Raw genomic sequence first — 57671 nt, forward strand, 5'->3', positions numbered from 1 at the left:
CAGCCGCTCATATTCCGGTCGATTTTGATTCGCGGGATTTTTGCGTAGCTGCTCGGCCCGGGGATGATCATACACCACAAGTTCAGTATTGGTCACGGTTTCATGGAAGGTTCGGTCCTGGTAGGGCCAAATGACGTAAAGCGATCCAATGAGGAAGCCGATCAGCACAGCAAGTGTCAAACCGTAATACCGACTGAGCAGCCAAGATAGCAGCCTGGAAAACAGGGCAAGCCCCACGGCCGCACCGGCAAAAAAGGTAAGCAATACCAGCACTGGTTCAATCGATTCTCCCAGGGAGGCTACTTGTGATAGAATGTAATCGTATTTGCGAAGTATCAGCAACAGGTAAGAGCCAGAGATACCGGGCAGGATCATGGCACAGATCGCAATAGAGCCGCTAAAAAACACAAACAGGCTGGTTTCCGGGGTGTCAGTCGGTACCAGCGTTACCACCCAAAACCCGACCAGGGTGCCCACAAAAATAAAGAGGCCATGCTTCCAGTCGAACGATTCGATCGCTTTCACCAGGATGTAGATCGATCCGACAATCAGCCCGAAAAACAGGCCGAAAATCAGCTCCGGCTTGGTGAACATATAGACCTGCAGCGGCACGATGCGGGTGAAGAACAGGACTGCAGAAATGATACCACTGAATAGCATCACCAAAAACTTCCAGTGAATAACGCCCAATGCTGATTGCCATTGTAAGGTAAAGAGATCCTTTATGAACCTGATATTGGCACTTTTGATAGCGTTGATCAGCCGCTTATAAATGCCCAGAATCAGGGCCAGTGTCCCCCCGCTCACACCGGGCACAATGTCGGCCGATCCCATCAGGAAGCCCTTGACCAACAGAACCGGCCACTCCTTCCAGGAGGTTTTTTCTGATTTTTGGGATTCTTCTGCGGATGTTTTCTGGGTTTTGTTTTCTTCAATCACGTTTTTTTCAGTGGCCAATTTACAGGGGTCAGTGTGTCAGTTACCGGGAATAGTATAATGTAAAAATTGGTGAGTTTGCAGGGGTAGATTTAAACCTTGGAAGATATGGTGAGCTGGTGAGCATCTAGAATAGTTTGAGCGGTCTTTGATTGATAGGTGTTAAACTAATCACTGACACACTGACTACTGTTTCCCCCCATTCCATCCCTTTTCGCCTATCAGGGGGACGAACTTGAAATCTTTATAGTTTTCTTCCTCAAACTCATCTTTCCGGATCTTGATAATCCGTTTCATCACCTGGCGCGAAGCGTCACCAACAGGAATCACAAGGCGACCGTTGATATTGAGCTGTTTTACCAGCTCGTCGGGCACTACAGGGGCCCCGGCCGTAACAACAATCGCATCATAAGGGGCATAGGCCGACCATCCCATCGTTCCATCGCCCAGCTTAAGCTGCACTTTGTACCCCAGTTCTCGAAGAATGGCGCGGGCGCGTTCATAAAGCTCCTCATGCCGTTCAATACTGTAGACTTCCGCTCCCATTTCGCACAAAATGGCTGCCTGGTATCCCGAACCCGTGCCGATCTCCAAAACCTTTTCGCCGGGCATGACCTCCAGCAATTCCGTTTGTCGCGCCACGGTATAGGGCTGAGAAATCGTCTGCTCTTTACCGATTGGAAGTGCCGTATCTTTATACGCTCTGTCGGCCAGTGCCGTATCCACAAATTGATGACGTGGTACTATGCTAAACGCTTCGAGCACGCGCTCGTCTTTTATTCCCTTGTTTCGCAATATATCCACAAGGCGGCGTCGGCGTTGTTTGAATTTAAGATCTCCGTGACCGGAACCCCAATTAAGCATATAGAATCCAAATGCAATTTTTAGAAAATGCGTTACAATTACTTATCTAAACATAAGGAACTTGAGCCAATAAAACGGATTTTAATTTAATTTGAAACCCCGTCTGCCTGAGATATATGGTGTACTGATTCCTTTCATGAATTTAAGTACAACTTCAAGTCCCCAACCAAAAACACATGCAAATTTTAATATGTGAGATGGCGTTTTTTAGTTAATTTTATCTTTTAAATCTGTTCATTAGCTGATACCCCAATTATGAAAACATTCCTTAAGATATTTTCCGGATTACTGCTATTCATTATTGTAGTACTCATTGGACTCAACCTCTATTTCACCGACGAACGCCTGAAAGAAACGATCATGCCCTATGTTGAAGAGGGGATCGGTCGGCCGGTACAGGTGGATGCCATGTCACTGACTTTTTTCAGAACATTTCCGCGTCCGGGTTTCAGCATCAGCGGGCTGAGTGTGCCCGGGGATTCGCCTGCTGACACGCTTCTTTCCCTAGATGAGTTTGTTGCCAGCGTTGAGCTCTTTTCACTATTCGGTAATGAAATCAGCATCGCTGAAATCCGGCTGCTAAATCCACGCTTTACCTACCAAGTGTACGAGGATAGTACAACCAACCTGGATTTTTTGCTCGCTGAAGAGACTGACACTACCGAGGAAGCTGGTACATTACAGCTTAACATCCCAAAATTTACCGTCTCAGGTGGTGACTTTGGTTACCAGGATGCCACCTCCAACACGACGGTTCACCTGGTTGACCTAAACGCTGACATATCGCTGCGTTATGCTGATTTGATTAACAGTACCATCGACATTGAACTCGGGGGACTCACGGCACAGGTCGACAGCAGTCGCTATGTAAACGGCCTGCCGCTAAGCCTTTCCCAGAGTTCCAGCATTGACCTGAAAAATGAGATAATGAACCTGGAGAGCGGCACTTTTTCCATTCGCGGGCTGGCCCTTAACCTAACGGGATCGATCAGCAACTGGAGTGCCAATACTCCTTCTATCGATCTGAAGTTCAACTCTTCGTCCGACAATTTCGGTGAACTGCTGCGGCTGGTGCCCGATGAATACCGAGAGCAGGTGGCCGGCCTTGAAACGCGTGGTGGACTGTCAATTTCAGGCAGTGTCTCGGGGAATGTGGGTGGCGAGTTGCTGCCCTCTTTCTCAGCAGATATCAGTGTTACGGACGGGTACCTGAGAAACCCGAATCTCCCGGAACCAATTCAGAATATCCAGCTTACTGCCAGCGCCAGCAATGAGCTTATCACCATGGACAAGTTTGAAGCCACTGCGGGATCAAATGTGATTTCTGCCAGTGGCAGACTGGAACAGCCCCTCAATGAAGATGCTCCATTTAGCCTGGACCTTAACGGCGATGTAGACCTGGCGACGGTAGATCAGTTTTATCCACTCGGTGATTTCTCCATTGAGCGTTTGGGCGGCAAGCTTTCAGTTAATGCCACGGCCAGCGGGCGTCTCAACAAACCGGAGGAAGCCCAGTTCAATGCTGATGTGAGCCTGGCCAACGGCCTCCTCAAATATTCCGATGTCCCCAATCCGATTGAAAATATTTCAATAAATGCCAAGGCTAACCAGGATTTGGTCACTATCAATTCTTTTGGCCTGAACGCGGCACAAAACAAGCTCTCGCTTAAGGGCCAGGTTCGAAATCCTCTCGATGAGGCCAATCGCACGGTAGACCTGACGACCGACCTGTTTTTTGATCTAGCTAGCATCAAGAACTTCTACCCGATTGATGAAGATACGCTTCAACTTCGTGGTGAACTCACTGCCAATGCCACTCTAAAGGGCAATGCAGAAGAGATTGAGCGAGCGATACAAAGTGGGTCTGTCAACCTGCAGAACGGGTACATAGCTTATCAAAAGATTGGCGAACCGATCGAAAATATTACGCTCAATTCCAACCTGCAGGGAAATCGTATTTCCATCAGTAATGCCAGCTTCCGTACTGGAAAAAATGATCTGAAACTGTCTGGATCGGTAACAAATTACCTGGGCGAAAACCCGGTACTCGACCTCCGCGTGCAGGGCAATGCCCAGTTTGCCGAGATCCAAAATTACTACGACCTGCGTCCCGCTATCAATGAACTCACAGGCACTGGACAACTCGACCTTTCCGTTCAGGGAGCGTTGCAGGAACCCGAAAACATGCGATTCAATGGTCGTGCGGTGGTCAACAACGTCAATATGAGTGGTGATTCCCTGGGGCAACCGGTCAGCAACCTGAATGGAGAACTGAAGCTGAGTCCCAAATCCGTAGATCTTACCGGCCTGAGCTTTAAACTGGGTTCTTCTGACCTTAACCTGGGAGGCTCCCTTCAAAACTATATGGAGTACCTGGAACTGGCGGAAAACCGTGCAACCACGCCCAATCTGACAGGCACCTTTAAAAGCAGCCTGTTCAATATGGATGAACTTATTGACTGGGAAGATACCACTGAAGCTTCCCCGATCCCTATTGAGCTACCGGATCTTACCAGCTCAGTTACCGCCAACATCGGCACTCTAATTATTACGGGCGTAAAAATGACCAATCTTGAGGCACAGGCGGGAACAACTCCAACACAGATTAAGCTGGACCGCGCCTTCATTGAGCTTTTTGAGGGCACTGCTACCGGTTCATTCGTCTGGAATGTCCCGCAACCTGATCGTACCAACCTGAACTTCAAAGGAGAGCTTGACAGCCTCAATATCAATGCCTTCTTCAGGGAATTCCCTGTGATGGGCGAAAAAAGCAAGTTTCATGAACATGTTACCGGGGCATTCAGCGCTAATATCAGTTACTACTCTGAGCTGGACGTGTACCTGGATCCCGACATCTCAACTACCAAAATGGACGGTACCTTCACCATGACCAAATCACGGGTCAAAGGTCATCCGCTGCAAAACCAGCTGGCCACAATGCTCAAAGCAGATGAGCTCCGCAATATCGCTCTCGATGAGTCGGAAACTCAGTTTTCTGTTAATAACAGCATTATGACCATTAAAAACCTGGGACTGACAAGCGGTGACATTGGTGCTAACATGAGCGGTACCCGCCACCTGGTTAGTAATAAAATCGATTACAAACTCAGCCTTTTCCTGCCGGGACGATTCCGCGACCGCATCGCTTCCATCATATCAGGACAGGCCGTGGATGCCCTTACACAGGACAACGGCACCATTATGCTGCCGCTGCGAGTAACAGGCACGCAAGATAGTCCAACTGTTCGACCCGACCAGGATGTCATCAAACCGATCCTCAAGGATCTTATCAAGGATAAGGCCGGCGATGCCATACGAAGTCTTTTTGGAAATTAGGTGACGGGTGACGGGTGTCCCTGCAGTCAAATCAATTTTTAGATTTTTCTCAGGATTCTGCCGGTTTCCGGTCTCCCTTTCTTAAGTAAAGGTTAAAGCACTTTTGGAAAGCCACGCCCTTCAAAAATCAAAAGAGGATAGAAATACCGCACGTGATCAGCCTTAATAGGTTACTGGCCATTATTTTTATCCCTGGCAAATGAGGTTGATTTTCGAACAATAAGCTTGGGCTCTAGCGAAACCTGTACGGCTGCCCTCCCAGGATCGGCAATTCTTTGAAGAAAAAGCTCCGCAGCTCGTCTTCCCATTTCATATGCCGGCTGACTGATAACTGTAAGAGGAGAAGTAATAGCAGTAGCCCAGGGGGTGTCATCATACATCACAATAGAGATATCCTCAGGTATTTTCAGATTCATTTCATTAATAGCCTCCAAAGCGCCCAGGGTCATTAAGTTATTTGTAATAAAAATAGCAGACGGACGGGGCGAAACCTCCAATAATTTTTTTGTCAATTTATACGCCTGTTCCGAGCTTCTCGGATCGCCCTCCACAATAAGGTCTTCGTTGACTTCAAGCTTGTTATCCTTTAATGCCTGTTCATATCCATTCTGGCGATCATCGAAGGAAGAGAATTGATGTGAGCTCGAAATAATAGCTATTTGCTCATGCCCTAAATTAATTAAATGGGAAACCGCGATATATCCCCCCTTATGATTGTTCACCACCACGGCATCAACCGACTCCCTTGCCAGCTTTCGATCGACACAAACCACCGGGATGCCATATTCAATCAAACACTCATCCAGGACCTTACCATACTGATGGATAGGAGGTAGAATTACCCCATCAACTGATTCTGATCGCAAAACATCCAGGTAAAATCGCTCTTTGTTAGGGTTCTCATCAGAATTGCAGAGAATAACGGCATACTTATTTTTATAGGCGACATCTTCAATTCCCCTGACAATGTTAGAATAAAATTGATTTTGGATATCGGGAATAATGAGTCCCAGTAATTTAGATCTACCCTTGGATCCCCGAAGACGCTGGGCTACCCTGCTGGGTTTGTATTCGAGTTTACGCATCGCCCTTTGAACACGCTCACGTGTATCCGCACTTACTTTGTTAGAGTTGTTTATAACCCGGGATACAGTCGTCACAGAAACCTCTGCTTTTTTAGCGACTTCTTTCAGTGTAGACATTGGCAACTTTCTTTCTTCAAAGATTAATTTTCTGGATCCAATTTATGGTATCATTTTCCTAAAATAATTCTGACTACCGATACTTTGGTACAGAATGTATAAAAATCACATATGAGTTCTATCCCTGATGGGTATCAGCTTATAAAAAGAATATACACTTTACTTGACTTAATGAAAACGTTTTCACTAATTTCGTTAAAGTCGTTGGAAAAATACTTTTGGGGAATTAGTCATGACAAACATCACTGTTTGATATATCCTGTAGAATGATGAGTAAAAACAGGTGCTTAAGCGACGATATTTTACATTAAAACCAGTTTCAAGCCGGGATGCGAATTCATGCATCAAAATTTATAATCCAATCTATATAAAATGCAGATAGCAAATGCTCCCTGTTCATGGGGAATACTTGAGTTCGGTCTGGAGGGGAAAACAGATCAGTACAACAAAGTTTTGGATGAAATGTCTTCGACTGGGTACCGGGGAACCGAGCTGGGGGACTGGGGTTTTTTCCCGACTGATCCCGAAGAGTTAAAAAATGAGTTGCAATCCAGGGAGCTCAACCTTGTAGGCGCTTTTGTACCCATTAATTTCGTCAATCCCGCCGATTATGAAAAAGGGTTGCAACTTGCCCTGAAAACTGCTCGATTACTGGCGGACGTCGACCAGGAAAATGCCCGAATTGTCTTGTCGGACGACAATGGCAAGAATCCCGTTAGAACCCGTAATGCAGGCAGAATTCAAGAAGAACACGGGCTTACAACTGCACAGTGGAAGACCTTCACAAAAGGGGTTGATTATGTAGCCCGCAAAATCCTTGAAGAAACGGGTGTGGCAAGCGTATTCCACCATCACTGCGCGGGATATGTGGAGACAGCAATGGAGATCGAAATTTTTTTGAGTATGACCGATCCCGAGCTAGTGGGACTCTGTTTTGACACGGGACATTATGCCTTTGGTGGAGGAGATCCGCTTGAAGGATTAAAAGCTCACAACGATCGAATTAGCCATGTTCATTTTAAAGACTGGGATCATAATATTGCCCGCAAGTCGGAAGAAAATGGATGGGACTATTTCAAATCGGTTGAGAACGGCGTATTCTGTGAACTCGGCAAGGGCACAATCGACTTCAAAGAGATTCTTGAGGAACTAAACAGACAACAGTATTCAGACTGGATCGTGGTGGAGCAGGATATCCTGCCGGGAATGGGTACACCAAAGGAGAGTGCCCGGCGGAACCGTGATTACCTGCGCTCGATAGGCGTGTGATACCTTTACTGCCGCTTTGTTATGGAACGCGGATGACGCTGTTTTAAAGCGCTTCCTACACAATTTTTTTAAAATTGGGCAAATTCGCGTCATCTGCGTTCTATTGAATCAAAAATAATCCCGCTGCCTTTCCCGAGCTTTTTCATATTCTTTCCGGGCTTTATTTACTGACTCAATCGACGATTTTTCGGCTACGGGAACATCCCACCACGAGGAATATCCCGGCACCTTCTGCACCTTATCCACCGGCACCACGATAACCTGCACGCCCTTGGACTGTAACGCATTGTCGAGTGCTTGCACCAGCTCCTCTGAACTTTCCGCTTTCTGCACGTCAACCCCGTAGCTCCTCGCATTCATCACGTAGTCGAGAGGAAGCTTTTGACCATTGAGCTCTCCAGTCTCGGGATTTCGATAGCGATAGTTGGTACCGAACCCTTCCGAACCCAATGATTCCGAGAGTGATCCAATACTTCCGAAACCGCTGTTGTCCAGCAGCACAACAGTAATTTTAATATTCTCCTGAACAGCCGTAATCAATTCAGAAGAAATCATCTGATAGGAACCATCGCCAACCATGACCACCACTTCGCGGTCGGGCCGGGCCATTTTTACGCCCAGTCCCCCGGCGATCTCGTATCCCATGCAGGAATACCCGTATTCCATGTGGTAGCCACCGGGCTCATATGTTTTCCAGAGTTTGTGTAGATCTCCGGGCATGCTACCAGCTGCACAGACGACCGTTGATTTTTTTCCCGCGGCTTCATTTACCGCCCCAAGTACTGTTGGTTGCTGCATCAAATCTTCTTTTGGGAGACTCGTCACCCTGTCCAACTCCTTGCTCCACTCCTCTTTTCTTCGTGTTAACTGGTCCCCGTACTCAGCAGGAATGGCGTAGTCCTCCAGGTCTTTGGCTAGTAGCTCTAATGTTGCCTTTGCGTCTCCCTGTAGCGGAATAGCCGACAGCTTATTAGCATCCATAGGGTTGACATTAACATGGATAAACTTGACATCCGGGTGCTGGAACTGGCTCTTGGATGCCGTCGTGAAGTCGGTCAGCCTTGTACCTAGCAACAGCACCACATCTGCCTCCTCGGCGGTTTTGTTTGCTGCAGACGTCCCAGAAGCTCCCACCGCCCCCAGGTTAGATTCATGATTGAAGGAAAGTGCACCTTTCCCTGCCTGGGTCTCCCCGACGGGAATTCCCGTTTTTTCGGCAAATTCAGCTAATGTATCAAAGGCCTCACTGTACAAGACGCCACCACCCGATATGATAAACGGTTTCTCAGCATTCTTCAGGAGCTGAACAGCCTCCCGGTACAGATCCTGGTCGGGAAGCTGACGGGGTATGTTCCACACTCTCTTTTCAAAAAGAGATGCCGAATACTCATAGGCTTCCGTCTGCACATCCTGGGGCATACAAAGTGTTACGGTGCCGGTATCGGCTGGGGAAGTCAACACCCGGACCGCCTCCAGCATCGCCCACGGTAGTTGATCGGGGCGGTTGATACGATCCCAATATCTGGACAGGGGTTTAAAGGCGTCGTTTACCGATACATCCTGGCTCAGCGGGTACTCCAGCTGCTGCAGGACCGGCGCCACATTTCTCCTGGCAAAGATATCTCCCGGTAGTAATAACAGCGGGATGCGGTTGATAGTTGCGGTGGCCGCCCCAGTCAACATATTGGTAGCCCCCGGTCCGATGGAAGAGGTACAAGCAAAAGCCTGCATTCGGTACTTCGCTTTTGCATAGGCAATGGCGGTGTGGGTCATCGCCTGCTCGTTCCTGCAGAGATAATAGGGCATCTGTGGATACTCCTGTAGTGCCTGTCCTATTCCGGCTACATTACCGTGACCAAAGATGCCCCAGACCCCAGCAAAATAGGGAGTCTCCACCCCATCTCTTCTTACATACTGATTTGCTAAGAACCTGATCAGCGCCTGAGCTACCGTTAGCTTTATTTTCTTCATGGGAAAAATCCTTTCTCTTGCTTCAAATTTGTTGTTCAACATTCAATGTTTGCAATATCTCCTCAAGGTTGCTCTCCCTGTGAACCAACCTTCCTATAGCTTCCGACAGTTTCAGGGAGTCGGCGGAACTGGGAAACAGAACATTTCTTCCATACATAGCTCCTCTCACCTGGTGGCCAGAGTTCAGAGCTTTTGATAACTCGGATAACAATTCCCTGATATCAGGGCTTCTTTCCCCACCGAGTATTACGATGGGAAGGGTCGTGGAACCAGCCACCCGTTCGAACTCCTCGACAAAGGGAAGTTTAAGCCAAGTATAGCGGCTGGTGGTGCCCAAAGCGGAAGTGATACTGACCAATTCGATAAGCATATCGGCATCTTTTACCACAACATAACGGCCGTCTACCTTTTTCACCGGCAGTGGCTCCAGGATTATTGGGATCCCCTCATTGCTTGCCCCACGCACTCCCTCGGCACAGGCCAACAACGTCTTGAGGGAGTCCTCAGCATTCATATCAACCCGCAACAGCATTTTTACGGCGTCAAGGTTCATGGCTTTACATGTTTCCACATCCGCTCCAGTAACAGGATCATTCAGCTCCCAAACAGCACCGGGGTGTCCTCCCCTGTTCATGCTCGCAATCATCAACTTCTCATCCAGGAAACCATACCCTTCTTTTTCCATTAATGAGTGAATGATCAAGAGTTCTTCAAGCAGATCCATACTACCCAGCAGGCCATCGACCCATTTTGATCGAAGAACGTAGACCAGCCGGGCCAGCAACTCATGGCGGTCGGCCATGGCGAATGGTTCATCCCCAACTGACACACTCCCGCGCGCCGGGTGATCAGCAGCCACAATATTGATATTACCTGAGGATGCGAACTGTTTGCTCTTTTTCCGTTTCCGGGCAATCTTCACCACCTTATCCGGTTTTTTCACCCGGATATCCGTGATCTTCCGGAAGAGCTCCGGGGCTATAATCTTATTTTTTTGAAAGTACTTCATAATCCACCTTTCCCGGCTGTAAAACCTTCAACTTCTTCCATGGTCGGCATAAAATTCGCACACCCGTGACGGGTCACGACAATGGCTCCACACGCATTACCCAGCCGAGCGCATCTATACCATTCCCATCCCTGTACATACCCGTAAAGGAAACCGCTGGCAAATGCGTCACCTGCTCCCAAAACATTTTGGACATCGACGGGGAATCCGGGTGCATGTTCGCTTTCACTATTTCCGTTTTGATAGATATAGCTGCCTTCAGTACCCGACTTTAAAACCAACACTTCAGGACCTTTTGAGAGTATGAGTTCAACTGCGGCATCCTGGTCTGCTTCCAGACGGTAGTTTGAAACCTGGGAATCCGCAACTTGCACCTCCCCAGCGCCGACATGAGCCGCAGCTTTTACCTCTTCTGAAGTACCGATAACGATATCCACATACGGGAGCAGCGATCGGATCGTCGTTCCAAATGTCTGCAGGTCCGGCCACTGATCCGGCCGATAGTCGATATCGAGCACTACTTTTGAATTGGTTGCATTTGCCTGTTCTGCAGCAAAGAGAGTTGCAGAACGGGAGGGCTCTTTACTGAATCCCGTACCGCTAATAAGTATGGCTTTACACCGCTCAAACGGGACTTTCTGCATATCATCAATCGTGATGGCGATGTCAGCACAGTTATCTCTGTAGAACACCAGAGGGAATTTGTCCGGCGGTTCAATGCCCAGAATTACGGCACTGCTTCTTTTTCCTTTTTTGGTCACCACAAAAGAGGTATCGACCTTTTCATTATTCAAAAAATGTAAAATAAAAGCACCGACCGGATCATCGCCCACGCCGGTCATGATAGCCGAGTTCAGGCCGAGCCGTCGGGTTCCGACGCTGATGTTCGTCGGACATCCCCCGACATAGGCCGCAAAACTCCTGATCTTTTCAAACGGCTCTCCTATGTCATTGGAATAAAGATCTATGGAACTGCGTCCTATACAAACGATATCGTATTTTTTCACTTTATTCTATCCTAGTACTTTTAAGCAAACTCAGGTTGTGTATTAACATCGGCCCACGAGCGCTCCATCGACGGGTCAAGGGTGGCCATGATCCAGACAAAATTTATCGGGTGTCCCGGGATTGCGACGTTGGGATGATAGCCCCGTTTGATTACGACGGCATCTCCCTCGTACACAGGCCCCAGGTACTCCGGGTGGTCCAGGTCTTCGTAAACCAGTTGAATCCCGAACGCAGGTGCCGGCATGTCGAAATAGATGTATATCTCCTCTTTAGTTGCTGCGTGTTCGTGCGGTGCCCAGCTGGTCCAGTTGCCCTCCTTGCTGAAATCCAGGCCACAAAGCAGCCTTTGGGCAGGCACATTCTCGTCAATGATGCGATGAAGCTTGCGCTGCGACGGCGGCGTACTGAGCATCTGGGTTAACTTTTTATCCCTGTTTAGCTTCCCAAAAGGTATAAACACGGGGTTCCCCTGCTGGTCAGAGGGAGCGGTACTTTCAAGGATATCCAGAGTGGATTCTGTTTTGATAACTCCTTCATTCCCCGGGGGCAAAAAGATTGAATCGTAAGGCTTTACTTCATAAGATGCTGATCCAATGCTAACTGTGCCCTCTCCCCCCAGACAAATAAAGGCCGCTTCAAAATTGGGATTCTCGTACGAAACACTCGGCACCTCCTTATCTAGAATTATCCGTGCATAACCCAGGGCTTCCAGCTCCGAGTTTTCAGGTGTAATAATCCAATTCCGCCCTTTTTTACCTGCCGTGTTCCTGAAAAGTATCTTCTTTCGCTTCATAGTATTCATCTCACCATTTTATTGTTTTCAAATACTGATTTAGGCCCAAACGTTAAACTTTCATTATCAATGACGACCGGCTCTTTGCAATCGAATGATTTTGCCGCAGCATGTCCCACTACCAGCCCGAGTTCCCCGTCAAGAATAGTAACCGAAGGTTCGGCGCCGTTATAGGCCCGCTCTACAAAATTTCTAAGCTGATTGATGTAGGCCAGTTCAAACCGCTCCATGAAATTGGGAACTGTATCATGCATCACAGCTTCCTTTTTCAAAATTATAATCGGTGTTTCTCGAAGGTACCCGATCTGGATCGTCCCCTTGGTCCCCAGGATCTCCGTTCGTATGTCGTATCCATAAATACCACTTCTGCTCATGTCCACCGTGCCAATCGTACCCGATTCGAACATTATGTTGACCATGGCATTATCGATATCATTGATCGACTCCATCTCAGGATAGGCCAGGATATTTCCGATACTGTACACTTCTGATACATCCCCCATAAACCACCGGGCCAGATCAAAATCGTGAATCCCCAGGTCCAGGAACAAGCCACCGCTCTTGACTGGATCGGCAAATTCAAGACTGGGCCGCTCGGGATCCCGCGAGGAGGCTTTGAAGACAATAGGATCGCCAATCTCCCCGTTCAGAATTCTTTTTTTAGCAGCTGCATACCCCGGATCAAAACGACGCATGAACCCCATGTGGAAAAAGACACCGTTTTTATCCACCGCTCGTTTCATCTGCTGCGTCTCTTCCAACGATATAGAGAGCGGTTTTTCGCAGAATATTATTTTCCCCTTGTTGGCTGATTCCTCCACAATCTCCTTATGTGTACTAGTCGGGGTAGTGATTACAATGGCATCCAGCTCTTTTATTTCAAGCATATCCCTGTAATCAGTGAAAATGTTTTCTACACCAATAAGTTGACCGACTTTGTCTGCCCGTGCTCCATCCTCATCAGCTACGGCGATTACAGAAGCTTTAGGAATTTGGTAAGCCAGGTATTCTGCATACAAGCTTCCCAATCTGCCCAACCCAACAACCCCTATTTTTAATCCAGCTTTTTTCATTGATAGCTCCATTAATCTGTTGCGATATTATTGTTTGTCAGTGATTCTTTTGCGATTAATTTTATCTGCACTGTGATTTCTTCCGGAACGGATCCCCCGTTCAGCAGCTTATACGCCTGCAGTACACCCATCCGCCCAATCTGTACTGGGTTCTGGGCAATAGTGGCATCCATTTCTCCATTCCTGATAGAGGCAATAGCTTCTGAGTGCGCATCGAATCCCACAACGATGATATCAGAATAGTTTTTACCACTGGCGGCGATCGCCTCAACGGCTCCAAGTGCCATCAGATCATTGGCTGCAAAAACGGCATTAAGATCGGAATGGGATTGCAGAATATTCTGGAATACGGTGTAGCCCATGTTTCGCTCCCAGTTCGCCGGTTGCGAGGTCACCACCTGGATACCCGGTGCTTCGGCGATTCCATCCAGGAATCCTTTCTGCCTGGAATCAGCTGTTTCGTGCCCTGGAATGCCCTCCAGAATAGCCACTTTCCCCTTGCCTCCCAGCTGTTCTACAAGGTATCTGCCAGCCAGCCTTCCACCTTCATAATTATCTGACCCGATATATGTGGCAATCTGTCCCCCGTCACTTTTCAGGAGATCCATATTGATCTTGGTATCGAGGTTGATGATCGGGATGCCCGCGTTGTTGGCCTTTAATATGACCGGTACTACTTCGCTGGAACCGCTTGGAGTCAGCAAGATAGCATCTACCCTTCGCTGAATCAGGTTTTCAATAATCTGAACCTGTTTCTCAACATCTACTTCCCGCTCCGCGGCCTGTACGAGCAGATTAAGCTCAAGCGAATCGGCCACCTGTAGCGCCCCCTCTTCCATATCATTGAAAAAGGGATTGTTCAATGTTTTAACGACCAGCGCAACCGTCGGTTTTCCGGGAAATTTTTGGGAATTGCACCCCGAAGAGAACATCAGCAGGATACATGCCACCAGTGAGAGTAAAAGCTGTTGTGATAAGGTTAGGAATTTCATGACTGTTCACCTCTTTGAGCGGGTTTTCATTTTTTTGAGATTTGTGTCGAGCAATATGGCCCCGATTATGACCGAGCCAATGACAATCTGCTGTATGAAGGAAGAGACTCCAATCAGGTTCAGACCGTTGCGCAGGACACCGATAATAAGGGCACCAATAAGCGTCCCAAAGATGGTGCCTTCCCCTCCCATCAAGCTGGTCCCCCCGATCACGGTTGCCGCAATCGCATCGAGTTCATACATGATGCCTGCGATAGGCTGCGCGGAATTGAGTCGGGCAGTAAGGATAACGGCTGCCAGGGCACTCAGCAGCCCCGCGATACCGTAGATCACATTTTTGTAAAAGTTGATGTTGATACCGGAAAGAATGGCCGCCTCCTCATTCCCCCCGATTGCGTAGGTGTAGCGCCCCAGTTTTGTCCTCGTTAAAACGAAATGGGCTATGACATATATTACAATCATAATGATGACCGGAACGGGAATGTGAAAAATCTCTCCCGTTGCCAGGAATCGAAATCCGTCATCAAATCCTGAAATAGAACGCCCGTCGGTATACCAGAGCCCGGCACCCCGTGCAATACTCATCATCCCGAGTGTTGCAATGAAGGGGGGAAGATTCCCGTATGTTATGAGCAGGCCATTGACGGCACCGCACCCGAATCCCACCAAAAAACCGATGACTATCGCCACCGGGATCGGCAACCCGCCCTCCAGGGCACTTGCCATGACCACTCCCGAAAATGCCAGCACCGAACCAACCGACAGGTCAATGCCAGCTGTAATGATCACAAAGGTCATTCCCACTGAAATGACAGCGATTATGGCAGACTGCTGAGCCACATTCATAAGGTTTGAAATGGTCAGAAAGTGCTCTGACAGTAGCGTAAAAAACAGGCATAATCCCACCAAGCCGATTACAGTGCCGTATCTTCTTATTTGATCGAATTCTATTTTCTCAAACAGCTTCATTCAGTTCTCCCAATGCATATTTCATAATCTTTTCCTGTGTTGCTTCCTCCCCATCCAGGCGACCGGTAATGCGTCCATTACACATTACTAAAATCCGATCACTCATTCCCAGTATTTCGGGCATTTCCGATGAAATCATGATAATGGCCACCCCCTTGGCGGTTAGCTCATTCATCAACTGGTAAATTTCTTTTTTGGCTCCGACATCGATCCCACGGGTAGGTTCGTCAAAAATAAAGATGCGGGCGTGGGAACAGAGCCATTTACTCAGCACCACTTTTTGCTGATTTCCCCCACTCAGGTAAACCACATTCTGATCTCTTCCAGGGGTTCGAATATCAAGTTTGGATATATATTCGTCGACCGTTCTGTTTTCTTTTTCGAAATCCAGGACGCCCATACTCAGAAATTTCCTGATATTGGGAAGCGAGATATTCTCCTTCACCGACCGGTTCAGCACCAGACCTTCACTTTTGCGGTCCTCTGTCACAAACCCGATACCGGCATTGATAGCATCACGCGGAGAGCTAACAGACACTTCCGTTCCATCTACATATATTTTTCCTTCCGATATCTTATCCACCCCGAAAATGGCCCTTGCCAGTTGTGTTCTGCCAGCTCCCATTAGCCCGGCAATACCCAGGACCTCCCCTTTTCGCAGGGAGAACTCAATATCATGCAGCCGGTTGTCCACGCAAAGGTTGTCGACCCGCAACACAACAGGCCCCAACTTCGCCTTCTTTTTGGGAATTTGCTCATCAAGGTCCCGGTTCACCATCAAGCGTACCAGCTCATCCCTGCTTATGCTTTTAACAGGCCGGGTGTCAATGTACTTGCCGTCCCGAAGTACAGTAACCCGGTCACCGATCTCAAAAATCTCTTCCAGCCGATGGGAAATATAGATAACGGCTACGCCCTGCTTTTTGAGATGCCGAATAATCCGGAAAAGCTGCTGAATTTCGTGTCGTGATAGGGCTGCCGTGGGCTCATCCATGATTAGGATACGGGCATTCAGGGACAGCGCTTTGGCCACCTCCACCATCTGCTGCATCGCCACCCCCAGGTCCCCGACCTCCTCTTTGGAATTGATATTTACATTGAGCTCATCCAGGATCTCCTGGGCCTTGGCAAATAGCCTCTTCCAGTTGATCACTCCCGGGGCCAGGGTCGGCTCCCTTCCCAGGAAAATATTCTCGGCAACCGACAGGAACGGGTTTAAGTTAAACTCCTGGTATATTATCCCGATTCCCAGTTCCTGGGCATAGCGAGGACTGCTTATCTCCCGTTGTTCTCCATCGATCCAGATTGTGCCGTCATCCTTTTCGTAGGCTCCGCTCAGGATTTTCATCAGGGTCGACTTCCCGGCCCCGTTTTCCCCCAGCAGCACGTGTACTTCTCCCCGTTTCAGGTCGAATTTGACATCATCCAGGGCCAATACTCCCGGGAACCGCTTGGTGATGTTTTCCATCAATAATATGTGATCGTCTGTAGGCATATTTTGCAGGCTTTGCTAATCTGTATAGATGAATATTGGATTTGCGTAGAACCAGAGATCAGACCAGGCGTGTTCAGAACCGGTAATTCCCGTGTGTTCACGAGAAAGATTGTCGTTGAGTGGTCTGCCCAGACAATCAGTCTGGAATGGAGTGCTGAGAGCATGCACTGTTCCATGTAAGCGCAGGTAAAAATCCGAATCTGTCGACCTGATCGCATGAGTCATCTCATGCCATTGATTATTGGTCGTCCAATCTCCTTCCCGGAATATCGCTCTAATTCCTGTAGAAGGATTCAGACTGGATTCATAGGATGCAGTCCAGCGCCACATTCCCCGGTCCCCTTGACGGTTGACTATAGAATCGCCCCAAAATTTTGTTCCTGGTATTTCCCCCCAGCCGATGCAGTCATCCCTTCGATAACCGACGCCCCCGTGATCTGAGCTCACCACTAGATCGACATTATTCTCAATACCCCGGTCAAAAATTTCAGCTACCGAGTGTTCCCCGTCCGAGAAACAGGAATGCAGATGCAGATCAATGATTGCCCAATTTTCATTTCCTGTTGCCAATGCACATCCCCCTATCAGCCATACATAAACCTGCGTAGTAGCCAAGAAGCGACTGGAGTCGGTCAGGGAAGATGTACATTGTATTCGCATGCCACAGTCATAGTTACGGTTACGGCCGGCTTTATCTAATCCGGTCATGCACTATTCTTTTAAAAACTCATTCCTGCAAGTTGCCAGGGCACTCACCGGATTGCAACGCCCTATATGCCTGGTTCCCGGCAATGAAACCACATATCCTGAACCGAACGGACTTGGTTCGGGGTAATCGGTACTCACATATTGGGCTCCACTCGTCAGGGCCGCCTCACGTCGCTTAGTATCCCCTGTCCGGGCTTCATAGAGAGGAAGGTCCGCACGGGTACGTATCACATAGCCATCAGAAACAAACTGTTTAATCTGGTCAAAACGTTTAATGGCGTCATTCATTTTGATAAATGCAGCCGTTGGTTCACCCGGGTTAGAACTGACAAACATCGCCCTCTCTTTAAGGTCCGGGGAGCCTGCCAGATAATAATCCCTGTGCTCCCCGGTGTTGTCCAACGCAAAAAGCAGATGTCCTCGACTTTGCGTCAGCGTGGGCCAGCCATCTGTCAAAACAGCCTCTTCCAGGGATGGGAACTCCCCGCGGACATCATCCGGAGTCAAGACATGATCCCTGGAAAACACATCCCAGATTTCACTATCTATTTCATGAATATTATCCTGATCTACCGCAACAGGTGTCGTAAATGCAACGGTGCTCCAATCTTGCCGTGGCCCGTCTTTTACTTCAACTAACACCAGGATGGGCAGGTGTGTGGGATTTGCCAGTGACCACTCCCTGATTTCATGCAGACAGCTTTTAAACGTAAGACAGGTCGTACGGTAGTCGGTGTCCTGGGAATGGAAGACCTTAAAACCGGGAGTTAGCATCTCTTTATGATTTAGAAACTGCTCATCGCCAGACATCGTTGCTCCGACCGGCTCGGCATATTTCCCTCCCACAGGATCGGCAAAAATATCAAGCTCAAACTGACGGATCCCCAGGTCCTCAAGCTGCTCTCGCAGTTCGCGATGCTCGTAAACGATGTTTTCCGACCAACCCGGTCGTTCTTTATCCAGCAGATTAACCAACGTTGGATTTGGGGCCAATTTATAGCTGTTGTGGGTGCCCAGAACCTGGATTTGATTCAGCCGAATGCAATCGTCAGCATTTTCTCCTGTAATAGTGTCGCAGTTGACATCAGCGGCTGCCCGTTGTCCCGGAGTTCCGGATTTAGAACAAGCAATAGCGAATAGAAAAAATGTTAACACATAGAAAACGGAAAGAGGAGATCCCGTTCTACTACATCCAACAGCTTTTTCTATCCTGGTATATCTCATTCATCACTGGTTTTGAAAATGACTAAATAAACCTCTTGTAAATCCTCAAGCACTTACTTTTCAGCGGCTGAATCCCAACCTAACCGATCCGAATCTTATGAGTAAAGGGGGTGATTCCGGTGATATACACGCGGTAACCCTCTACCTCAATATCTCCATTATAAACAGAGTACTGCTCATTTGACTGTGGTGACCTGGTGTGCTCCATTTTTCCCGGACCGAATGTTATGACGTCGTTTCCAACCTTGTACGAACCCTCCCCATCACTCAAAAAATAGCCATCGGTATCATTTTCCCTGGGTATCACACCGGACAATTGCCCTCCTTTCCTAAAACAAAGTTCTATAGTCACAGGCACCCGGGGCGTTTCTTCTACCGAAAACTCCATTTCAAATGCTCCGCTATTGCCAACTTCCCGTACGGTTACCATGGAATGCAACTTTTTATAGTCCTTCGGGCGATTCTCAAAATCCATTTTACTATAGAAACGGCCGTCGGGCGACATTTTATAAACACCTTCTTTATTTCTGAACTTCTCAGGCAATGGCTGGTGATAGGGAACCTGTCGCTGCTCCTCCAGGCGGTACTCATTCCCCTGAACCGCTAAGCCATTACTACGGAAATACCCGGTTCGGAAAAATGCAGGAGACATTCTGACCGACTCGAGAATGGCATTCCCGTTTCGGAATTTAAAAAAGGTGGGATTGTGAGAAATTCCGGACCAGGCACCATAGCCCAGGTGCCAGTCAGTTCCCCCAAAAACTGAAGCCGTTTTGTTGCCTCTTCGTATTCTAACCAGATGCGTATTCTGGAAATGTTTAACGTAATTTTCCTCGAGCGCAGCAGGTTTTGGCAGGGACATGTTCAGTTCCTCATGCAACAAAAAATCTGCCAGGTGTTCACCCAGCGTATCCATATACTTTGTTTCGATCATATTTGCTACAGCTGCAAACCGGGGATTGTTGTCCCTGATCGCCAGGTATCGAAACGGCAGATAATATCGATGAATCATCACATAGCGACCGTGCTCCTGGTCTTGGCGCCGGGAAGCGACCGTCTCACATTCGCCATTCAGTTCCGTAAGATGAATCGTCAGTTCCAGGTTTTTACTAATAACGTCAAACAATTCCGGCCTTTTTTGATAAATGGCTACATCGAGAAGCGAAGGGTTGTTGACTGCGGCGTCATAATTGCGGCTTCGCTCAGGATGTTCACCATCAGCATCCTGGCCGATCCCCTCACCCAGCCAGTCGTTAATTCTGTTTACGTATTTCTGGTTGGGGTAGAGCGAGTTTATGCCACTAAGAGCAGCAGAAACCGCCCACCTATGGTTTGGGGTGTGTATGCCACCCGTGGTCAGCGCTTCTGCCGCATCCAGGATTATTTGCCTGTTTGACTGCCTGAGGTTTATGGTCTGTTCCGATCCATCCGTAATCAAGATCTTCTGGGCCCGAAAAAGTTGCTCCATCATAAAGGCGGTGTCCGGAGGCGACTGAAGATTACCGAAGTCAAATGTGCCATCCGAATTTTGCGCCAGGATAAGTGCTTTCGCAACGTTATGCATCGGCTCAACCAGGTTCAGGCTTCGATAGTATTCTGAATCCGGAGAGCAATATGCAGAGGCCAGCGTCAAAATAAATCCACTTTGCCCCCGTCGGCTTGAGGATTCAACCAGGCGGTCATACCGCTCCAGCATCTCCTCGACTCTACGATCATTTGCCTTGCTTATGGCCGCGCGGATGGTGTCATTTCGCTTTAGGCCAAAGGCCACTTGAGATTTACCAATTGCCAGTGAACCGACGGATGCTCCCAGTGAGTATTTGATAAAGTCACTTCTTTTCATAGTAGAGTTGTCTTCTGGTTTAGGTGACATACTGGACAGTTTAGGTACTCCTTACTACATATCCTATAACTGCCCAGCAATTTTTAGCGGCAAGATTTTAAAAATTCAGTTACTCGAACCTGTCACTAATAGCCCTGATTTTGCTCCAGGTATCCAGGTTCACCACTTGCCGCATCAATAGCATCCTGTGGAATCGGGAACAATCTCCGTATCGGGTTGGAACTGGTTTTATCTATCCACGAATCCTCCCATTTGCCAAACCGGACCATATCGGTTCTTCTCAACATCTCACTGTAGAATTCATAAACCCGTTCCATCTCCATGGACTGCATGTCGATGCTTGAAAGAAGATCGGCTCCCCTTGCCGAGCGTACGGCATTCACATCATCGAGTGCGAGACCGGCGTCTCCGTTCCTCAGGTGAGCTTCGGCCCTCATAAGGTACATATCGGCAATACGTATTACAGGTATGTTCACCCTGGAGAATCGCTGACCGGCAATAGCCAGTGGGTCAAACTGGAACTTCAAAGCCCTGGCACCAGTGATATGGTTGGTATTTTGGGTCAGGCCAACTTCACGGGTGTAGTTTAACGGCAACCCGGAGCGCGGGGTGTCAACCAGTGGTTCTATCACCAGGTCACCATTCTCATCTCGTTTGAAGTCAGTTCCTTCATCGTTGAGCACGATTCCGTACTGCTGGCCAATTTGAATGCCCCTGTTCCACTCCCACTCTTCTTCGGGAATGGATCCACTATCAGGTGTATTTCGCTGGAAGTAGCGGGGATCATTTCGGTTGCCTTCCCACATGTCATAAAACTCGGTCGTTTGTGATACGCCGTCGCTACCGGTGACATTCAGGTTTACCAGCGACCCATGACGGGCCCTTGAGCTCCCGAACCACGCATGCCGGTTTTGTCCTTCGTTTTCAAAGGTTTGTTGAAAGGCAAAAATGTGCTCTTGGTGATCGTGGTTATCAATATTCCACATTGAGAAATAATTATCTTCTTCCAGGGCGTAATCTCCCGTATTGATAACCATGGTAGTGTAATTGATAACTTCATCCATATCCTGCTGGGAAAAGTTGAAGCTGTTGGCATAGCGATCGACATACACCGCCTTATTCAGCAGCAGCCTTGCTTTGAGTGCCCATGTTGCTGCTTTGGTCATTCTTGTGGATCCTACTTGATCGAACGTGCCCAGGTTAGGTTCGGCTGCATCGAATTCGCTGATAATGAAATTCACAGCCTCTTCCCCCCTGTAGATCGTTGAAAGTTCGGTGGTCCCTACATTTTCAGGTAGTTTCTCAAATGTAAGTCCATACAGATCCAGCAAAACCATGTTCCAAAAGGCCCCCATAGCACGAGCTTCCGCACTGTAGAGGGCCTGATCGGGATGGTCTAATTCGGATAACGTTTGGCGGGCAACTGCGGCTTTCGCAATACCCTGGGTTAAATCACTCCACACTTCTCGGACCGTCACATGCGTGGGAGTCCACGTGTGCTGATGCATCTCAATAAACCGCCCCCCGTCAAACCAGTCGGTTCCTCCCCTGAATGGAACGATAGATTCATCAGAGGCTATTGATTGCATATTATACAGTGTATTGTGGTGGGAATAGACACTATTGTATTGTGCATACACAGGAGCCAGCGTTGCGGCTGCGGCAGCCGGATCGTCAAGAATGCCTTCTCCCACGGCCGTGTCCAAGACCTGCTCATCGAGGTCAGTACAGCTAAACAATACAAAACACATCATCAAAATTATTGAGGCTAGCTTTTTCATCGATTCTTGTCCTGTTTAATTTTATAAAGTGAAATTAACGCCAAACATGAAGGTTCTGGCACGTGGGTAAGCGGTTGCATCAATACCGGTTGATCTAAAGCCTGCCGAGGCCCGGTTTATGTCCACTTCCGGATCAAAACCTGGGTAATCGGTAATCACAAAGAGGTTTTGACCTGTTACATAAACCCTGATATTTTTAAGCCAGCCGGTTGCAGCAGTATTCACATTATAACCGATCGTTGCATTGTTTAACCGGAAATAACTACCATCATAAATATATCTGTCGGATGGAGTAGCAGAGTTTATTGTACTCTCAACACCTGCATTCTCAAGCAGGAACGTGGGGGCATTGTTACCGGCCGCCAGCCTCGGGTAGTTATAGTAGGCATTCTCATCATTCCAATAGATGCTGTTGCCCGAGACGCCGTTAAAGTTCAATGACAAGTCGAACCCTTTGTAGGCCATGTTGATATATCCTCCATAGGTCGTATTCGGCAGTCCTGTGCCTCCATCGGTCAAGTCGCCATCGGTAATGCTGCCATCCCCATCGACATCGCGGAATTGGTTCAGGCCGTCTTCATCAAAGCCGATCCAGTCTAGTACCCAGAATGTACCTGCAGGATGATCATTCAGGAACCCGTTAACCTGCACGCCCGACAATCCCTGGCCGGTGATGGAACCTGTTCTGAGTATGGAGACCGGCAAGTTGGTGATATTGTTGTCGATTAAACTCACGTTTCCACCGATATCAAAACTAAAGTGAGATCCAATAAACTGCCGGTATGCCAGTGACAGTTCGATCCCTTTGTTTTCAATTTCCATATCATAGTTATTCCAGAAAGAGGATGTCGGTACGATAGGGTCAACCCCTGTGGAAGACTCCCACAAAATATCTGAGGAGATCTTACGGAACACGTCCACGGTTCCATAGATCCTGTCGTCCAGGAATCCAAAATCCAGCCCAATATTGGTTTGTGTGGAGACCTCCCACTTTATATTCTCATTTTGGGCTCTCACAAGGTTTATACCCGGGGAATTGATATTTCCAAAGAAGTACCCTGCACCGGCTCCGGTACTGCTGGACAGCAACCGGTGGGTAATGTAGGACGGGATATCCTGGTTACCTGTTTGTCCCCAACCAGCACGTAACCGCAGGTTGCTTAACGATTCTGCTCCCGACAAGAAAGACTCATTGGAAACCTGCCAGGCCACTGAGAAGGAAGGGAAATAACCGTATCGGTTGTTTTCACCAAATCTGGAGGAACCATCAGCCCGGAAAGTAGCTGTCAGGAAATAGGTGTCGTCATAGTTATAGTTGGCCCGGCCGAAAAACGATTGCAGTTCATTTTCCGAAGCATTTCCATTGGGCCTGTTGTTGCTAATTGACAAATCGGTTCCAATGCTGGGATTCCTGTACGCATCAATCTCAGTGGTAGAAAAATTATTGATGCTCCAGTTGGTCGCTTGCGAAGTAAACTTCTGGAATGAATACCCGCCCAACAGGTTAAAACTGTGATTTTCAATATCGAACAGGTAGGTAACAAACTGTTCGAACAGGATATTACTTTGTTCAGCATTGCCCGTTTCCAGGCGTCCCTCCGGGTTGTCAATATTGGAAACTTGACCTCCTGTTATATTATGCCTGCTGGTTTGATCGACCGAGGAGATCTGCAGGTTATCTGCTCCAAAGTTCAGTTTATATTGAAGTCCCTCGAGGATCGTAAAACTTCCCTCGATATTGCCGAGGATACGGTTCGATTTACTAAAATTGGTAGAAACATCCATCCTCTGCAAAGGATTTACGCCGAAAGGAAATGTAAACAGGCTTCCATCTTCATTGTGGGTAGGATAGGTTGGGTTTGCTGTGACCGCATTCGACAATCCATCGCCTCCCGTACCAGGCCCGGTTACAATCGGGGCATTGTCAGCTCGTGTGAAAGCACCCGTTAGGTTGACCCCGATATTCAAACGGTCATCAAGGAAACTTTGATTTACATTCAGCCTGCCTGTGTATCTCTTCCGGGCGGATTCCAGCACGATCCCCTCTTGGTCATGGAGGTTCACTGATGCATAATAACTCGAATTCTGCGTTCCTCCGCCGTACGACAAACTGTGCTCGTGTGAGTAGGCTGTCCGGAGAATTTCGTCCTGCCAGTCGGTGTCAATTGTGGTAGAATTTATTGTGCTGGGATCACCATATTGGTTTTGGAAATCGATAAACTCCTGAGCGTTTAAGACATCCAGCGTGTTTGTCGGGCTCGAAATCGAAAGGGTCCCATTGTAGGTTAGCTCTGGAGCTCCACTCTGCCCCTGTTTTGTCGTAATGATTATTACTCCATTCGCGCCCCTGGAACCATAGATAGCAGTTGCCGAGGCATCTTTCAGCACATCGATAGATTCAATATCTCTCGGATTTAAAAAATCAGCGCCACCGGATAGTGTAACGCCATCCACAACATATAAGGGCTCACCCCCACTGCGTACCGTGCCAAGCCCCCTGATGGTAACCACAGAGTTGGAGTTGGGATCACCGCTTCTCTGGGTTACACTCACCCCGGAAACCCGACCTTGGATCAGTTGCTCTGGAGAATTTGTGATGCCCCTGTTAAAGTCCTCCTCACTCACCGATCCAATTGACCCGGTCACATCTGCCCTTCGCTGAATGCCGTATCCCACTACTACCAAATCATCTCCAACCAGCTCTGTGACCTCCAGTGCTACGTTGATTGTGGTTCTACCATCAATTGGTACCTCCTGTGTTTGATATCCCACAAAAGAAAATACCAACGTATCCTGAAGCGAGGAGACGGTGAGTTCATAACCACCATCATCATTGGTTGCAGTTCCAGTAGCAGTCCCCTTGATTATTATATTCACACCCGGTAGGACTTCTGCCGAACTTGCATCCGTGACTACACCACTTACTGTTTGGGCCTGGACAATGGTGCTGCCCAAAAACAAAGCTAAAAACACGAAACCAAAACTCAGAAAATCAGCTTTTGTATCTTTCATTACTATATCCCCATCCTTATTGGTTAACATGTTGGCTAACACTGGGTTAGCTAACATTTTGTGATATACAAAGTCTGCTTCCACCGCGATATAACATGATCCAATTACATCATTCGGCTTTCTATCTTTTTAAAAGGTAGGTACCAATCCCTCTCTATATATATCCCTCAATAGATTCATAGACCATTCCTTTTTAAAGACCGGAAGTCTAAACATTCGATCCATGAAAACGTTACCATTTATTAATTAGCGAAAACGTTTTCAAAAGTCAAGTTTTTTTATTCTCTTCTGATATTCTCATTAATATATTTTCGTAATAACTCTGGAATAATCACATTAAATGCTTTATTGAGGATTAAAACCTATAATTCGGAGTGATCTACTTCATTATTTTATATAATATAGATACGAATTAGCACCCAGAAACCTATCCACATAAAACTCCATAGAGGAATATATATGGAAACGTTTTCAAAATTTATTATATCTTATTTTTGGGGTAGCACCTGGTATTAATACACGGTAATTCCTGTACCATATATCGCCATGAGTTATAAACTCGTACCAAAGCATGCCAGCAATGTTAATACAAAATGATATCAGATAGCACTGGCAGATGAGCAGAGGGGACCCCTATCCTCAAAACGATCGTCCCGGATGCCCGATACCCACCCCTTATTTTTTATCACTGCCATTTCAACCACATAATGGTTAAGCTGAAGGTCAGGCATTAATTCCGTAGGGACTATTTCCGCTTATAACACTTCCGTGACACCGGGACGCGCAGAGGGATAATTTCCACTCCGGTCAAGCACTACCGGGGGTGGGCTGTTCCATCCAAATCCTTCGGGCTCAAACAGTTTCCTGTTGGATTTTATCGCTTCATCCCATGTGACCTGCTTACCTGAATATGTCGCCATTCGCCCCAAGATGGCTGCCATTGTACTCTTGGCACCATATTCTGTGTTATTAATCACGTCCCCTTTCCGGATAGAGGCAAACAGTTCATTGTTCTCTTGCTGGTAGGGACTGATATCCTGGTCACCCCTGTAATCCAACAACACTTTTCCATCCCAGATCTTGATCATTCCATTGCTGTTATTATCGGTCTCCACCGTTCCTTTCGTAGCCTGGAACATTTCGCCCACTCTTCCCATCGTACCTTCTTGATTCCTACACTGGCTGGCTATCACAGCTCCACCGGGATAGGTGAACTCGACAAAGTGATGGTCGAATATCTCTCCATGTTGCGGACCCACGCGTACCTCTCGTCCACCCATTCCCTGCGCGGATATGGGATATTCTCCAATAAACCAATTGGCTACGTCAATGTTATGGATATGCTGCTCAAGGATATGATCGCCCGACAACCAGGTAAAGTAATACCAATTTCGCATCTGGTATTCCAACTCCGTTTGCAGCTGATTCCGCTCGCGTACCCAGTGAGCCCCTATATTCCAATAGACCTGCCCGGAGACAATTTTACCAACAGCCCCGTCATTAATATGCCGCGAAACCTTGCGATAGCTATTTTGATAATGCCGTTGCAGACCAACGACTACATTCAGATTTTTTTGCTTCGCTAGCTCTCCAACCTCAAGCACCTTCCGGATACCCGGCGCATCCGTTGCAAGGGGTTTTTCCATAAAAACATGCTTGCCCGCATTAATAGCCTCTTCAAAATGAAGAGGGCGAAATCCGGCCGGCGTGGCCAGTATAACAACATCGGCTACTGAAATTGCATTTTTATAGCCCTCAAAACCGATAAATTTGTGTTCTTCAGGGACATCAATTTGATCAGAGCCAAAACGCTCGTTAAGCCTCTGCAGGCTGCCGTCCAGCCTATCCCTGAAAACATCCGCCATAGCCACCAGCTTTATCCCTTTATCTGCTGTCAATGCTTGCCTGGCAGCCCCGCTTCCCCGACCACCACAACCGATTAAAGCAAGCTTCAGGGTATCGCTGGCACCAGCGTAGGCACTGGCGCCAACCGGCAGGGACCCAAAGAGCATCCCCGCTCCGGCAGCAAAGGCAGTCGTCTTGCAAAAGTCCCGCCTTGAAATACTGTTCCTGTTTTTATCTTTTTGACTATTCATAACACCACCCTTTTTTACTTATCGATCCCAGTTCACGTTTACACTACTTTCAAAAATCTTCCATCGCTTCAACCCAGTATTTTTCCATCTCTTCCCACGAGGGAGAACTTAGCGGACGTATAATTCTGAATCCCACAAACGGGGCGCTGGTATGCCACCACAGGCTCTTCGGCAGCTGGGGATCCAGCATTTTCCATTGAGGCGACGACCCCCTCCTGTTTCCACATCGCAACTCATCCGGGTCATCTCTCCACGAGCCGCCCCTGACAGCACGCGGGTAAAGCTTGTCCGGTCGAAACCAGGGGTTCTCTGAGACTTCGCCTTTCAACTGCCCGAAGTAGTCTTCCAGGTACTGATCTGCGGTCCACTCCGCAACGTTGCCGTGCATATCAAAAAGTCCCCATTGATTCGGCTTTTTTTGGCCAATTTCCTTATAACTCCTGTCACTATTACCATAGTGCCATCCATATTCATCAAGCAATGCTGCGTCCTCTCCAAAATGGTATGCTCCCCCTGTTCCCGCTCTGCATGCGTATTCCCATTCTGCTTCTGTTGGTAGCCGATAAAAAGTGCCCGTTGTGACCGTTAACCACTTTGTAAACATAACGGCGGCATAATGAGTCATGCTTATGGCCGGATGCCCCTCGTATCCCATCCCAAAACTCATGTCAACGAAGGGGGGAGTAGGTTGTGAAATGGCATCTGTGTTAATTCCTGCAGCTCCCCTGCTGGAAGTCTCCTGAACCAGGAATGAGTCGATGTGAACAGTTCGGAAATGATCATAAACCTCCCATGGAATTTCATACTTTCCCATCCAAAAGGAATCTACTTTCACTTGATGTTGAGGCCCCTCGTCCGCCTCCCTTCCCGTTTCCTGGACTGGACTCCCCATCAAAAATGTCCCGCCTGTTACAGGTACAAGTTCAATACCCAGCTCAGAACCCGGAACTTTTTGCGAATATGGGATAAATTCACTTGTAATGCCTGCCTTCTTTTGACCCGACAAAGCGAAGGAAAACACCACACCAACCCAAAGGAATATCTTAAAGATCAAACGTTTCAAATGGCCTGTCCCAAATGGGTATTGAATTATTTTTCAAACAATAGAACCCATCACCAGCTTTAACACCTCAAGCGAAGCTTACACTAAAATTGCTCATTCTTATGTTCTAATTCCTTCAACATAAACCACAACAAAAACATCTATAAGGCGGGCTCTTTTCCCTATTTAATGAAAACGTTTTCAAAAGTCAATCTTTTTAATGCCCGTTACTAATAGTTTAAAGCAATGGATAACCCCGTTTCAGAAACTCTCTCCATAATGCATCACGTACAGGAACATTTTACCTAAATCACCATTTATTAACTATAAAGACAGTTACTGACACCATTATTCCCCTTATGATCATCTCCGAAAAGAACAGAATTTACATTTACTTGACTTTTGCAGACCACAGTAATAATATCCCTTAAATTGAAAACGATTCCATTTCACACTTAGACATATCTTACACCACAAATCTATATTTAGGTGTCATTATGGGGGCGATCATAAAATTCAGTTTCACAATATTTTCTGCACTGTTAATTATGGCATGTGGTGAAATGTCAGGACAGCAAGAAAAGGAAGTACACTTAAGGGTGGCTGCCTATAATGTGGAAGTCGGCAGTAATGCAACCGCACAAGAGATAGGTGAAGCACTATTGCCCTATGATCTTGATATCGTTTGCTTTTCAGAGGCTCCGGGTGGCGGGTCGACTGAAGACGTCGCAAAAGTGCTGGGACTCAGCCATATTGTCGTTGGCCGATATACAACAGCAGGACATCAGGATAAATATAAAAGTATAGCCAGCAGAACCCCGTTATATGATTATGAGGAGATCCTGATGACGGACACGCTACACACGGTCACCAAGGCCAGAACCGCTATTAACGATAAAGAAATCACAATTTATTCTGTGCACTTCCCTTTTGGCTGGAGAGATGCTGAACATATCCGGGAGACAACAGCGAAACTGGCTCATTTTGCCTACTATCTCAGGGAAAAACAGGATGTAGAAACCAGTATTTTGCTCGGTGATTTCAACTTCATTCCCTCAAATGACAACTATATTAGTAACGACTATGAGATGTTCGCAGATGCCGGTTTTGTACCCAGTTGGAACGACCTGGGAACTGATATCACTAAACTTAATACGCACAACGCATTTGATTCGACTGATATTGGAAGCGGCAAGGTGATCGATCACATCCTGTATAACCCCTCGAAAGTTAAAGCACTGGATGGCAGTATTATTGAAATGGAACGACCGTTGTCGGATCACAAACCCGTCTGGGCCCTGTTGCAAGTCAACTAGTGGTATTCCACTAGAATGTATAGTGATTATACCGGTGATTAAACCTATCTACGCCAACGATTTTGTTTTTGGTTATTGAGAGAGACATTCCATCGCATATTTAAAACCTAAGGATTTTGCATATCTTGGTTCCATAAAACCCTGTAACCGAGATATTCTTTTTACATGAAAGCCATTACCGTTCTCAATCCCGGCAAGAACTCCACACTTCAAATACAGGATATAGATACACCTGAACCGGGCGACCACGAAATACAGGTCAAAATTGAAGCCACTGCGCTCAACCGAGCTGATCTTTTACAGCGACAGGGGAAGTATCCTGCTCCCGAGGGCACAAGCAACATATTGGGACTTGAAATGGCGGGGATCGTAGAAAAAGTGGGCCCGGGCGTAACACGCTGGAAGCCGGGCGATTTTGTCTTCTCCCTGCTCCCCGGTGGTGGCTATGCTGAATTTTGTGTTATCCATGAAGAGATGGCGATGCCGATCCCGGACAATCTGTCTTTTGAAGAAGCGGCAGCAATTCCAGAGACTTTTCTAACCGCCTACCAGGCCCTGCACTGGGTGGGACAACTCCAACCAAAAGAAACCGTGCTCATTCATGCGGCAGGCAGTGGCGTCGGGACCTCGGCCATCCAGTTGAGCAGCCATCTTTCTGAAGCTCGTATCCTGGCTACAGCCGGCAAAGACCGAAAGTTGGAGACCGCTCAAACGCTGGGAGCAGACTTCACATATAATTACAAGAAGGTGAACTTTTCCGATCAGATTGAACGGGACCTCGGTTCTAATTCTGTTGATCTGATTATCGATTTTGTCGGGGCCTCCTACTGGAATAAGAACATCAACGTGCTGGCCAAAGACGGAAGGCTCGTGCTGCTGGCCATTCTGGGCGGACACAAAGTCAAGAATATGAGCCTCATCCCGATTCTGCAAAAGCGATTATCGGTTAGAGGTACCACCCTGCGCTCACGTTCGCTTGAGTATAAGATCAAACTCACGCAAGAATTCTCTGCCCGAACGCTCGATCTTTTTGAACGGGATCTCCTCCGCCCTGTCATCGACTCAGTCCACGACTGGCAGGACGCTGAGAAAGCACACCAGCAAATGGCTGACAATAAAAATACGGGCAAAATTGTTTTGACGGGGATGTAGAGCCACTAAATATTGAGTTTATCCTTGGACCAATTGCTTGGATTCTCCCTGATATATTTCCTGATCTCTTCCAGTTCTGTATCATTTCGAATCACGCGTTCAAAATAATTTCTTTGCCATATTTTATCACCAGGCTGTTTATTAATTTGATTAATCTGTCTGGTCACGGCTGCTTTGTATGATCGAACAATAGTAGGGACAGAATTTGACGTTGGTTTTCCAAATTTCTCAACGTTTGATTTCTTGTCTGTTGGGGCACGATGCATCGTGCCCTTACACCACTGCCATTGAATAGTAATGATTCCATGTAAGTGGTTTGGCATCACAACAAACTCATCGATTATTATATTTTCTCGGATTTTCTCAGTTTGCTTCCATTCTTTTCTCCCTATCTCTCCAAAATCATTCAATATCATTCTTCCATTGTAAACGGAGCCAAATATTTTTTCGCGATTACTGACACATAGCGTAATAAATTAGTTTCCAGGTTCAGTATAATCTTTTCCCTTTAGCCTGATGGATTTACGTTCGTGTTTTCTTGGGTTGTACATTTCTTCTCCTCTCTATCTGTGATTGTCTGTGGCTGCTTACATTCAATAGATAGGGTTCAAGCCAAATCCTTACAAAATCATCGAAGATATTCTCCCCAGCCTCTGTTATCTTTGACCAGCTAATTGAAACCGAGACATTTATTAAGAACAACCGATTCATGGCGCAACCGAAATATCGTACGCACGTTGGGATGGTCGATATCCTTCCCGGGGAAGTTGAAAAATGGCAGGCGGTAGAACGCATTATCCACGAAGAAGCCAAAAAATTTAATTTTGAGGAGATTCGCACGCCCATCCTGGAGCAGACGGAGCTGATCGCTCGCGGCATCGGTCAACTTACCGATATTGTCTCCAAGGAGATGTTTGCCTTTGAACGGGGAGACGACCAGTACGTACTGCGCCCGGAGTGCACTGCGCCTGTCGTGAGGGCATTTGTGGGGCATCACCTGGAGCAGCGCGGCGGCACCCAAAATCTCTATTACATCGGTCCCATGTTTCGTGCTGAAAAGCCCCAAAAAGGTCGGCAGCGTCAATTCCACCAGTTCGGCGCCGAAATCCTGGGCAGTGACGACCCGATCGCCGACGTGGAGTGCATGGCCTTCATGATAAGTGTTTATGATCGCGTCGGTATTTCAAATATGAGCTTGAAGATAAATTCTGTAGGGGATCCCGAAAGCCGGGAAGCCTACAAGCAAGCGCTGATTGATTATTTCACGCCTCATAAAGATGAGTTGAGTGAGGTCTCACAGAACCGGTTGGAAAAGAATCCGCTCCGAATCTTGGATTCAAAAGAGGAAGAAGACCAGCCGTTTATTGAAGATGCACCGGTGATCGGTGACTTCCTGAATGAGGAATCGAGCCAGCATTATGCGAAAGTAAAGCAGTACCTCAACGAGCTGGGCATTTCGTATGAAGAGGATCCACACCTGGTACGTGGACTCGATTACTACACCCGCACAGCATTTGAGCTTATCAGTCCGGACCTGGGCGCCCAAGACGCGCTGGCCGGCGGTGGTCGCTACGATCTGCTGGTAGAGGAAGTGGGCGGGCAGCCAACGCCAGCGGTTGGATTCGCGGCAGGCATTGAGCGCCTGCTCTTGGCCTGTAAAGAGATGGATATTGAACTCTCAGAGCCCAAATCCGTCGATCTCTACATCGTGACTATTGGAGATAAAGCCCGAAGCTGGGCGATCCAACAGCTTCCGGAATTCCGAAAGAAAGGATTCTCAGCGACGATGGATTACGCGGGGCGCTCCATAAAATCACAGATGAAAGATGCCGACCGTGAAAATGCTCGGTATACCATTATTGTAGGAGAGAATGAGCTGAATGAAGGCAAGTTCACCTTCCGGGATATGGAGGCCAGCGAAGAAAACCAGCTGCCATTGGATGAGATTTACGGGCGGTTAAAAAAGAAGCTGTAGATTTCTGTACGAAATGGGCTTTTATATACCGAGAGTTGGTCTCGGCTGAGGATTTCTCTAAGCTTCCCAAAACCCGTATTTAGCATCTCAAACTAATATAACTCTTAACTCTGTAGGGCTAAAGGGCTAAAGGGCTAAAGGGCTAAACCCTATGGGATTAAAGGTATAAACCCCATAGGGTTGCTTGTCTTATCCCTATAGTATTGAATGTCTTGGCCCTATAGGGTTTGGGTGTCGAACCCTACGGGATTAATCCTCTTAGCCCTATAGGAATAAATAGCGTGAGTTCTAGCCCGGATTCCTCACCAAGAAATTTTTCCTCAGCAAGGCCCTCCGTCGCGTAAAGGCCTACTTCGCCGAAGTAGCACGGCTACGTAGGCTGAACTATGGAGGGCAGGCGAATGCGGGTTTACTCTCCGAAGCAAAAAGAATAGGCGCCATGGGTAGTAGTGTCCATTTTATTTTCTTACGGGTAAAGGTACCCGAGGTACTGGATTGACGTTCCGCACAGGAGGTACGGAACGAGATGGGATAGGATGAAACATCTCGTGGCTGACCTCTGGTCTGCCATGTCATCCCGCAACCTCTGGTTGCATTAACCTAACGTCAGTTCAATATAAAACCTGTCATTGAGGGATTGCCCCCAAGGGATCGCTGAATCTCCTCTCGATTAGAGCTTATAACACCTGCACTGTAGGATGCAGGAGTAGATGGAGTGGCATCAAAAGCAGCTGAGGTGAGGCGTGAGTATGAGGGTGAAATTAGAACCGGGGATTTACAGGATTAGAGGATCTGCAGGATGGTAATGTTTACCTGAGAAGAGATCCCGAAAATCCTTTGATCCTGCCCATCCTGATTCCAATGGATATGTAAAGTTAGACGATCTTACATACAAGATAATCGGCTATCAAAGCCTCATAGGATAACAGTCATGAGTTATAGCAATTCTTATATCGAACTCAGGCTAACCTAATAAGTGCCTTGAAGAAACCAGTACGATTCATTCTGCACATTGCTTTCATGAAAAAAGGGATGACCTCCAAAGAGATCATCCCCTTCATATCAGGCTAATTCTAAAACCTAAATCTCTTCTCCGGCAAATACCGCTTTCATGTAATTTCGGCGCATCTCAGCGATAGCAGAAATCGATATTCCTTTTGGGCAGACGGCTTCACATTCGGCAAAGTTGGAGCAGTCGCCAAAACCCTCTTCTTCCATCTGTTCAACCATCGAAATAGTGCGGCGCTTTTTCTCCGGTTTACCCTGTGGCAGTCGATTCAAGTGAGCCAGCTTGGCACCGGTAAAGAGTGAGGCTGAAGAGTTCGGGCAGGCAGCAACGCACGCTCCGCATCCAATACAGGTGGCATAATCAAACGCTGTGTCGGCCGTAGCCTTTTCAATGGGGATGGAGTTGGCATCGGGAGCAGAACCCGTTTTTGTAGATACATAACCTCCGGCCTCAATAATGCGATCGAAGGCGCTACGATCTACGACCAGATCCTTGATCACGGGAAATGCTTTTGCACGGAAGGGCTCAACAACAATAGTATCCCCGTCATTATAATTGCGCATGTGCAGCTGGCATGTACAAGTCATAGCTTTCGGACCATGAGCAGTACCGTTGATCACCAGGTTACACGAGCCACAAATTCCCTCGCGGCAGTCGTAATCATATTCAACCGGCACCTCTCCTTTGGCAACAAGCTGCTCGTTCAAAACATCCAGCATCTCAAGGAAGGACATATGCTCATTTACATTGTCCAGGGTGTAATCAACAAGCTTGCCCGGCTTGTCAGGACCGTCCTGCCGCCAGACTTTTAGGTGTATGGTCATTGTATCTGCCATAATTCAATCATGTTTTACAAGAATACGGATAACGCAAAGATCTCGGATTATCGCGGTTTAATTTGTATTTATCCGCTAAATCCGTGTCAACCGTGTTCTATTTATAACTACGTTGTTTCAGTTCTACAAACTCAAATTCAAGATTTTCCTTGTGGAGTTCTTCCTCAAGCTGCCCGTTCAATCCTTTGAACTCCCAGGCTGCTACATATGAAAACTCCTCATCATTTCGGAGGGCTTCTCCTTCCTCGGTCTGGTGCTCCTCACGAAGGTGGCAGCCGGCAGACTCATCGCGATGCAGGGCATCCTCGGCCATCAGTTCACCGAGCTCAAGGAAGTCGGCAACACGACCGGCAAACTCCAGGTATTTGTTGTAATTAGCCGCTTCTCCGGGCACGCGGACATTCTGCCAGAAATCTTCTCGCAACTCGCGAATCTGCTTGATCGCCTTCTTCAATCCTTCTTCGTTACGGGCGATGCCAACCTTGTCCCACATGATCTGTCCCAGTTCGCGGTGATACTCGACGACACTCTTGTCACCTTTCACATTGAGCAATTTGTCGATGTGTCCCTGGGCATTTTGCGCTGCCTCATTGAAGGCGTCATGTTTAGTGTCAGTAGAAGCGATCTCATTATTCGCCAGGTAATTACCAATGGTGTAAGGAATAATGAAATACCCATCGGAGAGTCCCTGCATCAGGGCACTTGCCCCAAGTCGGTTGGCACCGTGATCTGAGAAGTTGGCCTCACCAGCCACAAACAGACCGGGAATGCTACTCATCAAGTTGTAATCCACCCAGAGCCCGCCCATGGTATAGTGCACAGCGGGAAAAATCCGCATCGGCACCTCATAGGGATTATCGCCCGTAATATTCTCGTACATCTCGAAGAGGTTACCATACTTCTCTTCGATCGTCTTTTTACCGTCGCGCTTTATTGCATCACGGAAATCCAGGTATACCGCACGTCCCGTAGGACCTACGCCCATGCCGTCATCACAAACAATCTTGGCGTTCCGGGAAGCCACATCGCGAGGCACCAGGTTTCCAAAACTCGGGTATTTCTCTTCCAGGTAATAGTAACGCTCGTCCTCAGGAATCTGGTTCGGTGGCCGTTCATCCCCTTTCTTTTTGGGGACCCAGACGCGTCCATCATTTCGGAGACTTTCACTCATCAGTGTCAGCTTGGACTGGTAGTCGCCGGAAACCGGGATACAGGTCGGGTGTATCTGCACGTAGCAGGGATTGGCAAAAGCTGCCCCCCGCTTGTGGCAGCGCCATGCCGCTGTTACATTTGAGTTCTTTGCATTGGTGGACAGATAGAACACATTTCCGTATCCACCGGTGGCCAGCACTACTGCATCTGCAATCCATCGCTTGATCTCACCGGAAACCAGGTCACGGGTAATAACTCCCCGGGCTTTTCCATCAATGGTCACCAAGTCCAGCATCTCCTGGCGCGGATGGTAATCAATCTTGCCTTCGTGAATCTGGCGCATCATTGCCTGGTACGCTCCCAAAAGCAACTGCTGCCCGGTTTGTCCGCGGGCATAAAAAGTCCTGGAAACCTGGGCTCCACCAAACGAACGGTTAGCCAGCAATCCGCCGTACTCACGTGCAAACGGCACACCCTGTGCCACGGCCTGGTCAATAATTTCGTTAGAGATCTGCGCCAGTCGGTAGGTATTTGATTCGCGGGACCGGTAATCGCCGCCTTTTAACGTGTCATAAAACAGGCGCCATATGCTGTCGCCATCATTCGGATAATTCTTGGCCGCGTTAATTCCCCCCTGCGCTGCAATACTGTGTGCACGACGGGCCGAATCCTGGATGCAGAAGCTGGTGACATTATATCCAAGCTCAGCTAAACTGGCTGCTGCAGACCCACCGGCCAAACCCGTACCAACAACAATCACGTTATGCTTGCGCTTATTGTTGGGAGCAACCAGTTTAATATCGTTCAGATGGTTGGACCACTTTTCCTCCAACGGTCCAGATGGAACTTTTGAATCTAAGTTCATGAAATAAACTCCATTTTTATTTGGAACACTGATGATACGGAGCCCGGCATGTCTGAGCCCCGGTCCGCCTCATCGGTGCTCTGTCAAGGTGTTAAGAGAGCGCCGGTTCCGCCTGTGAAATAGATGTAAAGCGGAATAAAGATAAAACCGACTGCCATTAAAATGGCAAAGATGATACCAACGGTGTAGATAATCCCGGAAAACTTGTTGTGCTTCATTGTCAATGAGGTGAACGCACTCCAAAACCCGTGCTTGAGATGAAAGCCAAGCAGAATCATGACAAACGTATACCCAAAAGCATACAGCGGACTTTGAAACTTTTCGATCACCAAAGACTTTAGATCACGAGCTGCTTCCCCATCAATCATGACCGTTTCTGTGGCACCAAACTTGAATGTATCGAGGTGAATAACAACGAAAACAAAAAGTACAATGCCGGTAAAAATCATACTTCTAGATGCCCAGCTTACATGGCTTGCTCCACCTTTACTGCTGTAGTCTTTGTATCCCTCCGGCCGCGATTTCCTGCGTTTCAGCCAGATGGATACGCCAAGGTATGCATGCAGGAGAAATCCTACGACAAGCACTGCTTCAATGATATACAGGATCCATCCTAAACTTTCTAAACCAAGAGTGTACTCATTGAAAGCCTGGGCATCTCCAAAAAGTGTAAGATTTCCCGCCAGGTGGCCTATAATGAAAAGGATGAGCCCAACGCCTGTGACCCCGGTTAAAATTTTCCTACCAACTTGTGATTCAAATGCTTGTAAGAATGATGGCATTACGCTATGATCGGTGATTTTTCCTCTTTAAAGTACGGATGCCCAAACGTGTTGTTTAGACCCCCTCGTTCCGAGCAGTGAAAATGAAGCGAAATAAACAAAAAGGCAAGACGAAAAAACCAAATTCAGCCCAAAAGCTTATTAAGACAAAGTCTAAATTAGTAGCAGCCTAAAAAGATAATATTGTTATGTTATTCTTTTACAATTACAAAATTAAGCAATGTATCACCTACTTCGAAACATTTTGGAATCAATACATGGCAAGGGTAATATGCGTTGACTTTTCCTTAAAACAGCATCAATTTTTCTTGTCAATTTCGATACCGGAAAGAGGATGACAACGAAGTCTCAGGGATTAGCCAACTGTAGCAGTTAATGGTCCACCGGGCAACCTGCTTATTTCAATAATTTTACACTTAGTCTTTCAAAAATTGTATACAATTAACAAGGAAGTATCCGCTTCGTATCGCGATAATGGTTCTAAATTTATCGGCTATCTTTTTCCCGCTCTAAATACCGATCTTTTCGACAAAAAGCTCGAAGTGATCAAATCCCAATACCACGACGCCACACACCACTGTTACGCATACCGGATTGATCCCACAAACATACAGGAATTTGCCCAGGATGACGGAGAACCGGGGGGAACTGCCGGACTCCCCATTTTGAATCGGCTTAAATCTGCTGAAATTGTAAATGGAGGGCTGATTGTCGTTCGCTATTACGGCGGGACCAAACTGGGGAAATCGGGGTTGATTGAAGCATATGGCTATACAGCGAAACTCAGCATTGAAAAGGCGGACCTTCAGTCTATTGTCCCAACAGTTAATATGAAGATCACTTATCCGTATAATCGCCAGAATGAGATTGATCAGCTAAAATCCACATTCAGTCTAAAAGAAATGGAGTCGGAGTACCTCGCAGATGTTACCCTGACACTTGCATGCCCAAAGTCTGATGCTCAACGGATGATAGATAAGCTGGACAGGCTGGAACACCTGGGAATTACATACGAAAATCTGGGTGAAAGCTTTGTTACCCAATAATATAATATTGAGATCCTGCTAAAAAGATGTGATACCTATTGTAGCTCTACAATTTTGTCGTTTTATCAAGTAATTATTTTAGGAGAAGAGTCAGAATCATTTCGCGTTAGCAAATATACCGAGAAACACACTACCAAAAAAAGTATGGATTTTTCAATAATTATATCAAAATCTAATTGATCTTTATTTTTCCAAACCGTGTAGAAGATATCTACTACAAAGTATACTGATATAATTAGAATCCTGATCATTAATTTTCGCATAATAGAATTATATTCTAACATGATCTGAATGCTTCTCTGCACTAGAAGTGCGGGGTTATACCCTACTCTGGGACCGATAAAATAGGAGTTAGTCTTATAAAAAATAAGGCTAACTCTATTAAACAGGGCACTTAATCTCTTAATCCATGTTTTCTAATTAATGATGCCCTTTCGTCTGGTGACATTTGTATACGTTTGCTATGAATATCCCATGCACCTGCTAACCATGCAGCCACCTCGGTTATAAACCCGCCACCATTCCATTTTTTCAATTCGTTTAAATTCAGCTCTTTAATTTTTTTATAATTTAAATTCGTATTGGCACGATTATTAGTTGAATTGATAAAATATATCCCTCTTTTCTCTTAATTTATTAAACATTTCTTGCCCATTCTTGACCATTTTTATAAGCTTCCTTAAGATTATCACCGCCTGATTCCCATATATCATTAATCTCATTATATGCAATCCCTATTCCAACAGGAATCCACCATGGTACACCCCCGGATACTTTTTTTAATGATTTGTTTTTTAACTTTTTTACTCCGTATTGTGAATATTCGAAATATTTCATGACTTTAAATTAGTTTATTGAAAATAAGTATATGTCAATGAGGTATCTGAAGTCTCTTAAATTAAACTGAACAAATAAATACAGTGAGACTAAAAATATAGTTGAACTTAAACTGACCATGAAGATATCAAAATAATACCTTGAAAAGGTTCGAAATTTATCGGCTATCTTTCACTTGAGCCATATGGGCACACCGTACAACTTTGCATTTACTAATGCTGATCTGCAGGCAATTGCCCCCACGATCAATGTCAGGATAACCTAACCCTACAATAGGCAGAATGAGCTTAATCAGATTAAATCCACATTCAATCTCAGGGAACTCGAGTCGGAATATCTTTATGTAACCCTGACACTTGCTTGTCCAAAGCCGAGAAACCAGCACATGCTGGATCAATTGGAAAGGCTGGAGCATTGGGTATTGCATATAAAAAACTGGGGGATCGTCGCCGAGTAATAAAATTGGTCACCGCCCTTTTACCCAATCGTGGTAATATTATTAAATAGTTGCTTCCCAAATTGAAGCTGAAACTCTGGTGAGGGCTGCTTACTTTAGCCGTGTCAATGACAGGAATTATCTTATGAAAATTTATACTAAAAAAGGTGATCAAGGTGACACTTCCCTGTTTGGGGGCGACCGCGTCTCAAAGTCATCTGAGAGAATTGAGGCGTATGGCACGGTGGATGAGCTAAACTCCTGGCTGGGCCTGGCGTTGAGCTTTGGGCTTTCCGAGCGAGGAACAGAAATCATGACAACAGTCCAGGAGCATCTTTTTATTTTAGGAGCCGACCTGGCTACCCCATCTTCTGAACGCACTCGGATCGAACGAATAGGAGAAGACCAGGTAAAATCCCTTGAACATGCGATCGACCGGATGGAAGAAGAGCTACCCGAACTTAAAAATTTTATCCTGCCCGGGGGTTCAAAATCCGGAGCCCATCTGCATGTGGCCCGCACCATCTGCAGGAGAGCGGAACGCGCAGTAGTGCGATGTGGAATGGATGAAGAAATTTCTGAATTTGCTATCAAATATTTAAATCGTCTCTCTGACCTGCTTTTTGTAGTGGCACGTTTTGAAAATCACCGTGACGGGAACCATGAGACAAGGTGGAAACCTGAGAGAAACGACAAAAAATAATTATTACTACTGCAATTATAATCAATGAGTTTTGAGTAAAGTGATCTCTACGCTCAAAACTCATAACTTATGAATCAAGAAAAATAACATGGCCTTAATGATTTCTGTCTCGGGTATCCGGGGCGTTTTTGGAACAGACTTAACACCAGAAAATCTTGCTCGTTTTACCGCCGCCTATGGCACATGGATCGACCGTGGAACCGTAGTAGTGGGACGTGACACGCGGGTTACCGGGCAAATTTGTGAAGATATTGTTGTTTCCACCCTGCAATCTGTGGGTTGTGATGTCGTCAAAGTCGGTGTAGTGCCCACCCCCACCGTAGCGATGTCTGTTTTGGAACAGGATGCCGATGGCGCCATTATCCTTTCTGCCAGCCACAATCCCGCCGAATGGAACGCCCTGAAATTGCTGAATGAAAAGAGTGAATTCCTGGACTCAGAACAGGGACAAGCAGTTATTTATATATCAGAAAAACACGAATTCAATTACCAGCAATACAATGCGATCGGCTCGGTATTCACTGACAAGCATGCCATCGACAAGCATATCGAACGTATCCTGGAACTGCCTTATATCGATTCAGACAAAATCTCACAGGCCGGATTTTCAGTTGCAATTGATCCAGTGAATGGAACCGGTGGAATAGCACTTCCGCCGCTGCTGGAGGCACTCGGCGTGCAGACCATCCATAAAATAAATGAAGCTCCCACCGGCATTTTTGCCCACAATCCCGAGCCGCTGCCCGAGCACATGCAGGACATTTGTGCCCTGGTTCGAAATAAATCCTGCGATCTTGGAATTGTCACGGATCCCGATGCCGACCGCCTGGCACTGGTCACCAATACCGGCGAACTTTTCGGCGAAGAGAATACGCAAGCCGCTGCTTTCGATTTTATCCTGAACCAACGGAAAGGAAACGTGGCGACCAACCTCTCATCCTCCCGGGTAGCTGATGATATTGCAAAAAAGTATGGTCAGACCTGCTACCGGTCATCTGTGGGGGAGATCAACGTTGTCAAGAAGATGCAGGAAGTTGATGCCGTAATCGGCGGAGAAGGAAATGGTGGTGTTATCAATCCTGACCTGCATTATGGACGCGATGCGCTGGTTGGTGTAGCCATGGTGCTACAGATGCTGGCCGAACGGGATATAACGCTGGCCGAATATCACGCAAGCCTGCCAAACTATCATATCAGCAAGAAAAAACTGCAGCTGGACGGCATTGACGGAGACCAGGTGCTTGAAAATGCCAAAAAGCTATATGCCGACCACGACCTCATTACGATTGACGGGGTAAAAATTCATTTTGATGAGGGCTGGGTACACCTGAGAAAGTCAAATACAGAACCGATCATCCGTGTATATTCTGAAGCAGCAACGCACAAATTGGCTGATGAACTCGGAGAACGGGTTAAAAATGAAGTGCTGAAATAAGCATATGTGCGTCGCACTTCCAAAGTGCGACGCACATATTTAAATTTCGATCTGAATAGTACTTTTTTATTTTAGATTCATTATTTGTTTCAATTATAATTTTTCGTCTCAACCTAATTTTATATGATAGTATCAATGACCGGCTTTGGACGGGGTGAAGCCTCGTCTGACGGAATTGCACTTACTGCTGAAATACGGGCGGTTAACAGCCGATACCTGGACCTTTCCATCCGGATGCCCCAAGAGATTCAGGAGAGAGAACTCGATTTAAAAGAAATAGTCCAGGAAAAAATTAATCGCGGCAAGTTGAATATAAACATCCGGCTTAACCAGGTGAAGACCGGTGAACCGGAGGTCACATTCAGTGAAGAGCTGGTCAAAGGCTACAAAAAGCTGTTGGAAGATCTCCGTGCGGCGGCAAACATAGACCAGCCGGTAACCCTGCGAAACCTGATGACGTTTAATGATATTTTTGTGAGTCGCGAGCAGGACGAAGAAACCCTTGAAACAATATGGGAGCTCTCCAAAGAAGCAGTCAATGCAGCTATAGAACAGCTTAACCAGATGCGCCGCCAAGAGGGCAAGCAATTGGAAAACGATCTGCATCAGCGCATAACAAACATTGATGAACTGCTGGAAAAGATATCCGTGCTCACCAAAGATCGTGCAGAAGAGGCGCGTGAAAAGCTCACTGAACGCCTGCAAAACCTGATCAGTGATGAGTCTTTGGATCCCGAGCGCCTGGAGATGGAGGTGGCAATACTGGCTGACAAAATGGATATCACAGAAGAAGTTGTCCGCCTGCAGTCACATATCAAATTCTTCCGGGAGGCCCTGGAGCAGGATGAGTCGGTGGGACGTCGACTCAACTTCCTTTCCCAGGAGATCAACCGCGAAATTAATACCATCGGTTCGAAAGCCAACAGTTCTGAAATCTCCAAACACGTGGTTCACGCCAAAGAGAACCTGGAGCAGATCCGGGAACAGGTGCAGAATATTGAATGATGTGGATAGAACACGGATGAGACTGATTGAGCAGATCTACGCTGATTTCTTTTGGACCTGAAGTAGTTCTTTACACTTTATAAGTAACTAAACTCGACTGGATATATAGCGCAAAACGTATCTATTTCAAAAAAATACTCCACTATCTTCAAACCTGATGTCCTCTCAAAAAAACAAAAAAGGCAAAGTTATAATCATAGTGGCGCCGAGTGGTTCCGGCAAAACCACGATCGCCAACATGTTGCTCGAAGATATTGACCGCGTTAAATTTTCCACCTCTGCAACCACAAGATCTCCGCGCGAAGGTGAGAAGAATGGTCGGGAATACTTTTTTCTTACTGATGAGGAGTTCTACGAAAAAATACAGAAAAAGGAGTTTCTGGAATGGGAGCACTATGGCAAAAACCGATATGGCACCCTGCGTTCTGAAGTTGATAAACTTGTGGAATCTGGGTATTTTCCTCTGCTTGATATTGAAGTGAAGGGAGCACTGAATGTGAAACAGATGTACGGCTCCGATTGTATTGCGATCTTTATCAAGCCACCATCGATGGAAGAACTCAAGCGGCGGCTTCTCAACCGGGAGTCTGAAACCGAACAGCAGGTGCAAGTCCGGTTGGAGGAAGCCCGAAAAGAATTGCAATACGCTGATGAGTTCGACTACGTTGTAGTTAATGATGACCTGGAAGAAGCATACAGCCAAGTCAAACAAATTGTCACCAATTTTATTAGTTAAAAGCAGCTTTTATGTCTATAGAAACGTTAGATATTGAGAAACTCAACAAGGACACGGGCAATCAGTATGAACTGATTGTGATTATGTCCAAGCGATCGCGTCAACTTGCAGCCCAGGAAAAACTTCAGCTGGATGAAAAGCTGAAATATTTTGAGGGCTTTGAAGATGACGATGAGTTCTCTTTCAATGAAGAGCAGGAAAACATCTCTAAAGAGTTTGAAAAACTGCCACATGCCACACAGCGCGCCGTGAAGGAGATGAAGCGCGGCGAAATCTATTTCCGTTATCCTCAAGACGAGGACTAACGTATGCTTTCCGGTAAGCGCATTATTTTAGGCGTAACCGGTGGGATAGCAGCCTACAAGGCTGCTTTTCTTTTGCGTGAATTTCAGAAAGCCGGTGCTGAGGTACGCGTTACCATGACCCCCTCGGCCACGCGTTTTGTGGGAACCGAGACGTTTGCCTCCCTTTCCAGGCACGATGTCGCCGTGGAAGTGTTCCCCGAAAGTTCCTCTGCCGATGCGTGGACTCGGCATATTGAATGGGGCGAATGGGCTGACCTTTTTGTGATTGCCCCCTGCACGGCAAACACGCTTGGAAAAATTGTGCATGGGTTTTCGGATAACATGCTCACCTCTACGGTACTGGCTGCCCGCTGCCCGATCCTGATCTGTCCTACCATGGACGGCGGAATGTATCAAGCTCCCGCTACACAGCAGAATCTACAAAAAGTTGCAGAGTTCGGATATCACATTTTGGAACCGGAAGAGGGCTACCTGGCCAGTGGACTTGAGGGCAAAGGCCGCCTGCCGGGACCGCAGACTATCCTCAAAAAGGCCGAAACATTAATCGTTTCTAAAAAAAAAGAGGATAAGCTGTTAAGCGGCAAGTCCGTGCTCGTAACGGCGGGTCCCACCAGGGAGCATATTGACCCGGTCCGGTTCATATCAAATCCAAGTACCGGAAAGATGGGCTTTGCCATGGCGGAGGCGGCACAACGGCTTGGAGCGGATGTTACGCTCATTCACGGTCCCGTTCAGCTTGTTCCTCCCTCGGGCGTGGAAACCATTGAAATTGAAACCGCTGAACAGCTATATGAAAAAGTTCGGGAATACGCAACGGCTGATGTGGTTATTATGTCGGCCGCGGTATCTGATTTTGCCCCAACCGATTATCACCATCAGAAAGTAAAAAAGGATAACGCATCTTCTGAGATCAAGCTAAAATCCACTCCAGACATCCTTTCCTGGCTGGGAGGACAACGGCGCAACGGCCAGGTTCTGATCGGGTTTGCAATGGAAACGGAAAATCTTGTGGAAAATGCTACGCGTAAACTCAACGAGAAGAATATAGACTGGATAGTTGCAAACTCTCTATCTGAGAACGATTCCGGTTTCGGCGTGGATACCAATACGGTTTTGTTATTGGGAAATGGTGAAAAGCAGGAGATCAGCGGCTCAAAAAGAGAAGTAGCACGGATACTGCTAGACAAAATATTTGCTCACTGATCAAATATTGCTACTGGAAATCTAGACAAAATAGTTGCTCCCCGCGCCCGTTTTTGCTTTTTTCTTAAACACCATTTCAAAACAAGCCCCCTCTCCATTTCGTGTTTCAATCTTTGCATCCAGCTGTTTCACCAACTGTTTTACTAATGTCAGGCCAAGGGAGTGGCTATAAATATCGGGGTTTTTGTCGGGCAAACCGCGGCCATTATCTTTAACCTCCACTTTAATATTGCCCGCCTCCTCTTTCATTTTCACCGTCACTTTGCCTTTTTGGGCTCCCTCAAAACCATGTTCAACGGCATTGGTTACCAGTTCATTAATTACCAATGCACATGGAATGGCTTGGTTTATATTAAGTCGGATATCATCGGCATCTACCTCAGTTTCAATCTGTTTGGAACTGATGTTTAGCGTATCAATTATGCTGACAACCAGCTCCTCTATGTAATCCTCAAATTGCAGATTCGCAAAATCATTGGTTTGATATAGCTTTTCATGAATCATTGCGATAGATTTAATACGCAGCTGGCTTTCCATAAACGCATTACGAATTTTTTCATCCTGCCAGTCCATGCCCTCCAGTTCAAGCAACCCGGAAACAATGGCCAGGTTGTTTTTAACACGATGATGAATTTCAGCCAAAAGAACTTCCTTTTCGTGCAATGACTCCTTGAGCTGGCTCTCCGTCATTTTAAGCCTGGTGACATCCACATAAATACCAAACACGGCATCGACACTTCCGTTAATAATTACCGGCAGTGCCCCGACAAGCACATCAATTTTTTCCCCGTCTTTATTAATCCGCTGGTCTTCGTAATATTTTTGCCGGCCGGAAAATGCATTTTTATATAAAGAGGGGATTTCGTTATATCTCTCCTCCGGCAATAAGATGCGTAACAGTTCTTCACCCAAAAGCTCCTCCTTTTGATATCCAAACAGGTTCATAAAACTTTCATTCACCCGTTGGATTTTTCTCTTTTTATCAATCATTACCATAGCCACCGGTGACTGCAAAAACAGGTTCTGAAACAACGTCCTGTTGCGCTCTAACTGCTTTTGCGACTTCACCTGTTTGGTAACAACCTGCACAATACCCGATATTCTCACCATTTCACCATCACTATTGAATTCACTTTGGGCACGACAGTCGATGTAAATCAGCTCATCTCCCTCATTTAATATTCTGAGCTGATAGTCAACAGGCTGGGTACTTTGCTCGACACTTCTCATAACTTGTTCGAGCCTGGTACAATCTTCGGGATGTACCAGGTTATAAAAAGCATCGAATGTTGCCCCAAACGCCTCTTTCTCTACTCCCAACAATTCGTACATAATATCCGACCAGATTACCCTGTTATCTTTGACCTCATAACTCCACCAGCCACACTTTGCCAATTGCTGGGCCCTTTCAAGACGTTGTTGTTCCTGCTCAAGTTTTCGCTGATAATCCTTCTCTTCACTGATATCCTCAAGAAAAGTAAGGACAGACTGTAAAGAACCATCATCCGGATCTCTCAAAACGGAGGTATGGAACTTTATGTCTAACCTTTTGCCATCACGGTTTTTAACAATGGTTTCAAAGTAGTCAGATTTGTATTCTCCTGATGTAAGGGCTTTCATCCTATTCAATACATTTCCTCTTTCCTCCTCAACTATAAATCCTGTTTCCAGAGGATTTTTACCAACCATTTCTTCAGCTTTGAATCCAGATAGTTCTTCGGCCCGGGGGGGCCAACGGACGATCTCAAAATTGCTGTTAAATTTGATCAACGCCAACGGGTTGGTCTCGATATGCTTGGCCAACTCCTGGCAAGTCTCATTGTAGTCTTGTTTTAGATCAACCAATTCTGTGACATCAAAAATGTGGGCTACGCGCTTCTGGCCTTGCTCATCTGGCAAGGGTTGCGTTGTGATCTTGGCATAAAACAGCTCCCCCTCTTTCGTCTTATGACGGTGCGTACCGATTACCTGGGGATTCGTTCCCGATGAGAGCGTTTTGAACGTTTTCCTGAACTCTGGTATATCCTCAGGTGGACGAATATCCTTTATGGTAAGATTGCCGAATTCTTCTTTTGAATATCCATACTTTTCAACAGCGCTCTGGTTGACTTCCGTGATACGGAGTGTTTCCATATCAAAAATCAACATCGGATTGGGATTTTCATGGAACAGCAAGCTTGAACTTGGCATATGAACTCCTGATACGGATCTACCCCTCAGCCAGATTATCTAGTTTTATTATTGGCATTAAGGAAAAATCCTGATTAAAGCTAGCCAATGATAAACTACTATATGAAAAAAAGTTGAATATTGCTTCTAACCAGATATTTTACCTAAGCATATTCTTAAAATGATTTTTCCTGTAGGATCATTCACTTAGGTATTAACACGGTTATAACCCAGTTTAAATACCCGATTGATAAAGCTCTCTAACTACAAATTATTTAAAATAGTGACTGCTTGAACCTGAAGCATTCTCCTTTTCAAAAATTAATTCAAATGTAGTACCATCGTTATTGTGAATGTTCAGCTCACCATTAACCTGCTTTGTCAACTGGTCAATCAAGGTCATTCCCATATAAACCTTTCGCAGTTCTTCAAAGTTGTCGGGCAGCCCCACCCCATCGTCTTTCACAATCACGTGGACCGTCTCCTCGTCTCTCCAAATCCGGACCATTAGCTCCCCACTTTTTCTTCCCTCAAAAGCATATTTAAAAGCGTTCGAGACAAACTCATTCAAAATAAGCGCACAAGGTATGGCTTGGTTAATATTCAGATTAATATCCTGAATATTCAGATCTATTTTTATATCCTTCTCTGTAGTTGCCATCGCCTCATTGTTGAAACCAATGAGCTTTTCGATGTAACTGCTCAGTTGAAGGTGGGCAAAATTTTCTGTCTTGTAGAGTGTTTCATGTACCAGCGCCATCGTTTTAATCCGCAGCAGACTGTCTCCCAGCAAGCCTGAAAGTTTATCCTCTTGTTCATTAAAAGCCTGTAATTCGAGAAGAGCTGAAATCACCGCCAGGTTATTTTTTACGCGGTGGTGAATCTCCTTAAGCAGGATCTCCTTTTCTTTAAGTGAGTTTTCGAGCTTACGCTGAATATTTTTCTGATCCGAAATGTCAATATAAATTCCAAATCCCGCCAGTGGCTGCCCGTCAAGGTACACCGGTATAGCCCCCAGTAGCACATCAATTTTTTGACCATCCTTCGTAATGCGGGTGAACTCTTTAATGAAATCCTTGTTCAGAAACTCTTTTCCCGGCATTTTGGGGGCGGTTTCGTACTCTCCCTCTGGTACGATAAATGGATCAATATCTTTGAATTTTATCTCATTTTCGGAGTAACCGAAAAGATCTTCAAAATTACTATTCACCATCTGCACTTTATTTTTTTCATCTACCATCAGCATCGCCACAGGGGCACGTAAAAACAAATTTCTAAATAGCTCTTCACTCCTTTTCAGGGCTTTTTCTGCCTTTTTTTGTTTGGTGATATCGCGCACGATTCCCTGTATATATATACCATCCTCTAACACCAGTTTATTCAGGGTCACTTCCGTGTCGATAAGTTTGCCCTTTTTCGTCAGGTGTTTCCACTCAAAATGCTGGGGGGTTCCATTTAGCACCTTGCGAATAAGTTGTTGCCCCCTTGTGCTCGAACTGTGCCCAGAAGGTTGTGTTTCCGGTGAAAAGGTAAATGGCGTTTCCCCAATGATATCTTCATGCAGGCACTCAAAAATCTCTTCCATTTTGCCGTTACAATCGATAATCTCCCTGCCCTCCAAAATCACGATACCGTCGGTGGCACGCTCGAACAACCGCCGGTATTTTCTCTCACTTAACTCGAGTTCTTCACGAGCACAAATACGCTCCAGGATCGGCCCCAGTTGACTCGAAATGGTTTCCGCCAGCTCCAACACTTGCGGTACCTCAGGCAGCGACTCGTCATTAAAAAATTCGATCAGGACCGAAAGCTCACCCCGGGCTTTCACAGGAAACGCAAAACAGGTTTTAACGTTCAAATCTAGATCAAACGCGTTGCGCATAAATCCCTTCCTGGTATCAATATCTTTCATCCAAAGCGGTCGACCCTGCCGGAGAACCTCCCCAAGAAATCCCTTGCCCAATACAAAGTCCGTTTTCCTGGAACGCTCAATAATAGTCGGATACCTGTCGGGATGTTCCAGGTGCCATATGTCAGAACTTTCAAACTTATTTTCTGTTCCCCGCTTGTACACGTGCCCCACCGGCCACCCGATGAAGTCACATATCTTGCCAATAGCAACCTGGAGCGCCTCATCATAATTGTCCAGATTACCAACCGAGTACGAAAGGTTATTCACAAAATGGATCATCTCATTCTGTCGCCACAGTCTCCGCTCTACCCGCTTGGTCTCTGTAATATCCTCTACAAAAGTGAGCAGAGTTTGAGGCCGTCCCCCCTTGTCCTGCAAAACCGAGGTATGAATTCGAATATCTATTATTCTTCCATCCTTATTCTGAATCACCGTTTCCAACTGCCCGGAGGTTCCTTCCGTGGTTATCCCCTCGAACCCTCCATTCAAAAACTCCTTGATATCGCTTGGAAAAAGATCCAGTTTAAACAAAGATTTCCCCAGCATATCCTCTCTGCGATATCCAGAAATCTCTTCTGCCTTCCGGGACCATTCGGTAACCCTCAGTTTACTGTCCCACGTGATCATGGCAAGTGGGTTTTCTTTTACCAGGTCAAGCTCACGGTAGGCCTGTTCGGCTTCCAGGCGTGCATCCACCTCTTCTGATATATCCATAACAGCCACCAGGCGGGAATTGTAACTCTCATATGGATAAAAATGCGACATCACCTGGACATAAAAAATATCTCCGCTTTTCTCTTTATGCTGGATAATCCTTGATTTGTTGATTCCTGAATCAAGGTTATTCAATACCTGGTGCAACTTTTTGACACTCTCACTAGTGTGGATATCCTCCAGTGTCATCTGCTGAAACTCCTCCGCACTATAGCCATATTGTTCTATGGCTGCAGTATTCGCATCAAGTATGTTCAGGGAATCCAGATCATAGACCAACATAGGTATTGGATTCCGCTTGAAAAGCAGATGCTCGTTTTCCATCTGATTACGTTAATTCTTAACTATTCTATTAGGTTAACATGACGCCCAACCACTCAGATAATTTTAACGGAGCTCCTTAAATCAATACTCCCATTTGTAGGTCCTGTGTGTTTTGTGGTGCTCGCAGCCCAATGCTTCCAGGCTTCGTTGCATCAACCAGTTTTTTTCGCTTACCCAGGCGCCCTCCAGGTACTCAATAGACGGGGCTGCTTCCCTGGTGAATTGTATTCCGCGGGTAAATGTGAGTGCCTCAAGCCCCATTTTCCTGAATTTCGGACGCGTCCCAAATACCAGCGTCCGTAAGTGTTTTGCCCTGCGCTTGAACCACAGCAACTTTGGATAATGCCACCATCGCAGCCGTCCGCCCGTTTCATTTGAAACTTCATTCAAATCGGGCACACACACAATGAAGGAAGCGGGTTCACCATCTACAAAAGCCAACAGCACGCTTTCCGGTATTATTACCGGCTTCAGCTTTTCCACCAGGCGGTTGACCGTTTCCTCGGTCAGTTCCGTAAATTCCTGTTCACGCTCATGAATTTCCTGGTTGCTCCAGGCATCGTTGTAAATCTGCCGGATATACTGTGCATCCCGGTAAATATTACTCATATCAATCGGGCGCAGTTCCACACCAGGCTTACTTTCAATACGATCGGTAATCTTTACCATGCGGTCCGGTACAGGCTTGTCAAAATACCGGATATAGCTCCAGTGATCGTCCAGTTTTTCAGCTCCCGTCTGTTCCAGCAATTCTTGGTAATAAGGCGGATGATACCACATGCCATAGATATTGGGATGCTCAAAATTTTCCACCAACAGTCCCCAGTACGTATCATTTTCTCCAAAATTAATCGGACCGCGCATGGCACCATAGCCCCGTTTTCGATGCCAGTCTTGGGCAAAGCTTATAATAGACTCGGCCAACTCTGGATTGTTCTCCATCTCAATGAAGCCAATCCCGCCCATTTGGGGTTCTAGCACCTGGTCTCGCTCAGGAGTATTCATAACGGCAAAGCGCCCGACCACCCGGGAGTTTTCCGTCACCAGGTACCGTTCGCATTCGCCGGTCTTAAAAAAATCGTTTTTTTGTGAATCAAAGATATTCTCAATTTCAAACCGAAATGGAGGGGCCCAGTAGGTATTGTCTTTGTAGATTCTGAACGGTAGCTCATGGAAAGCATCGATATGACGATCCGTTTCTACCTTGGTAAAACTTAATGCCATAGTGAGTGAGCACGTTACATTTTTTTCAGATGGACGGCAATGTAAGGCACTGCTTGCTTTTCTCAAATTTGATTTCCTAAATACGTAGATTTAGAGCTATAGAACACCTATTATTGACATCGTTAAAAAAATTATGTTGTCTTGAGTCATCTTTCTGGCGGGAATACCAAAAAACGGCTAATAGCCCTGTTACTGTTTATATCATGTACTATCAGTGCCTTGATACTGGTGTATTCCGAAGATACGCAGAGCAATGAACTCCAGACTTTCGCACAGGCTGACTCTCTTATCGTACACACGCTGCAAAACTTTAATGTGAATCGTAATCAAATTCGGGTTCGAAGTATCGAGGTCGATTCCACTCTGACCCGCAAAAAGTTTACTGTTGACGTACCCCCCCGCTTTTCAAAAACGCTGCTGCACGCCGAATTAAACCGTACGTTTCATCCTCTTTCAGTACGAACGCCAGCAAGAATTTCATTACCGGAGGAACATATGGTGATTCAATTCGTTCATATGGGCACTGTTATCCGCACATTATCGTTACAGACCGATGAAGACCTGGTTCTGGAGCGAGACATTGCCAGTATTATCGTTGCATTTGAAGAGACACCGTCACCATCAATGATTGAATCTGTTATTCGGTTCGGGGAACCGATCCCCATCGCCCTGCGTGTTTCCAATTCCGAGGAAGTGAGAGAGCGGATCCAGAATATCAACCAGGATTATCCCTATATTTGTTACTGGATTGAGCCTACAAAAAGTGCCGATGAATCACGAAACACACTTCCCCCGCTTTCTTTGCTCGAACATGTCCCACAAAACACGCCGATACTCAACTTCAGGAATGTGTCATTTCTATCTTCAAAAACTGCAAAACCCATCACCAAGACTGCATCGGAGAAAAATATTACTTTTATAGATGTGAATGATGCCTTGGTCCTGGACTCCAATCTAGGGGAAACCTTTTTTAAACAGGAACTGGACAAATTTGCAGCCCGGGCCCGGCAGCAAGAACACCCGGTGGCCATTGTGATGGCTGATGACGAATCCCTTGAGTGGGTCAGGGAGAAGCTGGCAACGTTCAAAAAAAGCGGATTATACCTGATACATCCCCCGCAAATCAATTTTTGATACCAATATGCTCGACCAATTTAACAGCGACAAGTGGTTCAAAAAATTCAAGCTCGAAGCGTTTCCCGAGCCAGAGTATATCGAGCTCAAACACCCGGTACTGCTTTGCCATGGATATGGAGCATTCGCCTCCCTTGTCAAGCCCTCGCCACTCAATGACATCGCCATGTTTATGCGATCGCACGGGGTGCTGGCCTTTGCTCCCAACATCGTTCCGTACGCCAAAATCGAGATCCGTTCGCAGGAGTGGAAAACCCTGATTCAACAGCTTTCTGAACGGTATGATATCGCCAAATTCAATGTCATAGCCCACAGCATGGGGGGGCTTGATATCCGTTATGCGCTCTCCAAGCTAGAGCTCGAACGGTATGTCGCTTCCTTCACCACCATCGCCACTCCGCACCACGGGACCAGCCTGGCAGAACTGGCTCTCAGGGCGCCCGATGCTATCCAGGGCAAACTGGGGGATTTCTTTGACTGGATGGGCGACCGCGTGTATCCCAAAACAAAAAGTGACGCCATAGGCTCAGTAAAACAGCTGACCCGCTCATATGTACGGGAGCGGTTCAATAACGAAATCCGGAACCTCGAGTCGATTCCCTACTACTCGTTCAGTGCAGCTGTGGGAAAAGGCACAAGCGCGCCGATTGAAACTATGATTCGATTTCAAAACAATCACATTTTTGAGGAGGAAGGAATCAACGACGGCCTGGTTTCGGCTGAAAGTGCAGAATGGGGCGAGCATATCAAAACCGTTTCCATCTCCCATCTGGAGCAGATGAGCCTGCGAACAGACAAAAGCCGCATCCCGAAAGTCAAGTCATTCTGGCTGGATGTACTCAAAACACTCAAGAAACGAGGGTATTAACGGAATCAGTTTTACAGTGACCAGTGTGTCAGTGTATCAGTTTACAGATTGTAACAGTGCTTTCCGGCAGATTCTGAATGATTACATAAGCTCTTCTCTTTTGCTGAACTCAGTTTTGTAAATAATGTCTGTAAACTGAATTCTGAAACACTGTAAAACTGTACAACTGGAAATCGCCTACAGTTCTACATCTTCTTTATTTTTGAGTAGCGTATAGGCGGTCATATCGTATTGGATCGGCGTAAGCGAAGCATACCCCTTCTCCAGCACGCTCAGATCCATGTCATCGCCCTCATCCAGAAGCTGCATACGGCCGGTCATCCAGTAGTAGTTTCGATTGTTGGGATCCACGCGACCCTCAAACTCTTCCACATATCGGCTGTTGGCCATGCGGGCCCACTTGATGCCTTTCAACGGACCGGAAGGCGCGTTAAGATTCAGCGTAACTCCTTTGGGAAGCCCTTCACTTAATATCCAGCCGATCACGCGTCGGGCTGCATCTTTTGCCCCGCTCAGATCGGCATCCTCATCATAATCGGTGCAGCTTACAGCCAATGAAGGATATCCCAAAATGGTGCCCTCGGTAGCAGCACTGACAGTACCGGAATACAGAATGTTGATGCCTGCATTGCTGCCGTGATTGATGCCACTGACCACCAAGTCCGGCTTGCGCTCCAGCAGCTGGTCATGGGCCAGCTTCACAGAATCTGCCGGGGTACCCGATACCGCCTGCCCGTTAAACCGGTGATCGATCTGGAAGGCCCGGCTCCTGAGCGGCGTGCTAACGGTTACGGCATGTCCCACCGCACTCTGCTGCCGGTCGGGGGCAATAATGGCAACATCCCCGAACTCATCGGCCACTTCCGCAAGGGCTCGAATCCCGGGGGCAAAAATTCCATCGTCATTACAAACTAAAATGAGGGGTTTATCGCTGCTCATAAAATCTCTTCAATTGAAATAAAATTACCATCGCTAACTCCAAAGCGGAGTAGTCATCCAACTTAAAACAACTTCAACATTTCAACGATTCAACGTCTCAACAACATCCAATCATTCATACTGTTCATCTTCGTTGGGGAAGTCTCCCTGTTTGATGTCCTTTATGTATGCACCTACTGAATCGGTTATTGTGGTATGGAGATCGGCATAACGCCGCAAGAAACGGGGTTTAAACTCTTTATTAAGCCCGAGCATATCGTGCAAAACCAGTACCTGTCCGTCACAGGCAGCACCCGCCCCAATTCCGATGGTGGGGATGGAAAGTTCTCCTGTTACTTTTGCAGCAAGCGTTGCAGGAATTTTTTCGAGTACAATAGAAAAGCAGCCGGCCTCCTCCAGGCGCCTGGCGTCTTCTAATAGTTCTTCTGCTTCTAACTCTTCCTTGGCACGGACCTTATAGGTTCCGAACTTATAGATGCTCTGTGGAGTAAGTCCCAAATGACCCATAACAGGAATGCCCGCATCCACAATTTTTTTCACTGTATCAATGATCGGCTTGCCACCCTCCAGTTTTACGCCGTGGGCCCCGGCTTCCTTCATCATGCGTCCCGCACTTATTAGTGCCTCTTTGGGCGTTACCTGGTAGCTCATAAACGGCAGATCGGCAATGATGAGTGATCGCTCCACTCCCCGCACTACGCATGAGGTATGATATATCATATGCTCCAGCGTCATCGGCACAGTGGTGTCATGGCCGGCCATAACGTTACTGGCTGAATCCCCCACCAGTATCACGTCGATACCCGCCTGGTCGACAATACGCGCCATCGTATAGTCATAGGCGGTAAGCATGCTTATTTTTTCGCCCTCACGTTTCATGTTCACTACCGTCTGGGTCGTGACTTTTGCCGGGCGGCTATCCTTTTTCTGCGTACTCATGAGTCCTCTCGTGGTACTATCGCTGCTGAAGCTTCCAATTCACAAACTACATCCCCGTTAACCGTGGAAAGCCCATCCATCGTCACAAAATTGCGCCGCTGATTCTTCAGGGTCACTTCCATCTTAATCTGGTCGCCGGGCTCCACCGATTTCCGGAATTTTGCTTTGTTTATCCCCGTAAATACAACCAGGTTCTTTTCCGGTTCTTCCACTTGGTTTTTCATAAGCATAATACCGCCGCTTTGCGCCAAGGCTTCTACCTGTAAAACACCCGGCATGATAGGTGCGCCAGGAAAGTGGCCGTTAAAAAACTCCTCATTGACTGTCACATTCTTGAGGGTAACAATACGTTTTTCTTCCAGTTCAAGCACCCGGTCTACCAGCAGGAAGGGGAATCGATGCGGTATATATTTTTTAATTTCTTCAACTTTCATTTCTGCCATAAACGGTCATTATTTCTTGCGATTACTGCGTGGGGCGTAATATAGTGGATTTATTGTACCGTACCCACATAGATATAAGCGATTCCGGCGGTCAATTTATTTGAGGTTCGTTCTGCAAATGAGCCCGCCTCATCCATCAGTGCCAGGAAGTGCTCCCCGGCCGGAAATTTTGCACTTGTCTTTGGCAGGTAGGTATAGGCTTCCCTGTTGCCGCTTATCCAACCGCCAACGGCCGGCATAATGTACTGGCTGTAGAGCTCATAGGGAAATTTCATAAGGCCTTTGGGTTGGCCAAACTCCAATACCACGATTTTTCCGCCGGGCCTCACCACACGGGCCATCTCTTTGAGAGCGGTGACAGGCTCATCCACATTACGAATGCCAAAGGCGATACTGCAGATATCGAACCTATCCTCCTCGTAGGGCAGATTCATTGCATCGGCGACCTCAAAATCGACTTCCAGATTCTCGTTTTTCGCTTTATCAGGAGCATATTCAATCATCTCCTTGCAAAAATCGGTACCCAGAACATATCCGTCATTGCCCACTTTACGCTTGAATTCTATCGCCAAATCACCGGTGCCTGTAGCACAATCCAAGACCTTGTCCCCCAAATCAGCCCCGCTCAATCGCACGGTTTCTGTGCGCCAGGCATGATGCACGCCAAAAGACAGAATGGAGTTTATACGGTCATAATCATCTGCTATGTCGGCGAACATCCGCCGGACTTTTTCACTCATCTATTTACTTGTGATTTCGTTAAGATTAATATTGAACAGTCAGTTCCACAGGGAGTTCTGAAAAAAATAGCCCTTCAGCCCCATTCCCTTCTTTCAAAGATATAAACTCACATTGGACTTTAAGAATCAACTTTTTTGGGCAAGGATTCCTGCAGATGATCTGTTTTGTTCAGGCAGACAATCTCAAACGCTTTTCCGTTCCACTTAAGATGGTATAAAGCTCCGTTGCTGTGTTTAATTTCGTGCATACGCTCCAGGCCATAACCCAACCAATAGGAAAGCAGTATCCGGATCAGGCGCCCGTGAAGCACCACAAGAATATTTTTGCCTTCATGCTCCTCAATGACCGAAACCATGCGGCGGCTAACCCGATCCAGTGCCTGGCTGGGGCTTTCGCCGCCTTCAATTGCCAGGTGCACCTCTCCTTTTTGCCAGCGTTCATGGATTGTATCCAGTTCGTCCTGGATATCTTTGGAATACTGCCCTTCATAGATACCAAAATCGATTTCGTCCAGCTCCTTGTATGACAGTAGATTTACCTTATAGTCATCGGCCACAATACCGGCGGTTTCTTTGGAGCGCTTGAGGCTGCTGCTGACAGCGATATCGATACCAAAATCTTTTAAATATTTAGCGGTGGCCCGGGCCTGCAAACGCCCGGTTTCATTCAACGGCTGGTCGATACCCCGACCCTGCATGCGGCCGATTCTGTTATATTCTGTTTCGCCATGCCGGATGATAAACAAGTTGGTTATGGGCACGTTGGATAGGGTTTATTTTTTCTTTTTTCTGAGTGTTGCAAGATCTGCAATTTCCTGTTCCATTTGCTTAATCTCATCAGGAGCGACA

Annotated in this window: 46 protein-coding genes (2 of these 46 running past the window's edge); 14 read left to right on the forward strand and 32 right to left on the reverse strand. The window is 46.8% G+C overall.

The features are described from left to right. Together NC796_RS11295 and NC796_RS11300 are read right to left on the reverse strand one after the other, a co-directional pair. Positions 1–957, reverse strand: partial view of a DUF368 domain-containing protein gene (locus NC796_RS11295; protein WP_310684511.1) — the 5' portion only. It extends 204 nt beyond the left edge of the window; only the first 957 of its 1161 coding nucleotides appear in the window; its start codon is at positions 955–957; the stop codon falls past the left edge of the window. A 165-nt stretch (positions 958–1122) separates the two neighbouring features. Then, positions 1123–1800: a protein-L-isoaspartate(D-aspartate) O-methyltransferase gene (locus NC796_RS11300; protein ID WP_310684512.1), complete on the reverse strand. Its 678-nt coding sequence runs from the start codon at positions 1798–1800 to the stop codon at positions 1123–1125. 255 nt (positions 1801–2055) lie between these two features. Here NC796_RS11300 and NC796_RS11305 point away from each other — a divergent pair, with 255 nt between their 5' ends. Then, positions 2056–5136: an AsmA-like C-terminal region-containing protein gene (locus tag NC796_RS11305; RefSeq protein ID WP_310684513.1), complete on the forward strand. Its 3081-nt coding sequence runs from the start codon at positions 2056–2058 to the stop codon at positions 5134–5136. Positions 5137–5306: 170 nt separating this feature from the next. Here NC796_RS11305 and NC796_RS11310 read toward each other — a convergent pair whose 3' ends face one another. Beyond that, positions 5307–6338: a LacI family DNA-binding transcriptional regulator gene (locus NC796_RS11310; RefSeq protein WP_310684514.1), complete on the reverse strand. Its 1032-nt coding sequence runs from the start codon at positions 6336–6338 to the stop codon at positions 5307–5309. Between the two features lie 372 nt (positions 6339–6710). Between NC796_RS11310 and NC796_RS11315 the strand changes: the two genes are divergently transcribed. Next, the gene (locus NC796_RS11315; RefSeq protein ID WP_310684515.1) at positions 6711–7607 is read left to right on the forward strand and encodes a TIM barrel protein; all 897 of its coding nucleotides are present in this window, start codon (positions 6711–6713) and stop codon (positions 7605–7607) included. A 108-nt stretch (positions 7608–7715) separates the two neighbouring features. On the opposite strand, the gene iolD is transcribed toward NC796_RS11315, so the two are convergent. The 15 genes from iolD to NC796_RS11390 all read right to left on the reverse strand — a co-directional run bounded on the left by iolD (position 7716) and on the right by NC796_RS11390 (position 28644). Then, positions 7716–9578: a 3D-(3,5/4)-trihydroxycyclohexane-1,2-dione acylhydrolase (decyclizing) gene (gene iolD / locus NC796_RS11320; RefSeq protein ID WP_310684516.1), complete on the reverse strand. Its 1863-nt coding sequence runs from the start codon at positions 9576–9578 to the stop codon at positions 7716–7718. Between the two features lie 22 nt (positions 9579–9600). Continuing rightward, positions 9601–10587 (reverse strand): hypothetical protein, encoded by a 987-nt coding sequence (locus NC796_RS11325; RefSeq protein ID WP_310684517.1) that lies wholly within the window; start codon positions 10585–10587, stop codon positions 9601–9603. Next, the gene (iolC, locus tag NC796_RS11330) at positions 10584–11594 is read right to left on the reverse strand and encodes a 5-dehydro-2-deoxygluconokinase (RefSeq protein WP_310684518.1); all 1011 of its coding nucleotides are present in this window, start codon (positions 11592–11594) and stop codon (positions 10584–10586) included. Before iolC ends, NC796_RS11325 begins: the two co-directional genes overlap by 4 nt. A 20-nt stretch (positions 11595–11614) precedes the next feature. After that, the gene (locus NC796_RS11335) at positions 11615–12388 is read right to left on the reverse strand and encodes a 5-deoxy-glucuronate isomerase (RefSeq protein WP_310684519.1); all 774 of its coding nucleotides are present in this window, start codon (positions 12386–12388) and stop codon (positions 11615–11617) included. Between the two features lie 5 nt (positions 12389–12393). Beyond that, positions 12394–13461 carry a Gfo/Idh/MocA family oxidoreductase gene (locus NC796_RS11340; RefSeq protein ID WP_310684520.1) on the reverse strand — a complete coding sequence of 356 codons (1068 nt, stop codon included), beginning with the start codon at positions 13459–13461 and terminating at the stop codon, positions 12394–12396. Positions 13462–13472: 11 nt separating this feature from the next. Further along, positions 13473–14453: a sugar ABC transporter substrate-binding protein gene (locus NC796_RS11345; RefSeq protein ID WP_310684521.1), complete on the reverse strand. Its 981-nt coding sequence runs from the start codon at positions 14451–14453 to the stop codon at positions 13473–13475. 6 nt (positions 14454–14459) lie between these two features. Then, entirely contained in the window at positions 14460–15422 is a 963-nt protein-coding gene (locus tag NC796_RS11350) for an ABC transporter permease (protein WP_310684522.1), read from the reverse strand. Continuing rightward, the gene (locus NC796_RS11355; protein WP_310684523.1) at positions 15409–16917 is read right to left on the reverse strand and encodes an ATP-binding cassette domain-containing protein; all 1509 of its coding nucleotides are present in this window, start codon (positions 16915–16917) and stop codon (positions 15409–15411) included. Before NC796_RS11355 ends, NC796_RS11350 begins: the two co-directional genes overlap by 14 nt. Before the next feature lie 15 nt (positions 16918–16932). Further along, positions 16933–17625, reverse strand: a complete 693-nt coding sequence (locus tag NC796_RS11360; RefSeq protein ID WP_310684524.1) for a hypothetical protein — start codon at positions 17623–17625, stop codon at positions 16933–16935. A gap of 3 nt (positions 17626–17628) precedes the next feature. Next, positions 17629–18849 carry a phosphatidylinositol-specific phospholipase C1-like protein gene (locus NC796_RS11365; RefSeq protein WP_310684525.1) on the reverse strand — a complete coding sequence of 407 codons (1221 nt, stop codon included), beginning with the start codon at positions 18847–18849 and terminating at the stop codon, positions 17629–17631. Between the two features lie 79 nt (positions 18850–18928). Then, a complete protein-coding gene (locus NC796_RS11370; protein ID WP_310684526.1) occupies positions 18929–20722 on the reverse strand; it encodes a hypothetical protein in 1794 nt (597 codons plus the stop codon). A 95-nt stretch (positions 20723–20817) separates the two neighbouring features. Then, on the reverse strand, positions 20818–22473 hold the full coding sequence (locus NC796_RS11375) for a RagB/SusD family nutrient uptake outer membrane protein (protein ID WP_310684527.1): 1656 nt from the start codon (positions 22471–22473) through the stop codon (positions 20818–20820). Positions 22474–22494: 21 nt separating this feature from the next. Next, a complete protein-coding gene (locus NC796_RS11380; protein ID WP_310684528.1) occupies positions 22495–25485 on the reverse strand; it encodes a TonB-dependent receptor in 2991 nt (996 codons plus the stop codon). Between the two features lie 755 nt (positions 25486–26240). Continuing rightward, positions 26241–27581 (reverse strand): Gfo/Idh/MocA family oxidoreductase, encoded by a 1341-nt coding sequence (locus NC796_RS11385; protein WP_310684529.1) that lies wholly within the window; start codon positions 27579–27581, stop codon positions 26241–26243. A 49-nt stretch (positions 27582–27630) separates the two neighbouring features. After that, positions 27631–28644 (reverse strand): SUMF1/EgtB/PvdO family nonheme iron enzyme, encoded by a 1014-nt coding sequence (locus NC796_RS11390; protein WP_310684530.1) that lies wholly within the window; start codon positions 28642–28644, stop codon positions 27631–27633. A gap of 527 nt (positions 28645–29171) precedes the next feature. On the opposite strand from NC796_RS11390, the gene NC796_RS11395 reads away from it, so the two are divergent. Then, positions 29172–29939, forward strand: coding sequence for an endonuclease/exonuclease/phosphatase family protein (locus tag NC796_RS11395; protein WP_310684531.1), 768 nt, complete (start codon positions 29172–29174; stop codon positions 29937–29939). Positions 29940–30104: 165 nt separating this feature from the next. Further along, entirely contained in the window at positions 30105–31091 is a 987-nt protein-coding gene (locus tag NC796_RS11400) for an NAD(P)H-quinone oxidoreductase (RefSeq protein WP_310684532.1), read from the forward strand. 5 nt (positions 31092–31096) lie between these two features. Here the strand turns inward: NC796_RS11400 and NC796_RS11405 are convergent, their stop codons facing one another. Then, positions 31097–31501: a transposase gene (locus NC796_RS11405; RefSeq protein WP_409070370.1), complete on the reverse strand. Its 405-nt coding sequence runs from the start codon at positions 31499–31501 to the stop codon at positions 31097–31099. A gap of 299 nt (positions 31502–31800) precedes the next feature. On the opposite strand from NC796_RS11405, the gene hisS reads away from it, so the two are divergent. After that, the gene (gene hisS / locus NC796_RS11410) at positions 31801–33066 is read left to right on the forward strand and encodes a histidine--tRNA ligase (RefSeq protein ID WP_310684533.1); all 1266 of its coding nucleotides are present in this window, start codon (positions 31801–31803) and stop codon (positions 33064–33066) included. Between the two features lie 1080 nt (positions 33067–34146). Here hisS and NC796_RS11415 read toward each other — a convergent pair. The 3 genes from NC796_RS11415 to NC796_RS11425 form a co-directional block, all read right to left on the reverse strand. Continuing rightward, entirely contained in the window at positions 34147–34899 is a 753-nt protein-coding gene (locus tag NC796_RS11415) for a succinate dehydrogenase/fumarate reductase iron-sulfur subunit (RefSeq protein ID WP_409070371.1), read from the reverse strand. Positions 34900–35008: 109 nt separating this feature from the next. Beyond that, complete coding sequence (locus tag NC796_RS11420) at positions 35009–36928, reverse strand: fumarate reductase/succinate dehydrogenase flavoprotein subunit (RefSeq protein ID WP_310684535.1); 1920 nt, start codon at positions 36926–36928, stop codon at positions 35009–35011. Between the two features lie 83 nt (positions 36929–37011). Then, on the reverse strand, positions 37012–37710 hold the full coding sequence (locus NC796_RS11425) for a succinate dehydrogenase cytochrome b subunit (protein ID WP_310684536.1): 699 nt from the start codon (positions 37708–37710) through the stop codon (positions 37012–37014). A 431-nt stretch (positions 37711–38141) separates the two neighbouring features. Between NC796_RS11425 and NC796_RS11430 the strand changes: the two genes are divergently transcribed. Next, entirely contained in the window at positions 38142–38756 is a 615-nt protein-coding gene (locus tag NC796_RS11430; protein WP_310684537.1) for a YigZ family protein, read from the forward strand. Between the two features lie 636 nt (positions 38757–39392). On the opposite strand, the gene NC796_RS11435 is transcribed toward NC796_RS11430, so the two are convergent. Next, positions 39393–39593, reverse strand: a complete 201-nt coding sequence (locus NC796_RS11435) for a hypothetical protein (protein ID WP_310684538.1) — start codon at positions 39591–39593, stop codon at positions 39393–39395. Positions 39594–40174: 581 nt separating this feature from the next. Here NC796_RS11435 and NC796_RS11440 point away from each other — a divergent pair. From NC796_RS11440 to coaBC, 6 genes are all read left to right on the forward strand, one after another. Beyond that, the gene (locus NC796_RS11440; protein WP_310684539.1) at positions 40175–40732 is read left to right on the forward strand and encodes a cob(I)yrinic acid a,c-diamide adenosyltransferase; all 558 of its coding nucleotides are present in this window, start codon (positions 40175–40177) and stop codon (positions 40730–40732) included. 88 nt (positions 40733–40820) lie between these two features. After that, complete coding sequence (glmM, locus tag NC796_RS11445; protein ID WP_310684540.1) at positions 40821–42167, forward strand: phosphoglucosamine mutase; 1347 nt, start codon at positions 40821–40823, stop codon at positions 42165–42167. 123 nt (positions 42168–42290) lie between these two features. After that, a complete protein-coding gene (locus tag NC796_RS11450) occupies positions 42291–43172 on the forward strand; it encodes a YicC/YloC family endoribonuclease (RefSeq protein WP_310684541.1) in 882 nt (293 codons plus the stop codon). Positions 43173–43329: 157 nt separating this feature from the next. Next, complete coding sequence (gmk, locus tag NC796_RS11455) at positions 43330–43908, forward strand: guanylate kinase (protein WP_310684542.1); 579 nt, start codon at positions 43330–43332, stop codon at positions 43906–43908. An 11-nt stretch (positions 43909–43919) separates the two neighbouring features. Then, the gene (locus tag NC796_RS11460) at positions 43920–44213 is read left to right on the forward strand and encodes a DNA-directed RNA polymerase subunit omega (RefSeq protein WP_310684543.1); all 294 of its coding nucleotides are present in this window, start codon (positions 43920–43922) and stop codon (positions 44211–44213) included. Between the two features lie 3 nt (positions 44214–44216). Continuing rightward, entirely contained in the window at positions 44217–45416 is a 1200-nt protein-coding gene (coaBC, locus tag NC796_RS11465) for a bifunctional phosphopantothenoylcysteine decarboxylase/phosphopantothenate--cysteine ligase CoaBC (protein ID WP_310684544.1), read from the forward strand. Positions 45417–45437: 21 nt separating this feature from the next. On the opposite strand, the gene NC796_RS11470 is transcribed toward coaBC, so the two are convergent. The 3 genes from NC796_RS11470 to NC796_RS11480 form a co-directional block, all read right to left on the reverse strand. Then, a complete protein-coding gene (locus NC796_RS11470) occupies positions 45438–47606 on the reverse strand; it encodes a PAS domain S-box protein (protein ID WP_310684545.1) in 2169 nt (722 codons plus the stop codon). A gap of 250 nt (positions 47607–47856) precedes the next feature. Continuing rightward, positions 47857–50535, reverse strand: coding sequence for a PAS domain S-box protein (locus tag NC796_RS11475; protein ID WP_310684546.1), 2679 nt, complete (start codon positions 50533–50535; stop codon positions 47857–47859). Positions 50536–50616: 81 nt separating this feature from the next. Beyond that, the gene (locus NC796_RS11480; RefSeq protein ID WP_310684547.1) at positions 50617–51759 is read right to left on the reverse strand and encodes a hypothetical protein; all 1143 of its coding nucleotides are present in this window, start codon (positions 51757–51759) and stop codon (positions 50617–50619) included. A gap of 141 nt (positions 51760–51900) precedes the next feature. Here NC796_RS11480 and NC796_RS11485 point away from each other — a divergent pair, with 141 nt between their 5' ends. Both NC796_RS11485 and NC796_RS11490 read left to right on the forward strand, forming a co-directional pair. Beyond that, positions 51901–52893, forward strand: a complete 993-nt coding sequence (locus NC796_RS11485) for a divergent polysaccharide deacetylase family protein (RefSeq protein ID WP_310684548.1) — start codon at positions 51901–51903, stop codon at positions 52891–52893. A 7-nt stretch (positions 52894–52900) separates the two neighbouring features. Continuing rightward, positions 52901–53761, forward strand: a complete 861-nt coding sequence (locus tag NC796_RS11490; protein WP_310684549.1) for an alpha/beta hydrolase — start codon at positions 52901–52903, stop codon at positions 53759–53761. 177 nt (positions 53762–53938) lie between these two features. Here NC796_RS11490 and surE read toward each other — a convergent pair whose 3' ends face one another. The 6 genes from surE to NC796_RS11520 all read right to left on the reverse strand — a co-directional run. Further along, complete coding sequence (surE, locus tag NC796_RS11495) at positions 53939–54700, reverse strand: 5'/3'-nucleotidase SurE (RefSeq protein ID WP_310684550.1); 762 nt, start codon at positions 54698–54700, stop codon at positions 53939–53941. A 111-nt stretch (positions 54701–54811) separates the two neighbouring features. Next, positions 54812–55639 (reverse strand): 3-methyl-2-oxobutanoate hydroxymethyltransferase, encoded by an 828-nt coding sequence (panB, locus tag NC796_RS11500; protein WP_310684551.1) that lies wholly within the window; start codon positions 55637–55639, stop codon positions 54812–54814. Next, entirely contained in the window at positions 55636–56082 is a 447-nt protein-coding gene (fabZ, locus tag NC796_RS11505; protein ID WP_310684552.1) for a 3-hydroxyacyl-ACP dehydratase FabZ, read from the reverse strand. The genes panB and fabZ overlap by 4 nt, the downstream gene beginning before the upstream one ends. Before the next feature lie 50 nt (positions 56083–56132). Next, positions 56133–56822, reverse strand: a complete 690-nt coding sequence (gene ubiE, locus NC796_RS11510) for a bifunctional demethylmenaquinone methyltransferase/2-methoxy-6-polyprenyl-1,4-benzoquinol methylase UbiE (RefSeq protein ID WP_310684553.1) — start codon at positions 56820–56822, stop codon at positions 56133–56135. Positions 56823–56941: 119 nt separating this feature from the next. Continuing rightward, positions 56942–57583 carry a histidine phosphatase family protein gene (locus NC796_RS11515; RefSeq protein ID WP_310684554.1) on the reverse strand — a complete coding sequence of 214 codons (642 nt, stop codon included), beginning with the start codon at positions 57581–57583 and terminating at the stop codon, positions 56942–56944. Between the two features lie 12 nt (positions 57584–57595). Further along, on the reverse strand, positions 57596–57671 hold the final stretch of the coding sequence (locus NC796_RS11520; RefSeq protein ID WP_310684555.1) for a hypothetical protein. Its footprint extends 560 nt past the window's final position; the window shows 76 of its 636 coding nt (coding positions 561–636); the start codon falls outside the window, past its right edge; its stop codon occupies positions 57596–57598.

Source organism: Aliifodinibius sp. S!AR15-10, from assembly GCF_031569985.1.
Lineage (GTDB): Bacteria > Bacteroidota > Rhodothermia > Balneolales > Balneolaceae > JAMQKA01.

Bases quoted from the DNA above. Each gene is read 5' to 3' on its own strand.
- NC796_RS11300 (WP_310684512.1), bottom strand. From the start codon at position 1,800: ATGCTTAATTGGGGTTCCGGTCACGGAGATCTTAAATTCAAACAACGC.
- NC796_RS11305 (WP_310684513.1), top strand. From the start codon at position 2,056: ATGAAAACATTCCTTAAGATATTTTCCGGATTACTGCTATTCATTATT.
- NC796_RS11310 (WP_310684514.1), bottom strand. From the start codon at position 6,338: ATGTCTACACTGAAAGAAGTCGCTAAAAAAGCAGAGGTTTCTGTGACG.
- NC796_RS11315 (WP_310684515.1), top strand. From the start codon at position 6,711: ATGCAGATAGCAAATGCTCCCTGTTCATGGGGAATACTTGAGTTCGGT.
- iolD (WP_310684516.1), bottom strand. From the start codon at position 9,578: ATGAAGAAAATAAAGCTAACGGTAGCTCAGGCGCTGATCAGGTTCTTA.
- NC796_RS11325 (WP_310684517.1), bottom strand. From the start codon at position 10,587: ATGAAGTACTTTCAAAAAAATAAGATTATAGCCCCGGAGCTCTTCCGG.
- NC796_RS11335 (WP_310684519.1), bottom strand. From the start codon at position 12,388: ATGAAGCGAAAGAAGATACTTTTCAGGAACACGGCAGGTAAAAAAGGG.
- NC796_RS11340 (WP_310684520.1), bottom strand. From the start codon at position 13,461: ATGAAAAAAGCTGGATTAAAAATAGGGGTTGTTGGGTTGGGCAGATTG.
- NC796_RS11345 (WP_310684521.1), bottom strand. From the start codon at position 14,453: ATGAAATTCCTAACCTTATCACAACAGCTTTTACTCTCACTGGTGGCA.
- NC796_RS11350 (WP_310684522.1), bottom strand. From the start codon at position 15,422: ATGAAGCTGTTTGAGAAAATAGAATTCGATCAAATAAGAAGATACGGC.
- NC796_RS11355 (WP_310684523.1), bottom strand. From the start codon at position 16,917: ATGCCTACAGACGATCACATATTATTGATGGAAAACATCACCAAGCGG.
- NC796_RS11360 (WP_310684524.1), bottom strand. From the start codon at position 17,625: ATGACCGGATTAGATAAAGCCGGCCGTAACCGTAACTATGACTGTGGC.
- NC796_RS11365 (WP_310684525.1), bottom strand. From the start codon at position 18,849: ATGAGATATACCAGGATAGAAAAAGCTGTTGGATGTAGTAGAACGGGA.
- NC796_RS11370 (WP_310684526.1), bottom strand. From the start codon at position 20,722: ATGTCACCTAAACCAGAAGACAACTCTACTATGAAAAGAAGTGACTTT.
- NC796_RS11375 (WP_310684527.1), bottom strand. From the start codon at position 22,473: ATGAAAAAGCTAGCCTCAATAATTTTGATGATGTGTTTTGTATTGTTT.
- NC796_RS11380 (WP_310684528.1), bottom strand. From the start codon at position 25,485: ATGAAAGATACAAAAGCTGATTTTCTGAGTTTTGGTTTCGTGTTTTTA.
- NC796_RS11385 (WP_310684529.1), bottom strand. From the start codon at position 27,581: ATGAATAGTCAAAAAGATAAAAACAGGAACAGTATTTCAAGGCGGGAC.
- NC796_RS11395 (WP_310684531.1), top strand. From the start codon at position 29,172: ATGGCATGTGGTGAAATGTCAGGACAGCAAGAAAAGGAAGTACACTTA.
- NC796_RS11400 (WP_310684532.1), top strand. From the start codon at position 30,105: ATGAAAGCCATTACCGTTCTCAATCCCGGCAAGAACTCCACACTTCAA.
- hisS (WP_310684533.1), top strand. From the start codon at position 31,801: ATGGCGCAACCGAAATATCGTACGCACGTTGGGATGGTCGATATCCTT.
- NC796_RS11415 (WP_409070371.1), bottom strand. From the start codon at position 34,899: ATGACCATACACCTAAAAGTCTGGCGGCAGGACGGTCCTGACAAGCCG.
- NC796_RS11420 (WP_310684535.1), bottom strand. From the start codon at position 36,928: ATGAACTTAGATTCAAAAGTTCCATCTGGACCGTTGGAGGAAAAGTGG.
- NC796_RS11425 (WP_310684536.1), bottom strand. From the start codon at position 37,710: ATGCCATCATTCTTACAAGCATTTGAATCACAAGTTGGTAGGAAAATT.
- NC796_RS11435 (WP_310684538.1), bottom strand. From the start codon at position 39,593: ATGAAATATTTCGAATATTCACAATACGGAGTAAAAAAGTTAAAAAAC.
- NC796_RS11440 (WP_310684539.1), top strand. From the start codon at position 40,175: ATGAAAATTTATACTAAAAAAGGTGATCAAGGTGACACTTCCCTGTTT.
- glmM (WP_310684540.1), top strand. From the start codon at position 40,821: ATGGCCTTAATGATTTCTGTCTCGGGTATCCGGGGCGTTTTTGGAACA.
- NC796_RS11450 (WP_310684541.1), top strand. From the start codon at position 42,291: ATGATAGTATCAATGACCGGCTTTGGACGGGGTGAAGCCTCGTCTGAC.
- gmk (WP_310684542.1), top strand. From the start codon at position 43,330: ATGTCCTCTCAAAAAAACAAAAAAGGCAAAGTTATAATCATAGTGGCG.
- NC796_RS11460 (WP_310684543.1), top strand. From the start codon at position 43,920: ATGTCTATAGAAACGTTAGATATTGAGAAACTCAACAAGGACACGGGC.
- coaBC (WP_310684544.1), top strand. From the start codon at position 44,217: ATGCTTTCCGGTAAGCGCATTATTTTAGGCGTAACCGGTGGGATAGCA.
- NC796_RS11470 (WP_310684545.1), bottom strand. From the start codon at position 47,606: ATGCCAAGTTCAAGCTTGCTGTTCCATGAAAATCCCAATCCGATGTTG.
- NC796_RS11475 (WP_310684546.1), bottom strand. From the start codon at position 50,535: ATGGAAAACGAGCATCTGCTTTTCAAGCGGAATCCAATACCTATGTTG.
- NC796_RS11480 (WP_310684547.1), bottom strand. From the start codon at position 51,759: ATGGCATTAAGTTTTACCAAGGTAGAAACGGATCGTCATATCGATGCT.
- NC796_RS11490 (WP_310684549.1), top strand. From the start codon at position 52,901: ATGCTCGACCAATTTAACAGCGACAAGTGGTTCAAAAAATTCAAGCTC.
- surE (WP_310684550.1), bottom strand. From the start codon at position 54,700: ATGAGCAGCGATAAACCCCTCATTTTAGTTTGTAATGACGATGGAATT.
- panB (WP_310684551.1), bottom strand. From the start codon at position 55,639: ATGAGTACGCAGAAAAAGGATAGCCGCCCGGCAAAAGTCACGACCCAG.
- fabZ (WP_310684552.1), bottom strand. From the start codon at position 56,082: ATGGCAGAAATGAAAGTTGAAGAAATTAAAAAATATATACCGCATCGA.
- ubiE (WP_310684553.1), bottom strand. From the start codon at position 56,822: ATGAGTGAAAAAGTCCGGCGGATGTTCGCCGACATAGCAGATGATTAT.